Here is a 57671-nt window from a genome sequence, read left to right on the forward strand (position 1 = left end):
AACCCCCGCCCCCCCCCCGGGGCCCCCCCGCCACCGGGGGCCCCCCGCCCCCCCCCCCCCCGGGGGGGGCCCCGCCGGGGCCCCCGGGGGGGGCCCACCGCCGTTCGGGTGCCCCTTGACTCGGGGCGCGCGGGAGGGAGTCGGTCAGTCCTCCGTGACCGCGGACACCGTCGACTGCTCCTGCTGCTCGGCCGCCGCCGTCTTCTTCGACGCCGCCTTCTTCGCGGTCGTCTTCTTCGCCGTGGTCTTCTTGGCGACCGTCTTCTTGGCCGCCGCGGTCTTCTTGACGGCGGCCTTCTTCGCGGTCGCCTTCTTGGCGGTCTTGCGCGCGGCCGCCTTCTTGGCCGGAGCCTCGGCGTCGGCCTCCGCCACCTCGGTCACCGTCTCCGCCGCGACCGACGGGACGACCGTGACGGCCGCGTCCTCGGACGCGGTGGGCGCGGTGGCCTTGCGGACGGCGCGACGGCGCGGGCGGGCCGGGGCCGCGCTCTCGACGGACACCTCGGCCGCCCGCTCCACGACGGGCTCGGCCTTCGGCTCCTCCACGACAGGCGCCGCGACCGGCTCGGTGACCGTCACAGCGGCCTCTTCCGCGGCCCTGGGCGAACCGGCCGGTGCGGACACCTTCCGGGTCGCACGACGGCGCGTACGGCCCTTGGGAGCGGCCTCGTCCTCCTGCTGTACGGCGACGACGGGGGCCTCGGGCGCCTGAGCGGCCGGCACCTCGGCGACGGGGGCCTCGACGACCGGGTCCTCGACCGCGACCGGCTCGGCCTCGGCGGCCTCGCGGGACTTGGACGCCCGCTCCTCACGCCGGCCCCGGGGGGCCCTCTCCTCGCCCTTGGGCGCACCGGCCGGAGCCGACGCGCGCCGGGTCGCCCGGCGGCGCGGACGCCCACGGGAGGCCGCGGCCTCCGCCTCGGCGGCACTGCTGTAGAGGTCCTCGTCGGGCACAAACTCCGATAGGGCAGCCTGGGCGAACGGGACCGGCGCGGCGACCTCGGCAGCGAGCTCGGCCTCGCTCTCGACCTCGTCCAGGGCCTCGGCCTCGGCGGTCTCCGTGGTCAGGATCTCGTGGTCGTGGTCGTGCGTGTGCTCCTGCTCGGAACCGCCCCGGCCGCGCTTCTTGCGCTTGCCGCCGCCTCCGGCGGAGGTCGGCTGCTCCATGTGCACGATGACACCGCGGCCGTTGCAGTGCACACAGGTCTCGGAGAAGGACTCCAGCAGACCCTGTCCGACCCGCTTGCGCGTCATCTGGACCAGGCCCAGCGAGGTCACCTCCGCCACCTGGTGCTTCGTACGGTCGCGTCCCAGGCACTCCAGGAGACGGCGCAGCACCAGGTCCCGGTTGGACTCCAGGACCATGTCGATGAAGTCGATGACGACGATGCCGCCCAGGTCGCGCAGCCGCAGCTGGCGCACGATCTCCTCGGCCGCCTCCAGGTTGTTCCTGGTGACGGTCTCTTCGAGGTTGCCGCCCTGACCGGTGAACTTGCCGGTGTTGACGTCGACGACGATCATCGCCTCGGTCTTGTCGATCACCAGCGAACCGCCGCTGGGCAGCCAGACCTTGCGGTCCAGCGCCTTCATCAGCTGCTCGTCGATCCGGTACGTCGCGAAGACGTCGACCTCGGAGGTCCACTTCGACAGCCGGTCGGTCAGGTCGGGCGCGACATGGGCGACGTATCCGTGGATGGTCTCCCACGCCTCCTCACCGCTGACGATGACCTTGGTGAAGTCCTCGTTGAAGATGTCGCGGACGACGCGGACGGTCATGTCCGGCTCGCCGTACAGCAGAGTCGGCGCGTTCGAGCTGCCGCCGCTCTTCGACTTCTTCTGGATGTCCTCCCACTGCCCATGGAGCCGCTCGACGTCACGGCGCAGCTCGTCCTCGCTCGCGCCCTCGGCGGCGGTGCGCACGATGACGCCCGCGTCCTCGGGGACGATCTTCTTGAGGATGGTCTTCAGGCGGGCGCGCTCGGTGTCGGGCAGCTTGCGGCTGATGCCGGTCATCGAGCCCTCGGGCACATAGACCAGGTAGCGGCCGGGGAGGGACACCTGGCTGGTGAGGCGGGCGCCCTTGTGGCCGATCGGGTCCTTCGTGACCTGTACGAGCACCGACTGACCGGACTTCAGCGCGCTCTCGATACGGCGCGGCCCGTGGGCCATGCCCAGCGCCTCGAAGTTGACCTCACCGGCGTACAGCACGGCGTTGCGGCCCTTGCCGATGTCGATGAAGGCGGCCTCCATCGACGGCAGGACGTTCTGCACCTTGCCGAGGTAGACATTGCCGACGTACGAGGTCGACTGCTCCTTGTTGACGTAGTGCTCGACGAGCACGTTGTCCTCGAGGACGCCGATCTGGGTGCGCTCGCCGCTCTGGCGGACGACCATCACCCGCTCGACGGCCTCACGGCGGGCCAGGAACTCGGCCTCGGTGATGATCGGAACGCGGCGGCGGCCCTGCTCGCGGCCTTCACGGCGGCGCTGCTTCTTGGCCTCGAGGCGGGTCGAGCCCTTGATGGACTGCACCTCGTCGGACGGGTGCTCGTCCCGCTTGCTGCTGCGCGGCTCGCGGACCTTGACCACGGTGCGCTCGGGGTCGCTCTCGGTCGTCTCGGCCTCGGTGCCCGAGTCCCCGGCGCGACGGCGACGGCGACGGCGGCGCCGGCTGCTGCTCGAGCCGCCCGGCTCCTCGCGCTCGTCGCCCTCCTCGGAGTCGTCCTCCGCCTGCTCGGCGCTGTCCTCGGTGTCGTGCTGCGCCTGGTCGGCGGCGTAGTCGTCGTCGCCGGACTCGCCGTCCGACTCGGCGGACTCACCACGACGACGGCGACGGCCACCACGGCGGCGCCGGCGCCGGGAGCCCGCGGACTCCTCGTCACCGTCATCACCGTCGACGGCGTCCTCGGCGGAATCGGCGTCCTCGGGCTCCTCCACCTCGTCGATGACGGGCTCGGGTGCGACGGGCTCCTCGACGGCCCGGCGGCGACGGCGCCGACGCGGCCCCGTCTCCTCCTCGACGGCCTCGACGGTCTCGGGGATCACGACGACCTCACGAGCCCGCGGAGCCTCGGGGGCCACCGGCGTCTCGACGACTTCCTCGGGCTCGTCCGCCGCCTCTGCGGCAGCCGCGGCGGCGGCCCGCTCCGGCGTCTGGAACATCGGCTCGGCGAACACCGGCGCCCGGAACACGGCGACGGCCGGGCGCACGGGCTTCCGCGCCGACTCGGCTTCCTTGGGGGCGGGCGCGGAGAAACCGACGGCGGCCTTGCGGGTGGCGCGACGGCGGCCGCGGCGCGGCGTCTCGTCCTCGGTCTGGGTGAACTCGGCCTGCGCGGGCCCGGCCTGCACGGACTCGGTCCGCGCGGGCTCCTCGGGCTGGGTCTCGCTGGTCACGGGCGCCTCCACACGCTCGTCGACGGTGTCGCCCTCGGGCTCACCGGCGGGTGCGGAGACGCGCCGGGTGGCGCGACGGCGGGTGCTGCGACGGGGGGCGGCTTCCTCGGCGGCGGGAGCGGCGTCCGTGTCCTGGGGCTCGACGACGGCGGCGGTCTCGGCCGGGGCGGCCTCCACGACGGCGGCGGTCACCGGCTCCTCGACGGCCTCGGCGGCCTGCGCTGCCTCGGCCGCCCTGGGCGCGCCGCTGGGCGCGGAGGCGCGGCGGGTCGCACGACGGCGCGGGCGACCGGCGGAAGCGGACTCGTCGGTTTCCACGGCACCGGCGGGGGCGGGAGCGAGGGTCTCGGCGGGCACGGCCTCAGCCGTCACCGCGGGCACCGCGCTCTCCGCGGCCTCGGCCGCGTCTGCCGTCCCGGGCGCACCGGCGGGCGCGGACACCCGACGGGTGGCACGCCGACGGGCACGACGCGGAGCGGCGTCCTCGGTGGCTTCGGCCACCGTCCCGGTCTCCTCGACGGCAGCCGTCTCCTCGACCGCTGCTGTCTCGTCCGCCTCCTCGGGGAGCTCGGCGGACGCCACGGCCGGTTCGGCCGGCGCGGCGGTCTCGGCCCCGGCTTCGGCGGCGCCCGTGGGCGGGCCGGCGGGGCGCGACGCCGCACGGCGGCGGCGCCGCGGCGGCAGAGTGTCGCTGGGGGTGTTGTTGTTGTCGGAACCCTCGGTGGGTTCGGTCGGTTCGAGCATGCGGGTGGATCTCCCGTCAGGCTCCCGGGGCGCCGCGCCTGGTCCGGCAGTGCCGGTGACGTCCGCGGCTCGCGCGATGCGCGGTGCCGCCGTCCGGGGCGCGGGCGCCGCACGGGAGCTCTCTGTGTCCTGTCTCGCCGGTTCCGTACGCCATTTGTGCGTACGGCCTGGCGAAAGTCTTGTGGTCGGTGCACTGCCCGACCCAGGTGGCTCCCGAGTACGAGGGCGGTGCTACGACATCTGTCCTTACGCGGGACCTTCCGGCACCAGCACCTTCGCGACGGCAGCTGGGGCGACCCCGGAGCGATCGGCTGGGGCGGCCGTGACTGCCTCGCGGTCGGGCGCGAGCGGGTCGGTCACCGTGCCGGTCTCTTCATCGAACAGCCCCTGCGCCAGCCTGGTCACCGAAGCGGCGACCGGCGGCGCCAGGTCGGCCACGGCGCGAAGACCGGACAGGACGTCGTCGGGTCGAACGGCAGGCGTCACGTGCCGAACAACCAGCCGCAGTATCGCACAAGCCTGGTCGCTGGACCTATCAGCCTGTGGACTGTTCGTCTCACCGGTCGTCTCTGCGGTCGTCTCACCGTGTGCTTCAGGGCTCGGTTCACGGCTTGCCGCACCGCTCGCCACCTCGAGGCCGGCCACGGCGGCGCGGGCGTCGAACGTCCGCCAGCCGTTCTTGGCCTTGCGCCGCACCTCGACGGCATCCGCCGCGTTGAAGGCCTCGACCGCGCGCTCCGCCTCTGCCGGGTCCACGCCGTCGAGGCGCAGCTCCCAGACGGAAGCGGTGAGGCGGTCTGCGAGCCCGGACGTCCGCGCCTCGACCGCCTCGGTGATGTCGAGCCCGGTGGGCAGCGACTCGTCGAGGAGATCCCGCAGCTTGTCCGGGTCACGCGCCTCGGTGAGCGCGATCTCGAGATACTCCGCCTCACTGCCCGTGCCGGTGGGTGCGGCATTGGCGTACGACACCTTCGGATGCGGCGTGAACCCCGCCGAGTACGCCATCGGTACCTCGGCACGGCGCAACGCACGCTCGAAGGCGCGCTGGAAATCGCGGTGGCTGGTGAACCGGAGGCGGCCGCGCTTGGTGTAGCGCAGTCGGATGCGCTGCACCGCGAGTGCGGGCGGCGGGCCTTCGGGCTGTCGCTTGCCCAGTGTCGTTCAGTCCTTCGTGAGTGCGGTTCTACTGCTGTCTAGAGTACGTGTCTCGTCCGCTCCCGGTTCCCGACGGGACGATGCGAGAACGGCGGGTGCGGGCTCTCGCGGGACCGGCAGCGGCTCTCTGGGCGATCCGAAGACCATCCGCCGGAAGTCGGCGCGGGCCTGCCGGGCGGAGTCCCGGGCGGCCGCGAGAGCCTGCCGGGTCACCCGTCGCACGCCGCGCGCGGCCTCGGCCGCGGGGCGCAGGACCGCGTCGCGGACGACATGCCCGACGGGCGTCAGCACGGTCCGGTAGGCCCAGCGCACCGGCTCGACGAAGATCCACCGGAAGAGTCGCCCGAGGAACCGCCCGACCGCGAGCGAGAGGTACCCGGCGACCCGCCAGGCGTGCCCGAGCGCCGCACCGACCTCCCGCCCGACGACGGCCAGCAGGCGCCCGACCGGCACGAGCACCCACCGCCACACGGCGAGCGCGGGCAGCACCAGCAGTACCCGCAGGATCCAGTAGCCCGCGACCCCGATCCCGGCGAAGATCATCCGTACGATCCACGCCAGCCCCTGTACGACCCAGGCGACCCCCCTCCCGACGGGCGCGAGGACCCGCTCGTACAGCCACTTCCCCGGCACGACGAGCAGATACCGCACCAGCCAGGCGACAGTGGCGTACGCCCCGATCCCGACGGCCGCGAGCACCGCGCCGATCCCCCGGCCCAGCCGGGCGATCACGTGCCCGACGGGTGTGAGCACCCGCACGTACACCCATCCGAGGCCGGCTCCGATCCCCCGGAACACCCAGCCGAGGCCGGCCCCAGTCGCCAGGAGGGCCATGGCGACCGCGTGCCCGACCGGCGTCAGCACGGTCCGGTACAGCCACATCAGCGGCGCCACGACCAGCACGTGTCCGAGTACGTACCCGAGCCGTCCGAGGCCCTTCCCGACCGGCACGACGGCATACCGCCACGCCGTCACGAACGGCCAGACGCACACCGCCCACGCCACCCAGGCCAGCGCCCACCCCACCGGCCGCAGCGCGTGGTCGCGCAGGAACCGGCCCCCGACGACCAGCGCGTCCCACACCATCCGTACCGGCACCACCAGCACGAGCACCACGATCCGCACCGGGATCCGGATCGCGACCACGAGACACCCCTCGGCCCCCGCCTGAGGCGCGGGCCCCTCACCGGGCGTTTTCTCCAGGTTCATATCGAGGTAGACGCGTCAGCACGGCATCTGGATGCGGTGCCGCCCTCCCCCTCTTGAAAGGGTGGAGCCGCTCTCAGTAGCTGGCAGTGCGGTCGAAGCTGGTGATGTTGAGCTTGACGCCCTTCACGCTCTTGAGCGTGGTGGGGTACTCACCCTGGGCGGTCTGGCCGGGTTGCACGTCGGTGTCCAACTGAGACCCGTTCGTCAGCCGGACACCGTCGGCGCCGACCGCCTCCCAGTCCCATGAGTAGTCCGACTTCTCGCCGCTGCTGTTCTTGATCGTCCAAACGGCCCAGATATTGGTGATACCGGCTGCTGAGCGATCGTCCAGCCGGAAGGTGACGAGGTCCGCTCGCTCGCCCCCGGATTCCCGCGTCTTCTCTCGCGGCGTCGCGTCGGCGGTGGTCCTACCGGGCGCAGGTGTGGTGTTCTCATCGCTGTCCCCCATCGCGATCACCAGCACAACCACCACGATGACGATCACCGCGGCCAGGGCGCCGGCGCACCCCCAGAGACAGGCACGACCCCGCCGTTTCTTCTGCGGCGGGGTCGTGCCTGCGGGAGACGCCCACTCTCCGGAGGCGGCTCGCTTGCTGGCATGGCTGCCTCCTCCGTAGCGGATATCGCCACGTTAGGAAGCCAGGGAGCACCCCGCGAACCGAGCGCAGCCACTCAGGCGACAGCCATCGCGAACGAGCCCCTCGTGGGATGTCGGCGGCCCCTCAGGGCCCACTCCGCCTCGGAGTCGGAGTGGGCAGGGGAAAAGCCTTCAGGAGGTGGTGGAGGCGTTACTCACGTCAGTGCGTGTGCCCGCTCACCGCGGGCTTGTTCACCGTGAGCGGCAGCAGCTTCCTGCCGGTGGGGCCGATTTGGATGGTCGTGTCCATGGCAGGGCAGACACCGCAGTCGAAGCAAGGTGTCCACCGGCAGTCCTCCACCTCGGTTTCGTCGAGGGAGTCCTGCCAGTCCTCCCAGAGCCAGTCCTTGTCGAGGCCGGAGTCGAGGTGGTCCCAGGGGAGGACCTCCTCGTAGGTGCGCTCGCGGGTGGTGTACCAGTCGACGTCGACGCCGAAGGCGGGGAGGGTCTTCTCGGCGCAGGCCATCCAGCGGTCGTAGGAGAAGTGCTCGCGCCAGCCGTCGAAGCGGCCGCCGTCCTCGTAGACCGCGCGGATCACGGCGCCGATGCGGCGGTCGCCGCGGGAGAGCAGGCCCTCGACGATGCCGGGCTTGCCGTCGTGGTAGCGGAAGCCGATGGAGCGGCCGTACTTCTTGTCCGCGCGGATCTTGTCGCGGAGCTTGGTCAGCCGGGCGTCTGTGTCCTCGGCGGAGAGCTGGGGCGCCCACTGGAAGGGGGTGTGCGGCTTGGGGACGAACCCGCCGATGGACACCGTGCAGCGGATGTCGTTCTGGCCGGAGACCCTGCGGCCCTCGGCGATGACGTTCATCGCCATGTCGGCGATCTGCATGACGTCCTCGTCGGTCTCGGTCGGCAGGCCGCACATGAAGTACAGCTTCACCTGGCGCCAGCCGTTGCCGTAGGCCGTCGAGACCGTCCGGATCAGGTCCTCCTCGGAGACCATCTTGTTGATGACCTTGCGCAGGCGCTCGCTGCCGCCCTCGGGGGCGAAGGTCAGGCCCGAGCGGCGGCCGTTGCGCGTCAGCTCGTTCGCCAGGTCCACGTTGAAGGCGTCGACGCGGGTGGAGGGGAGCGAGAGGCCGATCTTGTCCTCCGTGTACCGGTCCGCGAGGCCCTTGGCGATGTCGCCGATCTCGCTGTGGTCCGCGGACGACAGCGACAGCAGGCCGACCTCCTCGAAGCCGGTCGCCTTCAGGCCCTTCTCCACCATGTCGCCGATGCCCGTGATCGAGCGCTCGCGCACCGGGCGGGTGATCATGCCCGCCTGGCAGAACCGGCAGCCACGGGTGCAGCCGCGGAAGATCTCCACCGACATGCGCTCGTGGACCGTCTCCGCGAGCGGGACGAGGGGCTGCTTGGGGTAGGGCCACTCGTCGAGGTCCATCACCGTGTGCTTGCTGATCCGCCACGGGACGCCCGACCTGTTCGGTACGACGCGTGCGATGCGGCCGTCGGCGAGGTACTCGACGTCGTAGAACGCCGGGATGTAGACCGAGCCCGTCTTCGCGAGGCGGAACAGCACCTCCTCGCGGCCGCCGGGCCGGCCCTCCGCCTTCCAGGCGCGGATGATGTCCGTCATGTCGAGCACGGCCTGCTCGCCGTCGCCGATGACCACCGCGTCGATGAAGTCGGCGATCGGCTCCGGGTTGAAGGCGGCGTGACCGCCGGCCAGGACGATCGGATCGTCGAGGCCGCGGTCCTTCGACTCCAGCGGGATGCCCGCCAGGTCGAGGGCCGTGAGCATGTTCGTGTAGCCCAGCTCGGTGGAGAAGGACAGGCCGAAGACGTCGAAGGCCTTCACCGGCCGGTGGCTGTCCACGGTGAACTGCGGGACCCGGTGCTCGCGCATCAGCTCCTCCAGGTCCGGCCACACGCTGTAGGTGCGCTCGGCGAGCACGCCCTCGCGCTCGTTCAGTACCTCGTAGAGGATCATGACGCCCTGGTTGGGCAGCCCGACCTCGTAGGCGTCGGGGTACATGAGCGCCCAGCGGACGTCGCAGGCGTCCCAGGACTTGACCGTGGAGTTGAGTTCTCCGCCGACGTACTGGATCGGCTTCTGCACATGCGGGAGCAGGGCTTCGAGCTGCGGGAAGACCGATTCGGCTGGCATCTGGCGAACCTTCGTGAGCTGGATGGGCTTACCGGGGTGACCATCCAGCCTAACGCGGCCCGCGACGCCCGCCGCACCGCCGATCCACCGCCCGCACCGCGCCGCGCCCGGAGGGCGCGATCGGACCCCGGCGCCGGGCGGGGCGTGATCAGACCGAGGCCTGCCGCTCGACCGCCTGCCAGGTCTCCGGCAGCGCCGTCTCGGCAGCCGTCGCCCGCTGTTCCTCCCTGCCGTACAGCACCCCGTACGTGAAGGCGCTCTCCCCCGCCGCGTGCGCCCGGGCCCCGAGGTCGAGCACGGCCTCGCGGGCCATCACGCTGTCCTGGTGGTCGCCGAGCAGGGTCTGCAGGGACTTCATCGACCTGATCAGGTCCTTGGCGGGCTTGCCCAGGGCGGGGCCGGCGGCCTCGGCCGCGTAACGGGTGCGCTTGGCCTTCTTTCGGGCCTCGTGCATCGCGAGGTCGCGGTCGGCGCCGGTGGGACGGTCCAGAGCCTCACCGATCAGGTCGGAGACCTTCTCGAAGTCCTTGCGCACGGCCTTGGCGATCACCTGCGACGGATCGCCCGCCGCCCCCTTGAGGAACGGCGGATCCGTGACCACCGCGTCGAGCGCGGCCAGCAGGTCGAGGTAGCGCGGCCCGTCGAGTACGGCGATCAGGTCGCGCCGTGAGCCGCCGCGGCGGGCATCCGACCAGGTGCCCAGCCGGGCGCGGACCGGCCCCACGAGCAGGTCGCCCGGCAGGTTGTCGACGGCCCGCGTCAGCCGCTCGGTGAGTACCTCCTGGTCGCGGTCGACGCCCAGCTCGCCCGCCAGCCACTTCAGCTCGACGGCGATCGGGTCGGTGACCGTGCGGTCGAGGACCTTGCCGAACGAGCGGAACGTGCTGCGCATCCGGCGGGTGGCGACCCGCATGCTGTGCACGGAGTCGTGGAGGTCTCGCCGGACGGCGGGATCCAGCTCGACGATCGCGTCGCGCTGGGCCAGGACGTACGCCAGGACGTGGTCACCGGCGGTCTCGGGGGACTTCGGCGGCTGCGGGGAGGAAGCGCGCTTCTCACCGGTCTCCCCCAGCGCCTTCGCCAGCTTGGACGCCGACGTCGAGCGGGCCAGACCCGCCTTGCGGAGCTTCTTCTCGACCTTGTCGAGGAAGGCGGGGTCGCCGTCGTCCGCGAGTTCGACCTCGATCTCGGTCCACTCGGCGGTGCCCTCGCCGCCGCTGAGCCGCTCGGCGCGCACGCGGTCGAGGCTGACCTCGGCGAGCAGGGCTCCGGAGTCGTCCCGGAGATGGCGGACGTCGCGGGCCGTGCGCAGACGTACGAGGGGGACGAGTTCGGTGTCGCGCACCCGGGAGCGCAGGAGGCCGGTCAGTGAGCCGGGCAGGTCGTCGGAGAGAGGGGCCCGGATCTCGTCGCGTACGCCCTCGGAGACGGGGATTTTGAGGTGCCAGCCCGCGTCTTCGCCGCCGGTGCGCCGCCGCAGGGTGAGGGAGGCGGCGGCCAGTCTCTGGTCGGCGGTGTCGTAGTAGGTGGCGTCGAGTTCGGCGACGCCCTTGTCGACCACGGAGGCGACCCCCGCTACGCCCATCAGTTCCGGCAGGCCCGCGTCACCCTCGGCCGCGGGACCCTCGTACTTCCGCTCGATCTCGCGCTTTGTGTCCGCCATGCACCGAATCTAGACGCGATCGTGGGCCGGGGGCAGTCCTCAATGTGTGCGAACTTGTTATCTGAGGCACATTTGCCGTTGTTCTGTGTGTCGCCTCACGTTTCGTAGGGCGACACACGGAATCCACCTATGCGGACATCGGCCGCTGCACCCTGATCGACTGCAACAGCCCGACGGCGACCCACACCGCGAACATCGACGAGCCGCCGTACGACACAAAGGGCAGCGGCAGCCCCGCCACCGGCATGATGCCGAGCGTCATGCCGATGTTCTCGAAGGACTGGAAGGCGAACCAGGCGATGATGCCGGCGGCCACGATCGTGCCGTACAGCTCGGTCGTCTCGCGGGCGATGCGGCAGGCGCGCCACAGGATGACGCCGATGAGCAGCAGGATCAGTCCGGCTCCGGCGAAGCCCAGTTCCTCGCCGGCGACGGTGAAGACGAAGTCCGTCTGCTGTTCGGGCACGAACTGGCCGGTGGTCTGCGAACCCTTGCCGAGCCCGGTGCCGAAGAGGCCGCCTGAACCGATCGCGATCCGTGCCTGGTTGGTGTTGTAGCCGACGCCCGCCGGGTCGAGCTCGGGGTTGGCGAAGGCGGCGAAGCGGTTGATCTGGTACTCGTCGAGGATCTTGAGCTGCCAGACCGCGATCGCGCCGAGCGCGCCCGTGCCGAGCAGTCCGAACACCCAGCGGTTGGAGGCCCCGGAGGCGAGCAGTACGCCCAGCACGATGATGACCATGACCATGACGGAGCCGAGGTCGGGCATCAGCATGACGATCATCATCGGGACGGCGGCCAGGCCGAGGGCCTGGAGGACCGTGCGGTGGTCGGGGTAGGGCTTGTCGCCCGCGTCGACCCGGGCCGCGAGGAGCATCGCCATGCCCAGGATGATCGTGATCTTCACGAACTCGGAGGGCTGGAGGGAGAAGCCGCCGCCGAGCACGATCCACGCGTGGGCGCCGTTGACCGTGGCGCCGAGCGGGGTCAGCACCGCGAGGATCAGGGCGACCGAGAGGCCGTACAGGATCGGGACCGCGGTGCGCAGGGTGCGGTGGCCGAGCCAGACCGTGCCGACCATCAGGCCGAAGCCGATGCCGGTGTTCATGAGGTGCCGGATCAGGAAGTAGTACGGGTCGCCCTGGTTGATCTCGGTGCGGTTGCGGGTCGCCGAGTAGACGAGGGCCGAGCCGATGACCGACAGCGCGAGGGCCGAGAGCAGTATCGGCCAGTCGAGCCGCCGGGCCAGCGAGTCGCGGGCGAACAGCCGTGACAGGCTGCCGCGTTCGGGTCCGTACCCGGAGACGGAGAAGTTGTTCGCGCCGGTCATGCGAGTCTCCGCGTCTTGTTCGGGGCGAGGGTCATGTCAGCGACCTCCGGGTCCCGGTCGTCCTGCGCCCGCCGCACCTTCGGCCCCGGGCCCTGCGCCTTCGCGTGTCACGGTTCTCGGCCGACGGCGAGGAGGTCGTCGCTCCCGGGAGCTGTCCGTCCGTCCCGCCGAGCGCCTCGGTCTCGCTGGCCTGCTCCTTCTTCGGGTCGTACTTCTCGATCTTCGGGGCGTCGATCGAACCGTCGGACTGGACCTTCGGCAGGCTCTTCTGCGGGGTGGGCAGCAGCGCCTTCTTGTTGTCGATCTTGCCGTCCTCGGAGACGCCGTAGAGGGCGTTGTAGATGTTGCGCACGGCGGGGCCCGAGGCGCCGGAACCCGTACCACCCTGGGAGATGGTCATGACGACCGTGTAGTCCTTGGTGTAGGTGGCGAACCACGAGGTCGTCTGCTTGCCGTAGACCTCGGCCGTACCCGTCTTGGCGTGCATCGGGATCTCGTCCTGCGGCCAGCCGCCGAATCGCCAGGCGGCCGTACCGCGGGTCGCGACTCCCGCGAGGGCTTCGTCTATCTCGTCGCGCGTCTTCGACGTCATCGGCAGCTTGCCGTTCGCCTTCGGCTTGATCGCCTCGACGGTCTTGCCGTCGGCGCTGACGACGGCCTTGCCGACGGTGGGCTCGTAGAGGGTGCCGCCGTTGGAGATCGCTCCGTAGATCGCGGCCATCTGGATCGGGGTGACGAGGGTGTCGCCCTGGCCGATGGAGTAGTTGACGGAGTCACCGGCGCGCATCTTGTTGCCTTCGAGGCAGTTCTCGTACGCGATCTGCTCGGCGTACGTGCCGCCCTTCTTGCCGTACTTGCACCAGGCGTCCTTGTTGGCCTTCCAGTAGCTCGCCTTCCACTGGCGGTCGGGGATGCGCCCGGTGACCTCGTTCGGGAGGTCGATGCCGGTCTCGGCGCCGAGGCCGAACTGGTGGGCCGTCTTGTAGAACCAGTCGTTCGGCTTGCCCTTCGGGTCGATGCCGCCGTCCTTCTTCCACTCCTCGTGCGAGAGGCGGTAGAAGACGGTGTCGCAGGAGACCTCCAGTGCCTGGCCGAGGCTGATCGGTCCGTAGCCCTTGGACTCGAAGTTCTTGAAGGTCTGGCCGCCGATGGAGTACGAGCTGGAGCACTCGTAGGGGCCGTTGAAGGAGTAGCCCGCGTTTATGGCGGCGGCCGTGGGGACGACCTTGAAGATCGAGCCGGGGGCCGACTGACCCTGGATCGCGCGGTTGAGCAGCGGATAGTTGGAACTCTTGCCGGTGAGCTGGGCGTAGTCCTTGCCGGAGATGCCGCCGACCCAGGCGTTCGGGTCGTACGACGGGTTGGACGCCATGGCGACGACACGGCCGGTCTTGGCCTCCATCACCACGACGGCCCCGGAGTCCGCCTTGTAGTTCTCGCCGGTGTTCTTGTCGAACGCGGTACGGGCGACCTTCATCGCCTCGTTGAGCTCGTACTCGGCGACGCTCTGCACGCGGGCGTCGATGCTGGTGACGACGTTCGAGCCGGGCTGTGCGGCGTCGCTCTCGGCCTGGCCGATGACGCGGCCGAGGTTGTCGACCTCGTAGCGGGTGACGCCGGCCTTGCCGCGCAGCGCCTGGTCGTACTGGCGCTCGAGGCCCGAGCGGCCCACCTGGTCGGAGCGCAGATACGGCGAGTCGCTGTCCTCGGCCTTGGTGATCTCGGCGTCGGTGACGGGCGAGAGGTAGCCGAGCACCTGCGCGGTGTTGGCGCCGCCGGGTGCGGCGTAGCGGCGTACGGCCTCGGGTTCGGCGGTGATGCCGGGGAAGTCCTCGGAGCGCTCGCGGATCTGGAGGGCCTGCTTGGGGGTGGCCTCGTCGGTGATGGGGATCGGCTGGTAGGGCGAGCCGTTCCAGCAGGGCTGCGGCGTCTTCGCGTCGCAGAGGCGGACCTTCTCCATGACGTCCTGGGCCTTCAGGCCGAGGACGGCGGCGAGTTTGGTGAGGACGGCCTCGCCGTCGTCCTTCATCTTCAGCAGGTCGGTGCGCGAGGCGGAGACCACGAGCCGGGTCTCGTTGTCGGCGATCGGCACGCCGCGGGCGTCGAGGATCGAGCCGCGTACGGCAGGACTGACGACCTGCTGGACGTGGTTGCCCGAGGCTTCCTTGGCGTACTCGTCGCCGTTGCGGATCTGGAGGTACCAGAGGCGTCCGCCGAGGGTGCCGAGGAGGGACAGTACGAGAATCTGGATGACGACGAGTCGGATCTGGACCCGTGGGGTCCGACCGGTCTCGGGGATGTTGGTCACTGCTGCTGCCTCCCCCTCTCAGTGTGCGTACGAGTCATACGAGTACACGGTGAACCTGTGTGACCAGGTCGCCAACCGGTGCGCCTTCAAAGCCGCTTGACCCCCTTGATGCGTCCCGCCCGGGCGACCCGCGCCTTGGCGGCCTTCACTCTCAGTCCGCCGCGCTGGCTGCCGATGCGCAGGCCCGTGCCGGACGACAGCCAGCCCGCGGAGACGTCGCCCGTCTTGGCACCGGAGTTGGTGTCGGCGAGCGGATCGTTCTCGGCGCGCCGGGCCAGCGCCATCAGTCCCGGGACCACGAACGGCGCGAGCAGCAGGTCGTAGAGGGCGGCGGAGAACAGCAGGCCGCCGAGGCCCACATGGCGGGCGGCGGTGTCGCCGACGAGGGCGCCGACACCGGCGTACAGCAGGGTGGATCCGATCGCGGCGGCGACGACCACGGCCATCGGCCCGGTCGCGGACTTGAGCTGGCCGTTCTCCGGTTTGACCAGCCCGGCGAGGTAGCCGATGACGCACAGCACGAGGGCGTAGCGCCCGGCGGCGTGGTCGGCGGGCGGGGCGAGGTCGGCGAGGAGACCGGCGCCGAAGCCGATGAGGGCGCCGCTGACATGGCCGTAGACCATGGCGAGGGCCAGCACGGTGAGCAGCAGCAGGTCGGGGACCGCACCGGGGAGGTGGAGCCGGGCGAGGACGCTCACCTGGATCACGAGGGCGACGACCACCAGGGTGGTGGAGAGCAGCATCCGGTTGAAACGCATGGGGAGTGGGCTCCTACTGCAGCTGGCCGTCGACGGGCACGTTCGCCGAGGGGGTGACCGTCACGGTCACCGTCGGCGTGGGCGTTGGCTTGGGTTTCGGCGGCAGTACGGCGTCGCGCGGGTCCTTGCGGGGTGCCTCGACGACGACCCCGACGATGTCGAGCTTCGTGAACGAGACGAACGGCTTGACGTAGATGGTGCGGGTCAGGTCGCCGCCGGACGGGTCGACACGGGAGACGACACCGACGGGGACGCCGGGCACGAACGGCTTGTCGGCCTGCGAGCCGAAGGTGACCAGCCGGTCGCCCTTGTTGATCTTCGCCTTGCCGTTGAGCAGCTCCACGCGGAACGGCCGGTCGCCCTGTCCGGAGGCGAAGCCGAGTTCGTCCGTGGCCTCCATGCGGGTGCCGACGGTGAAGTCGGGGTCGTTGGCGAGCAGCACGGTGGCGGTGTTCGGGCCGACCGTGGTGACGCGCCCGACCAGTCCGTCTCCGTTGAGGACGGTCATGTCGCGGGTGATGCCGTCGCTGGAGCCGACGTCGATGGTCACGGTCCAGGAGAAGCCCTGGGCCGCTCCTATGGCGATGACCTCGGCGCCCTTGATGCCGTACTGGCCGGCGCCTGCCGTCTTCAGCATCTTGTCGAGCTGCTTGAGGCGGCTGCTGTTGCGGTCGCCGCTGCCGAGCTTCGCCTTCAGCGCGGCGTTGTCGTGCTCGAGCCGGGCGATGCGGTCGTGCCGGTCGTCGGAGTCGCGGACCGCCGCGATCGCGTTGCCGACGGGGTCGACCGCGGACGCCACCCCGTTCTCGATCGGGCCGAAGACCGTGGCGGCGCCCTGCCGGGCACCGTCGACCGGCGAATCCTCGCCACCGCGGATGTCCACCGTGATCAAGGCGAACGCGATGGCGATCAGCAGCACCAGGAGCAGCCGGCTCTCTCGTGTGTCCCTCACGTGCGGCGGCCGTGCCTTCCTTCGTCGGAATGTTCAGGAATGGGTTCCGGATGGGCCGGGGCGCGTCAACAGGGACGCACCCCGAGCAGAAATGCCAGGGGTGTTGAGGCTGTTATGGGGGAGCTTATGCCTGAATATCAACGATCCGCCGTACGAGAGGGGTTCATCTCGTACGGCGGAATCGAAGAGTTACCTCATCTGCGCGGCTGGGCGTCCAGCACCTGCTGGAGCGCCTCGAACTCCTCTACACACTTGCCGGCGCCGAGCGCGACGCTGTCCAGCGGGTCCTCCGCGATGTGGATCGGCATGCCGGTCTCGCGGCGCAGCCGCTCGTCCAGGCCGCGCAGCAGGGCTCCGCCGCCGGTCAGAACGATTCCGCGGTCCATCACGTCGCCGGAGAGCTCCGGCGGGCACTTGTCGAGGGTCGTCTTCACCGCGTCGATGATCGAGTTGACCGGTTCTTCGATGGCCTTGCGCACCTCGGCCGCGGAGATGACGACGGTCTTGGGCAGCCCGGACACCAGGTCCCGGCCGCGGATTTCGGTGTGTTCGTCGTTGTCGAGGTCGTACGCCGAGCCGATCGTGATCTTGATCTGTTCGGCGGTCCGCTCACCGAGAAGGAGCGAGTACTCCTTCTTGATGTGCTGGATGATCGCGTTGTCCAGCTCGTCGCCCGCGACGCGGATGGACTGGGCGGTGACGATGCCGCCGAGCGAGATGACCGCGACCTCCGTGGTGCCGCCGCCGATGTCCACCACCATGTTGCCCGTGGCCTCGTGGACCGGCAGGCCGGAACCGATGGCCGCGGCCATGGGCTCCTCGATGATGTGCACCTGGCGCGCCCCGGCCTGGGACGACGCCTCGATGACGGCACGGCGCTCGACGCCCGTGATGCCCGAGGGCACACAGACGACAACACGGGGGCGGGCGAGGTAGCGCCGCTTGTGGATCTTCAGGATGAAGTAGCGGAGCATGCGCTCGGTGATCTCGAAGTCGGCGATGACGCCGTCGCGCAGCGGACGCACGGCAACGATGTTGCCGGGGGTCCGCCCGATCATCTTCTTCGCTTCCGCGCCGACCGCGAGGATTCCACCGGTGTTGGTGTTGATCGCGACGACGGACGGCTCGTTGAGTACGATCCCGCGACCCCTGACGTACACCAGCGTGTTGGCGGTCCCGAGGTCGACAGCCATGTCACGGCCGATGAACGACATTGAGTTCCCCATCAGGATTCGTCTGGCCTTCCCAAGTGGAGCTTTGACGGCTTTTTAGGACGGCGAGTTTGGGTGCAGTGACGTGAAGGCTTCCATCGTAGACGCGCCTGCACGAACACTGCGCGAGGGTCTTCGCCATTGTCAGCAGATGAGACACCGCCCCGCTCCTGGAGACGGGCCATCGGGGGTACGCGTTCCCCCGATCGGCACGCATATGCCACGGGACGGCCGTAAATCCACGGCCGCCCCTGGTCAGACACCCGAGCGGAGCTGACGCCCCCTCAGAAAGATTCTCAGAATACTTACGCCCGACGCCCGACGCCCGCGCCGCCGCGGTCACGTCCCGGCGGTCATGCCCTGGCGGTCACGTCCTGGCGCTCGCTCAGCCGCGGCCGGGGAAGAAGATCTTCAGCTCGCGCTCGGCGGACTCCTCGGAGTCGGAGGCGTGGATCAGGTTCTCCCGGACGATCACACCGAAGTCACCGCGAATGGAGCCGGGCGCGGCGGCGATCGGGTCGGTGGGTCCGGCGAGCGCGCGCACACCCTCGATGACCCGCTCACCCTCGACGACGAGCGCCACGACAGGACCCGACGCCATGAACTCCACCAGCGGCTCGTAGAAGGGCTTGCCCTTGTGCTCGCCGTAGTGCTGCTCCAGCGTGTCCTGGTCCAGCGTCCGCAACTCAAGCGCGGTGATCTGCCAGCCCGCCTTGCGCTCGATACGGCTGAGGATCTCGCCGGTCAGGCCGCGACGGACGGTGTCGGGCTTGAGAAGGACGAGGGTGCGCTGGCTCACTTGAGGGCTCCTTCGATCACATGGTGTGCGGGGAACCGAGGTTACAGGGCGTGTCTGGGCAGGTGTTACGCAGCGTCAGGTGATACGGGGGCACGTGGCCGCCGCTACGCCGGGTCACCCTCCGCCCGCACCCCCGCCGGGGCGGCCCCGTCCTGGTCCCGCTCCTGTGGCTCCGCCTCCGCCTGCGCGGCGAACCGGGCCTTGGCCTCGTCGATCTTCCGTCCGTAGTGGATCGACGCCCACCACAGGGCGGCGAAGATCACTCCCAGGATGAACATCGACGGCACGAAGAAACCACTGGCGATCAGCGCGACCTGGAGGACCCAGCCGAGCTGGAGACCTCCCGGCCGGGTGATCACGCCGCAGAGCAGGATGCTCACGGCCATCAGGATCCCGCAGACCGTCCACACCGTGGAGGCCGCCAGATCGGGTTCCTTCATCGCGACCAGACCGGCGAACCCGATGACGAAGAACTCACCGATCAGAGTCGAAGCACAGAGTGTGCGCACAGCGTTCAGCCCCTCCCCAGCAGCAGTCGGGCCTCGCCGACGGTAATCACGGACCCGGTGACCAGCACGCCGGCACCGGCGTACTCGCCCTCTTCCTCGGCCAGCGTGATCGCGGCCTCGATCGCGTCGTCGAGCCGCGGCTCCACCTGCACCCGTTCGCCGCCGAAGACCTCGACAGCGATCCCGGCCAGCTCGTCCGCGTCCATCGCGCGATGACTGGAGTTCTGCGTGACCACCACCTCGGCGAGGATCGGCTCGAAGGCCTCGAGAACCCCCCGTACGTCCTTCTCCGCGCTCGCGCCGACCACACCGATCAGTCGGCTGAAGTCGAACGCCTCACTGACGGCGTCGGCGGTCGCGCGGGCGCCCGCCGGGTTGTGCGCGGCGTCCAGTACGACGGTGGGCGAGCGGCGTACGACCTCCATGCGGCCCGGCGAGGTGACCGCGGCGAAGGCCTTGCGGACGTTGTCGATGTCGAGCCGCTGGGTGTGCCCGGCGCCGACGCCGAAGAACGCCTCGACGGCCGCGAGCGCCACAGCGGCGTTGTGCGCCTGGTAGGCGCCGTGCAGCGGCAGGAAGATCTCCTCGTACTCACCGCCGAGCCCGCGCAACGTGACCATCTGCCCGCCGACGGCGACCTGCCGCGCGACCACCCCGAACTCCAGCCCTTCCCGGGCCACCGTCGCGTCCACCTCGACGGCCTTCTTCAGCAGCACCTGGGCCGCGTCCACCGGCTGCTGCGCCATGATGACGGTCGCGTCCTGCTTGACGATGCCGGCCTTCTCCGTGGCGATCTCGCCGGGCGTCCCACCGAGCCGGTCGGTGTGGTCGAGGTCGATGGGGGTGATGACGGCCACGTCGCCGTCGATCACGTTGGTGGCGTCCCAGCTCCCGCCCATGCCGACCTCGACGACGGCGACGTCGACCGGCGCGTCGGCGAAGGCCGCGTACGCCATGCCGGTCAGCACCTCGAAGAACGACAGCCGGAACTCCTGCTGCCCGTCGATCATCTCGACGTAGGGCTTGATGTCGTTGTACGTCTCGATGAACCGCTCGGCGGAGATCGGCGCCCCGTCGAGGCTGATCCGCTCGGTGACCGACTGCACGTGCGGGCTGGTGTAGCGCCCGGTGCGCAGGTCGAAGGCGCCGAGCAGGGCCTCGATCATGCGGGCCGTGGACGTCTTGCCGTTCGTGCCCGTGATGTGGATCGAGGGGTACGCCCGCTGCGGCTCGCCCAGCACGTCCACCAGGGCGGCGATCCGGTCGACGGACGGCTCCAGCTTCGTCTCGCCCCAGCGCGTGGCGAGGTCCGCCTCCACCTCGCGCAGCGCCTTGTCGGTCTCGGGATCGGCCGGCCGGCCCGGTACGTCGGCCTCCGGACCGCCGACGCCCTGCGTACGGAGGGTCCGGCTGCCGGCCTCGATCACCGCGAGATCGGGATCGCGGCCGGTCTCGGCCTCGACGATCTCGTCGAAGAGCCCGAAGGGATCCTGCGGTTCGGACTCGCTGCTGTCGTGCGGGGGGAGCTCGCTCACGGGGTCAGTCTACGGAGGGGTTTTCGCCCCCGCCGCCCCTACCCTTCCCGTGCCTGGGGGCTGCGTCCCCAGACCCCCCTGTCGCGCTTCGCGCTCGTCCTCAAACGCCGGACGGGCCGAAAATCAGCCCGCCCGGCATCTACGACCGCCTAGGCCTGCGGCAGTCGCTCCAGCTGCTCCTTGATCCGGGCGATGTCCTCGTCCGCCTTGGTGAGCCGCGCGCGGATCTTGTCGACCACCTGGTCGGGCGCCTTGGCGAGGAACGCCTCGTTGCCGAGCTTGCCGTTCGCCTGGACCTTCTCCTTCTCGGCGGCGGCGAGATCCTTGGCGAGCCGCTTGCGCTCGGCGGCGACGTCGATCGTGCCGGAGAGGTCCAGCGCGACCACCGCGCCGCCCACCGGCAGGGTCGCCGTGGCCGCGAAGGCCTCGCCCTCCGGCTGGAGACGCAGCAACTGCCGGATGGCCGCCTCGTGCGGGGCCAGCGCGGTCCCGTCCAGGGTCAGCCGCGCCGGGACCCGCTGACCGGGCTGGAGCCCCTGGTCGGCACGGAAGCGCCGGACCTCGGTGATGACCTGCTGGAGCGTCTCGATCTCCCGCTCGGCCGCGTCGTCACGGAAGCCGCCCGGGGTGTCGGCCCCGGGAACCAGCACGGCCTTCGGCCACTCGGCGATCACGACGGACTCACCGCCCGTGAGCGTGGTCCAGAGCGTCTCCGTGACGAACGGGACGACCGGGTGGAGGAGGCGAAGCGTCACGTCGAGGACCTCGCCGAGGACCCGGCCCGACACCTTCGCGGCTTCCCCGCCCGCCATGAACGTCGTCTTCGACAGCTCGACGTACCAGTCGAAGACCTCGTCCCACGCGAAGTGGTAGAGCGAGTCGGAGAGCTTCGCGAACTGGAAGTCGTCGTAGTACGCGTCGACTTCGGCGACGGTCTTGTTCAGCCGGGACAGGATCCAGCGGTCGGTCGCCGACAGCTTCGACGCCTCCGGCAGCGGGCCCTGCACCGTCGCGCCGTTCATCAGCGCGAAGCGCGTGGCGTTCCAGATCTTGTTGGCGAAGTTCCGGGACGCCTGGACCCAGTCCTCGCCGATCGGCACGTCGGTACCGGGGTTGGCGCCGCGGGCGAGGGTGAACCGGACGGCGTCGGAGCCGTACTTGTCCATCCAGTCGAGCGGGTCGACGACGTTGCCGAAGGACTTCGACATCTTCTTGCCGCGCTCGTCGCGGACCAGGCCGGTGAGGGCGATGGTCCTGAAGGGGACCTCGCCGTCCATCGCGTACAGGCCGAACATCATCATCCGGGCGACCCAGAAGAAGATGATGTCGTGGCCGGTGAGGAGGACGTCCGTCGGGTAGAACTTCCGCAGTTCCGGGGTCTGTTCGGGCCAGCCGAGGGTGGAGAACGGCCACAGGCCGGACGAGAACCAAGTGTCGAGGACGTCGGTGTCCTGGGTCCAGCCCTCGCCGCTCGGCGGCTCCTCGTCGGGGCCGACGCAGACGACCTCGCCGTCCGGGCCGTACCAGATCGGGACGCGGTGGCCCCACCACAGCTGACGCGAGATGTTCCAGTCGTTGAGGTTGTCGACCCAGTCGAAGTACCGCTTCGACATGTCCTCGGGGTGGATCTTCACCCGGCCGTCGCGGACGGCGTCACCGGCTGCCTTCGCGAGCGGGCCGACCTTGACCCACCACTGAAGGGACAGCCGTGGCTCGATCGTGGTCCGGCAGCGCGAGCAGTGCCCGACGCTGTGGACGTACGGACGCTTTTCCGCGACGATCCGGCCCTGCGAGCGCAGCGCGCCGACGATCGCGGAGCGGGCCTCGAAGCGGTCGAGTCCCTGGAAGGGGCCGTGGACCGTGATGACCGCCCGCTCGTCCATGACCGTGATCGACTCCAGGCCGTGGCGCTGGCCGATGGCGAAGTCGTTCGGGTCGTGGGCCGGGGTGACCTTGACGGCGCCGGTGCCGAACTCGGGGTCGACGTGGGTGTCGGCGACGACGGGGATGGTGCGGTCGGTCAGCGGCAGCTTGATTCGCCTGCCGACGAGGTGCTTGTAGCGCTCGTCGTCGGGGTGGACGGCGACGGCGGTGTCACCGAGCATGGTCTCGGCACGGGTGGTCGCGACCACCAGCGTCTCCTCGCCCTCCCCGTACTTGATGGAGACGAGCTCGCCGTCGTCCTCCTGGTACTCGACCTCGATGTCGGAGATCGCGGTCAGACAGCGGGGACACCAGTTGATGATGCGCTCGGCGCGGTAGATCAGCTCGTCGTCGTACAGCTTCTTGAAGATGGTCTGGACGGCCTGCGACAGGCCCTCGTCCATGGTGAACCGCTCGCGCGACCAGTCCACCCCGTCCCCGAGGCGCCGCATCTGCCCGAGGATCTTGCCGCCGTACTCTTCCTTCCACTGCCAGACGCGCTCGACGAACGCCTCGCGCCCGAGGTCCTGCCGGGACTTGCCCTCCTCGGCGAGCTGCTGCTCGACCTTGTTCTGCGTGGCGATACCGGCGTGGTCCATGCCAGGCAGCCACAGCGCCTCGAAGCCCTGCATGCGCTTACGGCGCGTCAGCGCGTCCATGAGCGTGTGCTGGAAGGCGTGGCCGAGGTGCAGCGATCCCGTGACGTTCGGCGGCGGGATGACGATGGTGTACGCGGGCTTGTCGCTCTTCGCGTCGGCGGCGAAGTAACCCCGCTCGACCCAGCGCTCGTACAGCTTCCCCTCTACCTCGGCCGGCGCGTACTGGGTCGGCAGTTCGGAGGTGGGCGCTGATGGCTGCTGCTGAGCGTTGTCGGTCACCCGGCCAGTTTAGAGGCGTCACGGGGGTGTCCCGAAACGCGTTTCTTTCGTAACGGTGCGGCCCCCAGGGACCTGGCTGTCCGACCCGTGCGCCAGGATGTCAGGAACACATAAGCATCCGAGGGGGAACCCAGTAATGAGCTTCAACCAGCCGGGCCCGTATGGCGGGCAGCCCCAGCAGCCCGGACCGTACGGTCAGCCGGGTCCCTACGGCCAGCAGCCGCAGCAGCCCCAGGGCGCTCCCCAGCCCGGCTACGGCTACCCCCAGCAGGCTCCCCCCGCGCAGCCCGGCTACGGCTACCCCCAGCAGGGCGGCCAGGGTGTCCCGCCGCAGACGCCGCCCTACGGTCAGCAGCCGTACGGCGCCCCGCAGCCGCCCCCGCCGGGTGGCGGCGGGAAGAAGACCGGCCTCATCATCGGCGCGGTGGCCGTCGTGGCCGCGATCGCCGTGGGCGCGTACCTGGTCCTGGGCGGCAGCGGCGGCGGCTCGGACGTCGCGGACGACGGCCCGCACAAGCTGACGACTCCGGCGACGGTGCTCACGGAGTACAAGAAGGCCGAGGGTGACAGCGGCGACGGCATGACGGCCGCGGAGCTCAAGGACGCCGAGGACAACTGGGGAATCAAGAACCCCAAGGACGTCAGCGCCAACTACCAGTCGGGAGAGGACGCGTCCAACCCGCTGGCCGGGAAGCTGCTCTCGTTCGGCGGGGTCTACGGGGAGATCGACGACCCGGAGAAGGCTGTCGACGGGTTCTTCGCCTACATGAAGAAGGACTCCAAGGACGAAGACGTCACCATGGTCGGCAGCCCGAAGGAGTACACGCCCAGCTCGCTGGACGGCGCCATCCTGAAGTGCCAGGAGGCCAAGCTGGACAACTCCGGGGCCGACGCGGGCGAGCCGACGGAGATGAACGTCACGTACTGCGTCTGGGGTGACCACAGCACGCTCGGCTTCGTGATGCCGATGGAGTTCTCGGACATCGCCGCCGGCAAGGGCGCCGACCCCTCGGAGGTGGCCGACACAGCCGCCAAGCTCCGCAAGGAAGTTCGCGTCAAGGCCTGACGCCCGCGGATCAACCACGAAGGGGCCCCGGTCGGTCGACCGGGGCCCCTTCGTCGTGTGTGTGCGGGCGTTACGCCGTCTTCTGCTCGCCCGGGCCGCGGCCGCGGGCGTCCCTCGGGATCAGGGTCGGGTTCACGTTCGAGCGGACGACCTCGGACGTGATGACGACGCGGGCGACGTCCTTGCGGGAGGGGACCTCGTACATCACGGACATGAGGACTTCCTCCATGATGGCGCGCAGGCCGCGCGCGCCGGTCTTGCGGAGGATGGCCTGGTCGGCGATGGCTTCGAGGGCCTCACCCTCGAAGTCCAGCTCCACACCGTCGAGTTCGAAGAGGCGCTGGTACTGCTTCACCAGTGCGTTGCGGGGCTCGACGAGGATCTGGAGGAGGGCCTCGCGGTCCAGGTTGTGGACCGAGGTGATGACCGGGAGACGGCCGATGAACTCGGGGATCATGCCGAACTTGACCAGGTCCTCGGGCATGACGTCCTCGAACTGGTCCTTGGCCTCGAGCTCACGCTTGGAGCGGATCGTGGCGCCGAAGCCGATGCCCTTCGCTCCCGCCCGCGACTCGATGAGCTTCTCCAGGCCCGAGAAGGCGCCGCCCACGATGAACAGCACGTTCGTCGTGTCGATCTGGATGAACTCCTGGTGCGGGTGCTTGCGTCCGCCCTGCGGCGGGACGGAGGCCGTGGTGCCCTCGAGGATCTTCAGCAGGGCCTGCTGGACGCCCTCGCCGGACACGTCACGGGTGATCGAGGGGTTCTCGCTCTTCCGCGCGACCTTGTCGATCTCGTCGATGTAGATGATGCCGGTCTCGGCCTTCTTGACGTCGTAGTCCGCTGCCTGGATGAGCTTCAGCAGGATGTTCTCGACGTCCTCGCCGACATACCCGGCCTCCGTCAGCGCCGTCGCGTCCGCGATGGCGAACGGGACGTTGAGCATGCGGGCCAGGGTCTGGGCGAGCAGGGTCTTGCCGGACCCGGTCGGACCGAGGAGCAGGATGTTCGACTTCGCCAACTCGATGGCGTCCTCGCGGTTCTGGCCCGCGCTGTGCTCGCCGGCCTGGACCCGCTTGTAGTGGTTGTACACCGCGACCGAGAGCGCCTTCTTGGCCGGCTCCTGGCCTACGACGTACCCCTCGAGGAACTCGTAGATCTCACGAGGCTTGGGAAGTTCCTCCCAGCGCACCTCGCTCGTCTCCGCGAGCTCTTCCTCGATGATCTCGTTGCAGAGATCGATGCACTCGTCGCAGATGTACACACCAGGGCCTGCGATGAGCTTCTTGACCTGCTTCTGGCTCTTGCCACAGAACGAGCACTTGAGCAGATCGCCGCCGTCACCGATGCGTGCCACGGTGTGCTTCCCCTTCGCCTGGGAGACGCCTGGGTACAGCGGCTCCTGGTGCTGCCTTATGTCCGACGGTACCTTGCCGAGCCCCCCGTTCGGGCCCCCCTTGGCGCGGTTCGCTTTGTCGTGAACCGCACCAAGGAGCGGCAGATGCTACAGGGATACGTCAGACGACCGCGTTGTTGTTCATCTTCCGGGTGGAGATGATCTGGTCGATCAGGCCGTACGCCAGCGCGTCCTCAGCGGTGAGGATCTTGTCGCGCTCGATGTCCTCGCGGATCTTCTCGATCGGCGTGGTCGAGTGCTTGGCCAGCATGTCTTCGAGCTGCGCACGCATCCTGAGGATCTCGTTCGCGGCGATTTCGAGGTCGGAGACCTGCCCCCGCCCGGTCTCACTGTACGGCTGGTGAATCAGAATGCGCGCATTCGGAAGAGCCATGCGCTTGCCCGGTGTACCGGCGGCCAGCAGGATCGCGGCGGCCGAGGCGGCCTGGCCCATGCAGACCGTCTGGACGTCCGGCTTCACGAACTGCATCGTGTCGTAGATGGCCGTGAGGGCCGTGAACGAGCCACCGGGGCTGTTGATGTAGACCGAGATGTCACGGTCGGGGTCCATCGACTCCAGGCACAGCAGCTGCGCCATGACGTCGTTGGCGGAGGCGTCGTCGACCTGCACCCCGAGGAAGATCACGCGCTCCTCGAACAGCTTCGCGTACGGGTCGTACTCACGCACGCCCTGCGAGGTGCGCTCGACGAAGCGCGGGATGACGTAGCGGGACTCCGCGCGAGGACCGGTGTACTCGGCCTGCGTGCGGGCGTAGAGGCCGCTGCCGGGGAAGTCGTTCACTGTGTCTCCTGAAGAGCCTGGAAAGGGCTGAGGCGGTCGGCTGGAGGCGCTGGGGCGCCTATGCCGCCCCTGAGGGCGATGAGAGGCCCGCGCCGCCCTGAGGGGGCGCTGAGAGGCTTACGCCGCCCCGGTACCGCCGCCGCCCGGCATGGCGGACGCGGTGGGCATGATGTCGTCGATGAGGCCGTACTCCTTGGCCTCGACCGGGTCGAACCAGCGGTCGCGGTCCGAGTCGCGGGTGACCTGATCCACGGTCTGGCCGGTGTGGAAGGCGGTCAGCTCCGCCATCCGCTTCTTGGTGTGCAGCAGCCGCTCGGCGTGGATCTTGATGTCCGACGCGGAACCGGCGAGGCCGGCCGAGGGCTGGTGGATCAGGATCTCGGCGTTCGGCAGCGCGAAGCGCTTGCCGGGGGTGCCGGCGCTGAGCAGGAACTGGCCCATCGAGGCCGCCATGCCCATGGCGATCGTCACCACGTCGTTCTTGATGTACTGCATGGTGTCGTAGATCGCCATGCCGGCCGTGATCGAGCCGCCGGGGCTGTTGATGTAGAGAAAGATGTCCTTCTCCGGGTCGGAGGCAAGGAGGAGCAGCTGCGCCGTGATCTTGTTGGCGATGTCATCGTCGACCGCCTGGCCGAGGAAGATGATCCGCTCGCCGAGCAGTCGGTTGTAGACCTGGTCGCCGAGGCCACCACCGATGGGGTCGCCGGCAGCTGTGGGCATCAGATTCGTCACGTATCCACCTGCTCGTCTTACGACGGCGCCGGGCCGTCTCACGTCTTCTGCTGGGGCGTGGGACCCCGGTACACACCGCCATGGGAGCGGTTGCACTCCGCCTCTGGGCGGTTTCGGGGACTCCCCTGCCCTCGTCTTCATGGACCCTAACGCGCGGGTCCCTCCGGGGAATCCCGCAGAAGGAACTGTTCGCTGTGAGCGCATGCGCTGTGCTGACTTGAGCGGGGGTTCAGTGGACCCCGGCGAGGGGCGCGAGGAACTGCGCGGGCGACCCACGACGAGCCGCACCCGCCGCCGGGCCGCCCGTGGCAGACGCGTCTGCGGCCTGTGAGGGCTGAGCGCGCAGTTCCCCGCACCCCTGAAAGCGGCGGGCCCCCGGGGACTGGAAGTCCCCGGGGGCCCGTCGTGGCGTACAGAGCGGGGCGGTCAGGCCTCGGTCTTCTCCTCGGCGGCGGCCTCGACGGCGTCGCCGTCAGTGGCCGCGTCGGCGGTCTCGTCCTCGTCCTCGTCGTCCAGGTCGACGACCTCGCCGTTGGTGTCCTTGACGACGGCGGCCTCGACGACGACCGCGAGGGCCTTGCCGCGGGCGACCTCGCCGACCAGCATCGGGACCTGGCCGCCTTCGACGACGGCCTGGGCGAACTGGTCGGGGGACATGCCGGAGGAGGCCGCGCGCCGCATGAGGTGCTCGGTGAGCTCCTCCTGGCTGACGTTCAGCTTCTCCTTGTTGACGAGCTCGTCGAGGACGAACTGCGTCTTGATGCCCTTGACCGCGGCTTCCTCGGTCTCGGTGTCGAACTCCTCGGCCGTCTTGCCCTGGATCTCGAGGTACTTCTCGAGGTCGATGCCCATCTGGCCGAGCTGGTGGTGCTCGAGGTTGTGCTTACGGGTGTTGATCTCGTCCGCGAGCAGCTTCTCGGGGACCGGGACCTCGACCAGCTCGAGCAGCTTCTCCAGGACGCGCTCCTGGGCCTGCGTGGCCTGGTCGTACTGCTTCATGTTCTCCAGGCGCTTGCGGCTGTCCGCCTTGAGCTCGTCGAGGGTGTCGAACTCGGAGGCGAGCTGCGCGAAGTCGTCGTCCAGCTCGGGCAGTTCGCGCGCGGAGACCTGGGAGACCTTGACGGTGACCTCGGCCTCCTTGCCGGCTGCCGAGCCGCCCTTGAGCTCGGAGGCGAAGGTGGCCTCGCCACCGGCCTCCAGGCCCTTGACGGCCTCGTCGATGCCGTCCAGCAGCTCGCCGGAGCCGATGGTGTAGGAGACGTCGGAGGCGATGCCGTCCTCCAGCACCTCGCCGTCGACCTTGGCCTCCAGGTCGAGGGTGACGACGTCGCCGTCCTGGGCGGCGCGCTCGACCGGGGAGGTCGAGGCGAAGCGCTCACGCAGTTCGGTGACGGCCTTCTCGACGTCCTCGTCGCTGACCTCGACGGCGTCGACCTCGACCTCGATGCCGGAGTAGTCCGGGATCTCGATGCTGGGGCGGACGTCGACCTCGGCGGTGAAGTTCAGCGTCTCGCCGTCCTTCAGGTCGGTGATGTCGACCTCGGGCTGGCCGAGGACGTTCAGCTCAGCCTCGTTGACCGCTTCGGTGTAGAACTTCGGGAGCGCGTCGTTGACGGCCTCCTCCAGCACGGCGCCGCGACCGAACCGCTGGTCGATGACGCGGGCCGGGATCTTGCCCTTCCGGAACCCCTTCACCGTGACCTGCTGGTTGATCTTCTTGTACGCCGCGTCGAGGCTGTCCTTGAGCTCCTCGAAGGGCACCTCGATGCTGAGCCGAACCCGAGTCGGGTTCAGGGTCTCCACGGCGCTCTTCACGGTTCGGTCTCCTTGTGGCTGACTTCTTGGGGGTTCTGCTGCGTGCCGCTGCCATGTCGGGCAGAGCCTGGGCGGATTCGCGGCCCTTGAGAGACGTCGTACCAATGCAGACACACGGGCGCGCAGCTTGCATAGTAGCCGCAGGCGGTACGCGCCCCAAAAGGTGATGTCGGCGATCGTCCGGCTCACTGGTCCGGCACGGTGGTCGGGGTGGCGGGATTTGAACCCACGGCCTTCCGCTCCCAAAGCGGACGCGCTACCAAGCTGCGCCACACCCCGTCGGTGCGACACGTAGGGTACATGCCCCCGGCGGGTACGGCTGCCGCGTTCCGGAGCGTGCAGGGGGCACGTAACGGGGTGTGCGACGAAGGGGTGCGACCCGCTACGATGCTGTCTGTACCGCGGTCCGTGACCTGCGGTGCGTCCTGTGCGGGCGTAGCTCAATGGTAGAGCCCTAGTCTTCCAAACTAGCTACGCGGGTTCGATTCCCGTCGCCCGCTCCAAATGACGTAGGGCCAGGCCGGAGATTTGATTCTCCGCCTGGCCCTTGTCGGTTCCGGGGGCCGTGTTCGGTCCGTCGTGCCCCGCGTACACCGAGAGCATCGACACTGCGGGGCGTCAGCGCAGTGCGGCCTCGCCCGCGTGAACGGCGCGCAGGGCGCGTGCGACGGTCTCCTGGTTCTCGCCTACCGGAGCCACGTAGTCCATGACGTCGCGGGCGGCGTCCTCCCCGAGCGTCCGGGTGATCACCCAGGTGGCGAGGTACTGGGACGCCAGGCAGCCGCCCGCCGTGGCGATGTTCCCCTCGGCGTGGAACGGCGCGTCCAGCACCGTGACGCCGCAGGCCTCGACGAAGGGCCGGCTCTTCATGTCCGTGCTGACCGGCATGCCGTCCAGCAGCCCCAGCCGGGCGAGCACCAGCGCGCCGGAGCACTGCGCACCGATCAACTGGCGCGAGGGGTCGAGCCGCAGCCGGGAGATCAGCCGGTCGTCGGCGACCACCTCGCGCGCCTTCACCCCGCTGCCGATCAGCACGACGTCGGCCTCGGTCACGAACTCCATGGGGCGCTGGCCCGTCACCTCGACGCCGTTCATCGACGTGACCACCGGCGTCGGTGTCGTGATGAAGGCTTCCAGGCCGTCCTTGCGGCACCGGTTGATCAGCGCGGAGGCGATGAAACTGTCGAGTTCGTTGAACCCGTCGAAGGTGACCACGGCTACCTGCATCACAGCTCCTCCAAGTACGGCATCAGGTCCCGGCAGTCTTGCCGGGCGTGCCGTTCCGGAAGGAGGGCCAATCAGCGGCCGGTGGCATGCCTTCAGCGGCACGCCTCAGCGGTGTCCCCGAGCGGGCATGGCGAAGCCCCGGTGGCCCGGCGTGCGCCGCCGGGCGGGCCGGGCGCTCAGAACTGGATCGAGTTGATGGTCTCCGCAAGGGAGTTGAGGAACCGCTGGATGTCGTCCGCCATACCTGTCGAGGCGAGGAAGAAGCCGAACAGCACCGCCACCACGGCTGGCCCCGCCTTGAGCGATCCCCCTCGGATCAACACCACGAGGACGATCGCCAACAGGAGCACCACTGACAGCGAAATGGCCACAACTGATCACACCCTACGGTCGGTCCGCTCTCCCGGCCCGGAGGTGCAGCCCCGCACACCCCCGCCAGAACCATCGTGCCACCAACCCGGCCCCCGTATGCCGCGGGTGACACATCATCGGCTGCGGACTGGCGGCCCTCGCACCGCCGTTACCCCCACCGGGGCGTGAACAGCGGTGCCGCGCAACGCAATTCGGACGTACGGCCCCTACGGAATTCAGGGCGATCGTTTCCATGTCCACACATCCCGTTCGCAGGTAATTCGAATTGCCGCCACAGGCCCGTCGAAGACGTTCCGAACAAGTCGATAAAGACTAATGAACCAGACATATCGCCAAGGTCTCCCGCAGGACTTATGCACCATTTAGTCGGGATTAATCCGGACGGAACGGCCTTATGCGGTAGGCGGATAGGTGTCCGGAGCCATTGGCGAATCAAGTGGTGAGCATCCGCGATTCCCGGGTACGCGCAGGCAATGGACAGGAATGACGTCGACAGTTTTACGAGCACGCACAGACAACGCTAGGGTGCCTCAGATGTTCCACGCCGCCACGTCCCCCGTATGCGCAGCGAGGTCAGGAATCGTCTCCCCGACTTTTCGGCCGGAGAAACTGTGACGAACTCGCTACGACCGCAAGGCCGCCTCGGCACCCCGCTTCCACCGGCGCGGCAGCCGACGCGGGGAGTGCCCGGTCCGCGGTCCTCCCCGACATCACCGGGGGCGGCCGCCGGTGCCGCCGCTCCGGGCACCGCGCCCACTCGGCCCGCGAAGCAACGCGACGCGTTCTTCGACAACGCCAAGTACCTGGCGATCGTGCTCGTGGCCATGGGGCACGCGTGGGAGCCGGTGAAGAGCCAGAGCCGCGCGCTGGAAGCGTTGTACACGGTCGTGTACTCCTTCCACATGCCGGCCTTCATCCTCATCTCCGGCTACTTCTCGCGCGGTTTCGACATGCGCGCCGACCGGCTCAAGCGGCTGGTGACCGGTGTCGCCGTGCCGTACGTCGTCTTCGAGGTGGCCTACTCTCTCTTCACGCGCTGGGCCAACGACGACCCCGGCCAGTCGATCAGCCTGCTCGACCCCCTGTACCTCACCTGGTTCCTGGTCGCGCTCTTCGTCTGGCGGCTGACGACACCGCTGTGGAAGCTGGTGCGGTGGCCGCTCCCGGTCGCCCTCCTCATCGCCATGCTCGCGAGCGTCTCACCGGACATCGGCGACGATCTTGACCTCCAACGCGTACTGCAGTTCCTGCCGTTCTTCGTGCTGGGGCTGTACATGAAGCCGGAGCACTTCCAGTTGGTGCGCCGGCGTGAGATCCGGATCCTGTCGGTGCCGGTCTTCGTCATCGCGCTGGCCGTGGGCTACTGGGCGGTGCCGCGGATGGACACCGGCTGGTTCTACCACCGCGACAGCGCGCAGCAGTTCGGGGTGCCGTGGTGGACCGGCCCCGTCATGATCCTCGTGCTGTTCACCTGCTCGCTGCTGCTCACCGCGTGCTTCTTCTCCTGGGTACCGCGCCGCAAGCTCTGGTTCACTGCGCTCGGCGCGGGCACGCTGTACGGCTATCTGCTGCACGGTTTCCTGATCAAGGGCGGCGTCTACTGGGGCTGGTTCGATCACGGCCGGCTGCACGAGCCGCTCGGCCAGGCCTTCGTGACGCTCGCCGCGGGCACGGCCGTGACCCTGCTGTGCACCCCGCCCGTCCAGCGCGTCTTCCGCTTCGCGATGGAGCCCAGGATGGCGTGGGCCTTCAAACGGGACGCGACGGAACTCGCCCGCGAACGGGCCGGAGCGGGCAAGTCCTAGCCCCTGGAAGGGATTTGCCCTGGTGCCGGGCCTCAGGGAGCGAGGCCAAGGAGCGCGCGCATCGAGGCGTACTTCTTCGTGAGCCGCGCCCTGGTGTGTTCGTCGAGAAGCGCGAGGCGGGCCGGATCGGCGTTGTGCGCCAGGTCCGAGGCCTTCACCAGGAGGGCGCCCGGGGTCGTGCGGATACGTTTCGCGTACGACTCCGGGGGCTCGCCATCCCGTTTGGTGAGCGCCAGCACGATGGCCTTCGTGCGGTTCGTCAGGGCGGCCTCGCTCAGCCACTCCTGCGACAGCGCGTCGTCCTCGACCGCGTCGTGCAGCCAGGCCGCCGCTATCTGTTCGTCGTCACCGCCGCGCTCGCGCACGCCCTCCGCCACGGCCTGGAGGTGCTCGGCGTAGGGCCGCCCGGCCTTGTCGGTCTGGGCGGCGTGCGCCTTGCGGGCGAGGGCCTCGACTTCGGCCAGGGTCAGGAGAGTTCGCGTCACGGGAACAGTGTCGCTCCCTGTGGGCGCTGTGCGGGTCCGGACGGGGTCGCCGCCACAGGGGTTTCACCCCCTCCGCACCTTCCCGTCCCGTTTCCGGGGGTTGTGTCCCCAGACCCCCGCCTCGCGCCGACGCGCTCGTCCTCGAACGCCGGACGGGCTGGAAGGTCGAGCTCCGGACGGGCCGGAGAACTTCAGATGGCCGCCGCGGGCGCCGTCGTCCCGCCCTCGCGGCAGATCAGCAGCAGCGCCCTGTCGTCGTTCACGTCCTTGGCCACCGCCTCGATCAGGTGCCAGGCGGCGCCGTGGAAACCGCCGGCGACATAACGGTCGGCCTCGCCGGTGAGGCGGTCGATGCCTTCCACGATGTCGCGCTCGGAGGTCTCGACGAGCCCGTCGGTGAAGAGCATGAGGACGTCACCCGGGCGCAGGGAGCCCTTCACGGGGTCGAACTGCGCACCGTCGTACACCCCGAGCAGCGGGCCCTCCGCGGCCTTCTCCTCCCAGCGGCCGTTGCCGGCGCTGAGCTGGAGGCCGGGCGGGTGTCCGGCGGAGAAGAGTTCGTAGTCGCCGGAGTCCAGGTCGAGGACCAGGTGGATCGAGGTGGCGAAGCCCTCGTCCCAGTCCTGGCGCAGGAGGTAGCCGTTCGCGGCGGGGAGGAAGGCGTGCGGGGGCAGCGAGCCCAGCAGGCCGCCGAAGGCGCCGGACAGGAGCAGGGCCCGCGAACCCGCGTCCATGCCCTTGCCCGAGACGTCGGTCAGCACGACCTCCATGGTCCGGCCGCCGTTCGTCCGCGCCGCCACCACGAAGTCGCCCGAGAACGACTGCCCGCCGGCCGGCCGCAGCGCCATCTCCCGGTGCCAGCCCAGCGGCAGCTGCGGCAGCTTGCTCTGCACCCGGATGCGTTCGCGCAGGTCGAAGAGCATGGTGCCGCCGCGTCGCCACGGCACTCCCACCCGGCTGCGGAACTGGGCGATCAGCAGGCCGAAGAAGCCGCAGGCGGCGACGACAAGGACGTCACCCGGAGTCACTCTTGCGGGACCGTCCGTGTACGGGCCGAGCTTCACGGACTCCACTATCAGTGCGGTGGCCGCCGCCGCGTACAGGCTCAACAGGCTGGCGGGGCGCAGCAGCAGACCGCCCGCCACGATCGGCAGGACCAGCACCGCCGGCGAGATCCACACCGAGTTGACCAGCGTCGTGGCCGCGATCACCGGAATCGTGATCAGCAGACCGGCCAGCGCGATCCAGTCCGAACCGTCGCCGCGGAAGTAGTCCACGGCGGATCTGCGCATGCCGGTGCGTGCCCGGTGAACCTGCTTCTTCAACCGGGCCGTGAACGTATCGGCTTCAGCGCGCCGCTCTCGTCCTGCTGCCATTAGTTCGGGACCCTATCCATCGGACCAGGTGCTTGGCACGGGAGGTCCCACTTGTCCCCCGTCCGAGCGCTCAACTTCACAGTGAAATCCACCGAAGACGTCCAGTGAACGTCCTGGAAGCCGTCACACAGGTCCTCTTACGGAACGTCCGCGGTGACGCGAAGAAATTCCCTGGCTCGTACCGCATTGCCCTGGTAGGCATGGCCCATGACGACTGACGTGCGGGTACTTCAGCAGACCGAGTGGAACGCGTGGTACGACAACCTCATCCGTGCCTTCGGCGGGGTGCCGGAGTCGTCCGAGGAGCGCGAGCTCTACAACGCGCTAACAGAATACGACCGTTTCATCGGAGTTTGGGACAGCGACCAGGTGGTGGGCACCGCGGGTGCCTTCGGTTTCCGCGTCACGGTGCCGGGCGGCGCCTCCGTACCGGCCGCGGGCATCACGATGGTGAGTGTCGCGGCGACGCACCGGCGGCGCGGGGTGCTGCGGTCCATGATGCGGCGCCAGCTGGACGACATCCGCTCGTGGGGCGAGTCGCTGGCGGTCCTGACCGCGTCGGAGCCGGAGATCTACGGCCGGTTCGGCTACGGCATCGGTACGTACGGACTGCACGCCGAGATCGACACCAGCCGCGTACGGCTGTCCGTGCCGCCCGGCACCGACGACGTACGGCTGCGGTACACGCCGCCGGCCGAGGTGCTCGAGGCGTGCGAGGCGGTGTACGCGCGGGTGGTGCCCGGGCGTCCGGGCATGCTGGCGCGACAGCCCGGCTGGGAGCGGGAGCGGCTGCTCGACCCGGAGAACGACCGGGACGGCGCGTCGCCGATGCAGTGCGTGGTCGCCGAGCGGGGCGACGAGGTCGTGGGCTACACCCGGTTCCGCGTCAAGCCGGAGTGGGATCCGTCCGGGCCCAGGGGCGCTGTCGTCATGGATGACCTGGAGGGTCTAGACCCGGCGGCGCGGGCCGCGCTGTGGCGGTTCCTCTTCGACATCGACCTGACGTCCACGCTCCGCACCCGGGGCCGGCCCGTCGACGAGGACTGGCAGCACATGGTGTCCGACATCCGGCGCTGCAATCTGCGGCTGAAGGACGCGCTGCATGTGCGGCTCGTCGATGTCGGCGCCGCGCTGGAGGCCCGGACGTATCAGGCGCCGGTGGACCTGGTGTTCGAGGTCGAGGACGCGTTCTGCCCCTGGAACGAAGGGCGTTGGCGGCTCTCGGGTGACGCGAAGGGCGCGTCCTGCGTGCGAACCGAGGAACCGGCCGATCTCGCCCTGTCCGTAAGGGAGTTGGGGGCGGCCTATCTCGGGGGGATGTCCCTGGCCTCGCTCGGGGCGGCCGGGCGGGTGCGGGAGTTGCGGCAAGGGGCGCTGGCCGAGGCCTCGGTGGGCTTCTCCTCGGCGGTCGCGCCCTGGCTGCCGCACGGGTTCTAGGCCTGCTGGCAGCGCGGGCACCAGAAGAGGTTGCGAGCGGCGAGACCGGCGGTGCGGATCTCGCCGCCACAGATGTGGCAGGGCAGTTGGGCCCTGCGGTACACGTAGACCTCGCCGCCGTGGTCGTCGACGCGCGGCGGACGGCCCATCGCCTCGGGCAGGTGTTCCGGGCGGACCGTGTCGATGCGGTTGTTGCGGACGCCCTCGTGCATGAGGTCCACGAGGTCGGCCCAGAGCGCGTCCCACTCGGCGGGCGTGATGTCCTTGCCCGTCCGGTACGGGTCGATGCCGTGCCGGAAGAGGACTTCGGCGCGGTAGACGTTGCCCACGCCCGCGATGATCTTCTGGTCCATGAGGAGGGCGGCGATCGTCGTACGGCTGCGGGTGATTCGCTCGTACGCCGTTGACGGGTCGGCGTCCGGGCGGAGCGGGTCCGGGCCGAGGCGCTCGTGTATCGCCCGTTTCTCGTCGTCCGTGATCAGGGCGCAGGTGGTGGGGCCGCGGAGGTCGACGTACGCGGTGGGGTTCGCGAGGCGGAGCCGGACGGTGTCCGTGGGCGGGGGCGCGGGGGCGCCGCCGAGGGTGACCTTGCCGAAGAGGCCGAGGTGGATGTGGATCCAGTCCTCGGCTCCGAAGTGCAGGAAGAGGTGTTTGCCGTGGGCGTCGGCGTCCGCGAACTCGGTGCCGTCCAGGAGGGCCGCGGCGTCCGCGAACTTGCCCTGCGGGCTGGTCACCCGGGTGATGCCGCCGGCGAACCGGGCCGTGCAGTCCTGGGCCAAGCGGTGAATCGTGTGCCCCTCGGGCACGGGGTCCTCCTGCTGGTGTGCTTCGGCGGGGCGGGGGGTTTTCGCCCCCTCCGCCCCTTCCCGTCCCGTTCCTGGGGGCTGCGCCCCCAGACCCCCTGTCGCGCTGACGCACTCGTCCTCAAACGCCGGACGGGCTAGTGGGGATGGTGGGCCGGGATCGGCGGGAGGTCGCCCGTCGTCTCGTATGCCGTGAGCATGTTGATGCGGCGGATGTGGCGTTCCTCGCCGGAGAAAGGGGTGTTGAGGAAGGTCTCGACGAACTTCGTCGCCTCTTCCTGGGAGTGCATGCGGGCGCCCACGGCCACGACGTTGGCGTTGTTGTGCTCGCGGCCCAGGGTGGCGGTCTCCTCGCTCCAGGCGAGGGACGCACGCACGCCGGCCACCTTGTTCGCGGCGATCTGCTCACCGTTGCCGGAGCCGCCGATCACGATGCCGAGGGAGCCGGGGTCCGCCGCGGTCCGCTCCGCGGCGCGGAGGCAGAAGGGCGGGTAGTCGTCCTGGGCGTCATAGATGTGGGGCCCGCAGTCGACGGGCTCGTGGCCGGCGGCCTTGAGCCACTCGACGAGGTGGGTCTTGAGTTCGAGACCGGCATGATCGGAGCCGAGATACACGCGCATGCTCCGAGTGTGACACGACTGTTTCGCATCGGCCTCGCCGGGTGCCCAGGACGAAAAGTGGGGGCAACACTACAGAACCTCAAGGAAACCTCAGGTAACGATCTGGAATCAAAGGTTCACGAATTCCTTTACCTCCGATTCACTGGACCGGCTCGTACGCCCCACTGCTACCGCTCGTACGGGCGATCTGTTCGACCGGTGAAAAGGAATCCCCCTCATGACCTCGCAGCCGACCCCCACGAAGGCCGCAAGCGGCCCCGGAGAACCCGGAGGCGCCGGAGGACCCGATGGCGGCCTCCACGCCGGACTCAAGAACCGTCATCTGTCGATGATCGCCATCGGCGGTGTCATCGGAGCCGGACTCTTCGTGGGCTCCAGCTCCGGCATCGCGACCGCCGGGCCCGGCATCCTCCTCTCCTACGCCCTGGTGGGGACGCTCGTCGTCCTCGTCATGCGGATGCTCGGTGAGATGTCCGCCGCGAATCCCACGTCCGGTTCGTTCTCCGCACACGCCGACCGCGCGCTCGGCCGCTGGGCAGGCTTCTCGATCGGCTGGCTGTACTGGTTCTTCTGGGTGGTCGTGCTGGCCGTCGAGGCCACCGCCGGGGCCAAGATCCTCGAAGGGTGGATCCCCGCCGTTCCCCAGTGGGGGTGGGCGCTCATCGTGATGGTCGTCCTCACCGCGACCAACCTGGTGTCCGTGGGGTCCTACGGCGAGTTCGAGTTCTGGTTCGCCGGGATCAAGGTCGTGGCGATCGGCGGGTTCATCGTGATCGGCGCACTCGCCATCTTCGGTGTGCTGCCGGGTGTCGACGCCGACAAGGCCGGGATCGGGAATCTGACCGACCACGGCGGCTTCCTGCCCAACGGGCCGGGCGCGATCCTCACCGGTGTGCTCCTGGTCGTCTTCTCCTTCATGGGCAGCGAGATCGCGACCCTCGCCGCCGGTGAGTCCGAGGACCCGCAGCGCGCCGTCACCAAGTCCACCAACAGCATCATCTGGCGCGTCGGCGTCTTCTACCTCGGCTCGATCTTCGTGGTCGTGGCCCTGCTGCCGTGGAACGACCCGTCGATCAAGGAGCGGGGCTCGTACGTCGCCGCCCTGGACTCCCTCGGCATCGCGCACGCCGGTCAGATCATGAACTTCATCGTGCTGACCTCCGTACTGTCCTGCCTCAACTCCGGGCTCTACACGGCCTCCCGGATGGCGTTCTCGCTCGGCCGGCGCAAGGACGCGCCGAAGGCGTTCGCCAGGACCACCTCGCGCGGTGTGCCGCTGACCGCCATCGTCGTCTCCGTCGCCTTCGGCTTCGTGGCCGTCTTCTTCAACTACAAGTTCCCCGACTCGGTCTTCCTCTTCCTCGTCAACTCCTCCGGTGCGGTCGCCCTGTTCGTCTGGCTCGTGATCTGTTTCTCGCAGCTGCGGATGCGGAAGATCATCCAGCGGGAGTCGCCGGAGAAGCTGGTCGTGAAGATGTGGCTCTACCCGTATCTGACCTGGGCGACGGCCGCGTTGATCGTCTTCGTGCTCGGCTACATGCTGACCGACACCGAACACGACGGCCGCGAGACGGTCCTGCTGTCCCTGCTCGTCGCGGCGGTGGTGCTCGTGATCGCCGTCATCCGGCAGAAGACGGGGGCAGGCGGGTCGTCCGTGCGCCGGGCCGCGGACGAGCCTCGCGACGAGGCAGAGGTGAAGGTCGGCTGATCCGGCCGGTCTCCCGGCCCATCAGGAAGGAGGGGTTTCGCGGCGCGTACGAACGCCGCGAAGCCCCTCCCCCCTTGCCTGGAGCAGCGTTGCCCGGACCGCGGTTGCCCGGAGTGCGGCTCTCTAGATCACGGTGAAGTCCTTCTTGACCTGTTCGTAGACCTTCAGTGCCTGGTCCTCGATGTCCGGCTGGTACCAGGTGTTGATCTGGTACGACTTCCCGTCGGCGTCGAAGCCGAGCAACTGGGCGTGCCAGCGCGTCCCTTGGAGCAGGAAGAGGTACTCCCAGACGATCGCGGGGCGGCCCCGGAAGGTCGTCTCCTCCAGGCGGATCTTCTGGTAGCCCTGCCCCTGGCGGGCGTTCCGTTCCGAGGTCTGCCAGGTCTCCATCAGTTCGCCCTTGGCGAGGGAGGACTTGGCCGCGAGCTCCTGTCTGCCGTCGGGCGAGGTGTAGTGCACCTCGGAACCCGTCTTCAGGTCCCGCCGCCAGCCCTTCGGCGTCACCCACGCGTATCCCCCGGCCTCGCGGTGCGCGCCCGGGGGCAGGCTGGGCGGACGTGAAGTGCCCTCGACGGTGGGCGAGGAACTGGCCGTCGAGCCGGTGGGCGCCGACGAGTTCGAGGAGCTCGCCCTGTCGTCGTCGGGCGGTCCTCCGGTCGCCGCGACGACCAGCCAGACGGCCACTCCCGCCGCGACCACACCACTGCCGGTGAGCAGCCCCAGGCGGCGCCTGCTCGAGCGCGGGCGGGCGGGTACGGCGGGGCCGGGGAGCTCGCTGGGGAGTTCACCGGGGGGCGTGGTCGTGCGGGCGGAGACCGCCGGGAACTCGGCCTCCGTCACGGCCTCCGCCGTGCGGGTGGGAGAAGCGGAGGCCGAGGGGGTCGGGGTCGGTGAGCCGACCTCGGCGCGTAGTTCGGAGGGGACTTCGGTGGAGGCGTTGGACGCGTTCGAGACGTTGGACGCGTTGCGGGTTTCGGGGGTGCCGGGGGTGCCGGGGGTCTCTGGTGGGGCTTGGGCTTCCGCGACGGCGGCCGGGGGCTGCTCCGGTCGGGGCTTCTTGAAGTCGAGTGAGCTCTTCCGCTTCGGGGCGTGACCGGGCGGTATCGCGTCCTCCACGAGCTCGGGATCGAGCTCGACTGCCTTGGGCTCGGGTTCGGACTCGGACTCGGTGCCGGGTTCGGCCCCGGTCTCAGCGGCGACCTCCGGTTCCGGCTCGCGCGTGAGGTCGGGCTCGGGATCAGGCTCCGGATCCCGCTGACGTATCTCCCCTTCCTCCCCTATGAGCTGCGCGTCCAGGAGCGTGAACGTGCGCGACTCGATCCGGACCGGACGGTTGGGGTCGGGGTCGGGGCCTGCCGCCTCCGGAAGGGCCCCGCCGTCCCCCGTCTCACCTGTCGTCGGTCCCGGGAACACCAACCGCCCCAGCCCGGCCTCGAGTTCCTCCAGGCCGGGGCGGGCCGACGGCTCCTTCTCCAGGAGGGCCGCCAGGATGTCCCGCAGGTCGCCCGCGGAGGAGGGGAGTTCGGGTTCCTCGTACAGGACGGCGTGCAGGGTGGCCAGGGTGGTGGCGCGGGAGAAGGGGGAACGGCCGCCGAGTGCCGCGCAGAGGGTCGCTCCCAGGGACCACACGTCGGACGGCGGGCCCTGCGGGCGCCCGGAGATGCGCTCGGGCGCCATGTAGTCGGGGGAGCCGACCAGCATCCCCGCCATGGTCAGCGCCTTCGCGTCCTGCATCGCGGCGATGCCGAAGTCGGTGAGGACGACTCGGCGGCCGCCGCGCTCGACCAGGACGTTGCCCGGCTTGATGTCACGGTGCAGCACTCCCCCGGCGTGCACCTGGCGCAGCGCCACGACCAGTTCGAGCCCGACGCGGGCCGCCTCGCGTGGGCTGAGCGGTCCGTCCTGCACGACGAGCTGCTCCAGGGAGCGGCCGGCGACCAGTTCCATGACGATCCAGAGCCGCTCGCCCTCGTCCACGACGTCGTAAATGCGTACGACATTGGGATGGTCGATCCGGGCCGTGGCCCTGGCCTCACGCAGTGTGCGTTCCCGGCGGGTCCGGGTGTCCTCCGGGTCGAGTCCGTCTATCCGCATTTCCTTGACAGCGACCTGCCGGTCGAGCATGTCGTCGGCGGCGCGCCACACCCGCCCCATTCCCCCCTGCCCAATACTTTCGACCAGCCGATATCGTCCCGTCACCAATAGTCCCGGAACACCGCCCTGCACATTCCCCGACAATCCCCGCACCCCCTCGACACTCGTCACAACCGCCTGTCACACCAGACCCATTCAGAAACACAATGGTCACGCTTCAGGCCGTACCAGCATAGTGCGGAGAAATCTTGTGGTACCTCTTCAAGTACTGCGAATTCAGGCGCAGCCAAGGGGGACGAACATGAGTTCTCGTCGTACGACGATCATCGCTGGATCGCTGCTCACGGCCTCGTTCTCGGCCGTGATGATCCTTTCCAACACAGCCGTCGCGGACGACCAAGGACCGGGGAGCAGCAAGGGGGGAAAGGCTGTTGACGAGGCACCGGCGGATGTAAAGCTGACCACGCTGCTGCCGGAGAAGATCTCCGTGGACAACAGCTCTCAGAATACGGCGCTCACCGCCACCGTGAAGAACGAAGGAACCAAGGAAAGCGGCGAAATCAGGCTTTTGGTGGTCGGTTTCGACGGCCTGACGGTCAAAGACGTAAAGGGCTGTTCAGCAATCGCCGAAGGGGATCTTCCCGAGGGATCGAACAGCGGTTTCAGCTGCGCCGTCGGAAATCTCGCGGCGGGCAAGTCGAAGTCGTACGACGTCGACGCCACCTTCGATCTGAGCAAGACCGGAAAGATCTGCCTGCCGGTGCAGACGAGCGACGGGGCGAAGACGTTCTGGCAGCAGGGCCCGGTGCCGTTCGGTACGACGAACCCGTCGCCGAACGCCCCGGCCACCCCGCTGCTGCTCGGCACCGACAACACGCCGGTGGCACCCGGCGGGGACACGCTGCCCAGGACCGGCGGCGTGAACGAGGTCCTGCCGCTCGGCGCGGCGGGCGCGGCGCTGCTCTCCGCGGGGGCGGCGGGCCTCTGGTGGGTCCAACGGCGGCCGCAGCAGCGCTGAGTCGAAAGCGGTCGCGTGAGAGGCAGTGCGCGACAGGAGCGCAGAGAGAGGTGAGGGGGCGGGGAGCCGGATGCGGCTCCCCGCCCCCTCTTCTCACGGGAACCGCGGCGTGACGGACCGGCTGGACGTCAGCGGTCGAGGAACTTCCAGGCGGTGGGCAGCACGCCCATCGCCAGGGCGGCCTTCAGGGCGTCGCCGATCAGGAACGGGGTCAGGCCCGCCGCGACCGCCGCGCCGAGCGACATGCCGGTGGCGACGGCGAGGTAGGGGACGCCGATCGCGTAGATGATCGCCTCGCCGAGCAGCATCGTGCCCGCCATGCGCAGCACCGAACGGTCGGCGCCGCGGCGGGCGAGGGCGCCCACGACGGTGGCGGCCAGGAGCATGCCGAGGATGTAGCCGAAGGAGGGGGCCGCGGTGCCGGAGCCGCCGCCGGCGAACCACGGCACGCCCGCCATGCCGACGAGCGCGTACACCGCGAGCGACAGCAGGCCGCGGCTCGCGCCGAGCGCGGTGCCCACGAGGAGTGCCGCGAAGGTCTGGCCCGTCACCGGCACCGGGGAGCCCGGGACGGGCAGCGCGATCTGGGCGGCGAGGCCGGTGAGGGCGGCGCCGCCGACGACCAGGGCGGTGTCCCTGACGCGGGAGGCGGGGAGCAGGTCGGCGAGGACCTCGCCGGGGCGGATGCCCTGGCGGGTGGTGGCGGCAGCGGTGCTCATGGGGACTCCGGCGGGTGGCGGCGGTTTCGGGACACGGTGACGCTATCCCAGGGGTGTGCGGGCGATCACCGTCAGCGGTCGACAAAGGGGGCGGGCGGGGGTTGGTCGGCTTCTGACAAAGGGGGCCGGGTATGCCCCTGGGGGCGTGATGCTGGTCACTGAGGTGGGATCGGTTCGGCCACGGAGCGGGGTGCGCCGGGGCTGTGGGGTTCCGCCAAAGGCTCTTCGCCTCCTCCTGAAAGGACGGCCGCACCCGGCCACCGCGCACCCGACGGTGCCCGCGGTCGACGGCGCCCCGAACGTACTCCCCGACGACGGGCAGCCCCGCCGTCAGTTTGTGCGTCCGGACCCACACCCCGCCCTTCCTGCTGCTAGCGTGCACCTGCAAGAAGGTTGCAATAGAGGTCGGAGAGGACCTGGCATGGCCGTCTACACACTTCCCGAGCTGCCCTACGACTACTCCGCGCTCGCCCCCGTCATCAGCCCCGAGATCGTCGAGCTGCACCACGACAAGCACCACGCGGCGTACGTGAAGGGTGCGAACGACACGCTCGAGCAGCTCGCGGAGGCACGGGACAAGGAGTCGTGGGGCTCGGTCAACGGCTTGGAGAAGAGCCTGGCCTTCCATCTCTCCGGCCACATCCTGCACAGCGTCTACTGGCACAACATGACCGGCGAGGGCGGCGGCGAGCCGCTGGCCGCGGACGGTGTGGGCGAGCTTGCGGACGCGATCACCGAGTCCTTCGGTTCCTTCGCCGGGTTCAAGGCGCAGCTCACCAAGGCCGCCGCGACCACGCAGGGGTCCGGGTGGGGCGTGCTGGCGTACGAACCGCTGAGCGGCCACCTGATCGTGGAGCAGGTCTACGACCACCAGGGCAACGTGGGCCAGGGCTCGACGCCGATCCTGGTCTTCGACGCCTGGGAGCACGCCTTCTACCTCCAGTACAAGAACCAGAAGGTCGACTTCATCGAGGCCATGTGGGCCGTCGTCAACTGGCAGGACGTGGCCCGGCGTTACACGGCCGCGAAGTCCCGCGCCGACGTCTTGCTGCTGGCTCCCTGAGGCCCGTACAGCCTGAGGCCCCAAGACCTGGGGCCCGGATGGAACGTCCTGCTCGTGATCGTCTTCTCAACCTTCACGTGGCAGGCGGACAGGGGGAAGCCCCCGCGAGGACGTGACTCGCGGGGGCTTCGCCTCGCTCACCGCGCGCACGGCACATTGAGTGAGAGCAGGGCGACGGCCCCGTCCTCGACGCGGAGTTCGGTGACCGCCGCGTTGCGGAGCTGCGGGAACACGCGCCGGTACTCGCCCAGCGGGATGGACAGGAGCGAGCAGAGGACCAGGCGGAACAGGGTGTTGTGCGCGACCACCAGGACCCGTTCTCCGGTGTGCGCGGCCGCGATGCCGTGCAGGGCCCGCACGCCGCGGGCGGCCGCGGTGCGGGGGTCCTCCGCCTCCGGGAAGGGGTATGCCACCGGGTCCGTCCGGAACGCCTTCGCGCGCCGCGGGTTCTCGGCCTCGAACTCGGCGAGGGTGCGGCCCTCCAGGATCCCGAAGTCGCATTCCCGCAGGGCGGGTTCGCGGTGCGGGGTGACGCCCAGGGCCCGGCAGGCGGGCTCCGCCGTGGCGGCGGCGCGCGACATCGTCGACGTCCAGACCGCGTCGACCCGGTGCGCGGCGCACCAGCGGCCCAGGGCCTCCGCCTGGGCCCGGCCCTCGTCGGTGAGAGCGACGTCGCTCACCCCTGCGTAACGCCTCTCGGCGTGCCAGACGGTCTGCCCGTGCCGGGCGAGGAGAAGGGTCGTCGTTGACCCGAGGGGCGTACTCATGACCAAGGAGTATCCAGGGCGCGCCCACCTGGCGTGGGGTTTTCCCGCTCCCGCCTCACCTGAGGGTGTGCTTCCGGACACCTCTTGTCACCGACTCCGCCGACAGGACGCGTTCCACCGGCGCGGCGGCCCGCGGGCGTTTAGGCTCGCGGATCCCGGGCGTCCTAACAGGAGGCGTGCATGCCGAACAAGTGGTGCAGGAACTGCCGCAGAATGCGTGCCTTCAGGCATCTGGCGAACGACGCGGAGCGTGCCGGGGCCAGGGAAGCCACCAAGCAGGGCAACGTGGACGCCTACATCCGCTGCGCCCACGAGGGCTGCGTGCGGGTCCAGCGCTCGTTCAAGCACAGCGACGGCGGGGACCTCCCCGAGGAGTTCCGGATCCCCGCCGCCGAGAATGCCTAGAGGTTGCTGAAGTCCGGCCCGGCCGTACGCGACCGCTTGATCTCGTAGAAGCCGGGCGTGGAGGCGACCAGCAGGGTGCCGTCCCAGAGCCTGGCGGCGGCCTCGCCCTTGGGTGCCGGGGTGACGACCGGGCCGAAGAAGGCGACCTGCTCGCCGTCGGCGCCGGGGACGGCGATGACGGGGGTGCCGACGTCCTGGCCGACCTTGTCGATGCCCTCCTTGTGGGAGGCGCGCAGCTCGGCGTCGAACTCGAAGTTCTCCTGGTCGGCGTAGTCGAGCAGGGACGCCGGGAGGCCGACCTCGTCGAGCGCGGCGGCGATCGCCTCGATGGTCGGGCCTTGGCCCTCGTTGTGGATGCGGGTGCCCAGCGCGGTGTAGAGCGGGCCCAGGATGTCGTCGCCGTGCTTCTGCCAGGCGGCGGTCACCACGCGGATCGGCTTCCAGGCCTTGGTGCTGAGCATCTCGCGGTAGTGGTCGTCCAGCTCGTCCAGCTTCGGCTCGTTCAGCACGGCCAGGCTCATGATGTGCCAGCGGACCTCGATGTCACGGACCTTCTCCACTTCGAGCACCCAGCGCGAGGTCATCCAGGCCCAGGGGCACAGCGGGTCGAACCAGAAGTCGACGGGGGTCTTGCCGGAACCGGAACTCGTCGTTGCGCTCTGCTCAGGCATGGATCTCCTCGGAAAGTCGTCTTTGTCGGTGCAACGCCAACGGCCACCCGGCCAATTCCCGGGTGCCCGGTGTCAGGAGCACATGGCAGGATCGGCCCTGTTCCGACATGTCCGTCCAGCCCAGAGGGAGTGCCCCCGTGCCCGGTGAGAATCTGTCCCGCGACGAGGCCCGGGAGCGGGCCGCGCTGCTGTCCGTCGACGGGTACGAGGTGTCCCTCGACCTGCGCTCGGCCGTCGGGGACCAAACCGCCCACGGCACGCCGCGCACCTTCCGCTCGGTGACCACCATCCGCTTCCGCTCCGCCGAGCCGGGCGCCACGAGCTTCGCCGACCTGATCGCGCCGAGCGTGACGGCCCTCTCGCTCAACGGCAGGGATCTCGACCCCGGCGAGGTCTTCGACGGGACCCGGATCGTGCTGGAGGACCTGGCCGCCGACAACGAACTCGTCGTCGACGCCCAGTGCGCCTACTCCCGCACCGGCGAGGGCATGCACCGCTTCGTCGACCCCGAGGACGGCGAGGTCTATCTCTACACGCAGTACGAGCCCGCCGACTCCCGGCGCGTCTTCGCCAACTTCGAGCAGCCGGACCTCAAGGCCCCGTTCCGCTTCGAGGTGCGGGCCCCGGAGGGCTGGACCGTCTGGAGCAACGGCGCCGGGGTGCTCACCGACGGCGTCTGGCAGTTCGCCGAGACAAAGCCGATCTCGACGTACATCACCGCCTTCGCCGCCGGCCCCTATCACTACGTGACCGACAGCTACACCCGCACCTTCGACGACGGTACGACGCTGGAGATCCCGCTCGGCGCGATGTGCCGCAAGGGCCTGGCGCCGTACTTCGACTCCGACGACGTCTTCCTCGTCACCAAGCAGGGCCTGGACTTCTTCCACGAGCACTTCGACTACCCGTACCCCTTCGGGAAGTACGACCAGGCGTTCGTGCCCGAGTACAACCTCGGCGCGATGGAGAACCCCGGACTGGTCACGTTCCGCGAGGAGTACATCTTCCGCGGCAAGGTGACGCAGGCGTCATACGAGGGCCGGGCGAACGTCATCCTGCACGAGATGGCGCACATGTGGTTCGGCGACCTCGTCACCATGGAGTGGTGGGACGACCTGTGGCTCAAGGAGTCCTTCGCCGACTTCATGGGCGCGTTCTCGCTGGTCGGGGCGACCCGCTTCGAGGACGGCTGGATCACCTTCGCCAACCGCCGCAAGGCGTGGGCCTACCGCGCGGACCAGCTCCCCTCCACGCACCCGATCACCGCCGACATCCGCGACCTCCAGGACGCCAAGCTCAACTTCGACGGCATCACGTACGCCAAGGGCGCCTCCGTACTGAAACAGCTCGTCGCCTACGTCGGCCAGGACGCGTTCCTGGAGGGCGCGCGCCGCTACTTCAAGCGGAACGCGTACGGCAACACGCGCCTCGGCGATCTGCTGTCGGTGCTCGAGGAGACCAGCGGGCGTGACCTGGCTTCCTGGGCGCGGTCCTGGCTCCAGACGGCCGGTGTCAACTCCCTCACCCCGCAGGTGATCCTGAGCTCGGAGGGCCGGATCGCCGAGCTGGCGATCGTGCAGGAGGCCGCGGAGTCGCATCCCGAACTGCGCCCGCACCGCGTGGCGGTGGGCCTGTACCGGCGTACGCCGAGCGGCGCCGTGGAGCGGTACGCACGAGCCGAGACGGACGTCGACGGACCCCGTACGGTCATCGCCGAGCTGGTCGGCGCCGAGGCCCCCGACCTGGTCCTCGTGAACGACGACGACCTGACGTACTGCAAGATCCGCTTCGACGAGGGCTCGTTGGAGACACTGCGGGAGCGGCTCGGTGACCTCACGGACCCGCTGGCGCGCGCCCTGTGCTGGTCGGCTCTGTGGAACCTCACGCGTGACGCGCTGATGCCCGCCCGCGACTTCCTCGACCTGGTGCTGCGGTTCGCGGGGCGCGAGTCGGACATCGGCGTCCTGCAGATGCTGCACGCCTGGGCCGACTCGGCGCTCGCCTTCTACGCGGCGCCCGACTGGCGCGCGACGGGCGAACGTCTGCTCGCCGAGGGCGCGTTGAAGGAGCTGCGGCTCGCGGAGCCGGGCAGCCAGCACCAGTTGACCTGGGCCCGTTTCTTCGCGCGGGTCGCGTCCGGCGCGGCCGATCTCCAGCTTCTCGGGGGCCTGTTGGAGGGCACGGCGAAGATCGACGGCCTCGATGTCGACCAGGAGCTGCGCTGGGCGTTCCTGGAACCGCTGGCCGCGCACGGAGCCGCCGACGAGACCGCGCTGGCCGCCGAACTCGCCCGCGACGACACCGCGTCCGGCAAGCGTCACCAGGTCCGCTGTCTCGCCGCCCGGCCCTCCGCGGCGGTCAAGGCGCAGGCCTGGGCGTCGGTGGTCGAGTCCGACGCCCTGTCCAACGCCCTGGTCGAGGCGACCATCGCGGGCTTCGACCAGTCGTCCCAGCGCGAGCTGCTCGCCCCGTACGCCACGAAGTACTTCGACGCGATCGAGCGGGTCTGGGCGGACCGCTCGATCCAGATCGGGATGGACGTCGTGCGGGGTCTCTTCCCCGCCTTCCAGGACTCCCAGGAGACCCTGGACGCGACGGACGCGTGGCTCGCGGCCCACGAGGACGCGGCGCCCGCGCTGCGCCGGCTGGTGCTGGAGGCGCGGGACGATCTGGCGCGCGCGCTGCGGGGGCAGGCGGTCGACGTGGCCGCGGCCGGCTGACGGACGGGACCGTCCGGAGGGGGCGTGGGCCGCGGCCCACGCCCTCCTCGGCGTCCGCGCATCGGCGGTCATGAAATACCAGCGCGCGGTAGTTACGAAGTACAGATACGCAAAGCCGTAACCCGTACTACTCCCCATCCGGAGCAGCGCCTTTCGGCAGTCGAACGCCCGTACTTTAGGACGAGCTTGTCCTGATTTGTCGACGAGCGTGTAACAGCGGTTAGAGGGCGGCCCCGGCGCGGGAAACCCCGGTTCATGAACCACAACACCCCGCTCTCGCACTCCCCCCGCCCCCTGCGTCACCTGTCCCACGTTCAGCGGCGCGTGCTGACCACCGCGCAGCTCAAGGCGCGCGGCGTGAGCGCCGCCGAGACGAACGAGCAGTGCCGGCCGGGCGGTTCCTGGCAGCAGTTCCTGCCGGGCGTCTTCCTGCTGCACCCCGGCCCGCCCACCTCCGAGGAGCGGCTGCACGCGGTTCTGATGTTCGCCGCCCGCTCCGCCGCGCAGCCGGCGCCGGCGATTCCCGTCCAGCCGGGAGCGGAGGCCCCGCACGCGCCCCAGCCGTACGCGGACGCGCTCATCACCGGCCTGGCGGCGCTCACCCTGCACGGGTTCACCTCGGCTCCCCCGCTGCTCTCCCTCGACACGATCGACGTCCTGGTCCCCCGCCTGCGCCGGCTGCGCTCCACCGGCTGCGCCCGCATCGTCCGTACGGCGTCCCTGCCCACCGCCTCGTACGTCACCGGTGTCCCGGTGGCTCCCGTGCCGCGTGCCCTCGCCGACGCCGTCGCGGAGTTGACGGACGCGAACGCGGTGCGCCGGCTGCTGACGGAGGCGGTGCGCGCCGGTCACTGCGAACCGGCCGCGGTCGTAAGGGAGTTGACGCAGGCCCGGCTGCTCTCGCGGCCCCATGTGGTGGACGCGGTGGACTCGCTCCTCGCCGAGGGCCGGTCGATCGCGGAGGACCGCCTGTACCGGATGGTGCGGGAGTTCGGCCTTCCCGACCCGGTGTGGAACGTGGACCTCCGGCTCCCCGGCGGCCCTCACCTCGGCGGCCTCGACGCCTACTGGCCGGAGCAGGCCGTGGCCCTCGAACTCGACACCCGCGCCCCCCGCCAGGACGAGGACGCGCTCTGGTCGGAGTACGCCCGCAAGCGCGAGCACCTGGAGCGGCTGGGCATCACCGTCGTCCACATCACGCCCAGGAAGCTGCGCGACGCGATGGAACAGCAGGCCACCGTCGTACGCACCGCCCTGATGGCGTCGAACGACCGCGAGCCGGCGGCGCTGGTCGTGGTGCTGCCCCGGTAGTGACGGACCGGGGCCGTGCCAGGAGGGGAGAGGAGGGGCCGCCGGGACACCGGCGGCCCCTCCTCGTGCGGGTCCCCGGGGAGGGCTACTTACCGCAGAACTCCGCCTCGATCACCGCCCCGCTGTCCCCCGACCAGTCCCCGTTGAAGTTGAAGGACAGGGAGTGGCGGCCGTCTGCGGTGGTCACCGCCTCCGATGCGGAGCCGTGGATGCCGCCGCCGTGGCCCCAGACATGGACCCCGCAGCTCAGCTCCATCTCGATGAGACCGAGGCCGTACCCGGCGTTGGTGATCTCGTCGACCGGGATGGTGGTCTTCATCTCCTTGAGCTGCTGGGGCGGGAGCAGCCTGCCGCGGAGCAGGGCCGTGTAGAAGCGGTTCAGGTCGGAGGCGCTGGAGATCATCTCGCCCGCGGCGGAGGCGAGGGAGGGGTTGAGTTCCGTGACGTCGTACGTCGGTCCTGTCGTCGTCTCCGCCAGCTTGCCGTAGGCGCGGCTGCTCGGCCGCGGCACCTTGGGGTACGTGCCCGGTACGAGCGTGGCGTGCAGGCCGAGGGGCTCGATGACGCGGCGGGTGATCTCCGAGGCGAACGAGTTGCCGGTGACCCTCTTGATCACCATGCCGGCCAGTACGTAGTTGGTGTTGGAGTAGTTCCACGACGTGCCCGGAGCGAAGTCCGGCTTGTGCGTCATGGCGATCGCGACCAGTCCGGCCGGGGTCACGGTGTCGTAGCGGTGCTCGAGAAAGCCGTCCTTCAGGAAGTACGTGCGGACGAAGTCCTCGTCGTCCGTGTAGTTGTTGACACCGCTGGTGTGGTTGAGGAGCTGACGGATCGTGATCAGGCGTCCGTCGTGGCCGTTGCCCCGCACCACGCCCGGGAGCCACTTCTCCACCTTGTCGTCGAGCGACAGCCGCCCCTCCGCCTCCAGTTGGAGCAGGACGGTGGAGACGAAGGTCTTGGTGATGCTGCCCACGCGGAAGCGGTCGGCCTTGCCGCGGGGCTTTTTCGTCTTCAGGTCGCCGACTCCGGACGTGGCGGCCCACGTGCCGTTCCTGTCCTTCACCGTCGCCGTCACGCCCGGTACGCCGTCCCGTACGGCGGCGTCCATCGCCGCACGGGTCCCGCTGTGGTCGCCCTTCGCGGGCGGAGCCGCCAGTGCGGGTCCCGCCAGCGCGGCCGTCAGCGTCACCGCGGTCGCGGCCACCAGTCCCGTACGCGTCCTCGTGCGGCTTCTGTGGTTCGGGTGGTTCGGGTGGTTCATGGGTTTTCCCCCTTGTCGCCGGGCACAGTCGGGAGGGGGGACCGCGGGGGTGGGCGAGGGGGTTGCCCGGGCCGCGCCGGTTGAGCGATATCTAGCCCTTCTTGAGGACGAGCTCCGTGTTCCGGTCCCGCGACGTCCCCGCCAGGTCCGAGCGGGCGCCCGGCGCGTTGAAGGAGAGCTCGCGGTAGAGGGCGGCGAGACCGGTCTGGGTGAGGTCGGTGAAATCCGTGGCGTGCGGGGCGGCGGCCTCGACGAGGGTGGTGAAGACGGAGATCGTGCCGTCCTTGTTGTCCACCAGCTCGATGACGCGGGCGAGTTGGGGATAGTCGACGTGCGAGGCGGTGGAGATCTCCCAGAAGGAGCGGCCGCCGGGCGCGGAGTGCGGGGTGATCTCGTTGCGGTGGATGTGGCCGTTGACCCAGGCCAGGACGTTGGCGTGGCCGCCGAGGAGGGCGAGGACGTCCTTGCCGTTGTGACGCTTCTCGTTCGGGCGGGCCGGGTCGGGGCGGGTGTTCGTCATCGACGCGCTGGTGTGGTGGCTGAAGACGACGGCGTAGGAGTCCTTGTTGTCGCGCAGCGTCCTGTCGAGCCACTTGAGCTGGGCGGCGCCGAGGGACCCCTGGTAGTGCCCGCCCGGGTCGGTGGTGTCCAGGCTGATGCCGATGACGTCGTCGGAGATGCGGAAGGAGTAGTACTGGGTACCCGCGGCGACGTTGGCGGACGAATAGCCGTGTCCGACGGGGCCGTTGCCCGCGTACGCCGGGTCCAGGTGCGCCTTGAGGTAGTCGGCCGGCGTGAAGGGGGCGCGCTTCTCGTCCGGGGTGACCGAGCGCAGGTCGCGCGCGTGTGCCTGGAGGAACTCGCGGTACCGGACGCCCCTGGGGTCCGTGGCCTTCTGGATGGCTTCCTTCAGGGGCTTGCAGTCCGCCGCCGACGCGCTCATCAGCTTCTTGCCGCCGACGGCGAAGTCGGTGAGGAAGGGGTCGCTGTGGGAGGCGTAGCAACCGAGCGGCAGGGAGTCGTGGTTGCCGACCGTGGAGTACCAGGGGAGGTTGAGGCCGGGGCTGCGCAGTTCGGCGGTCGCGGCCTTCAGGAAGCCCTCGATGTGCGGGAAGCCGCGCTGCTTGTCGGCGTCGCGGAGGGTGGAGTCGGGATGCCAGTACTGCTTGAGGCCGCTGTTCTGGACGCCTTCGTAGGAGCGCGGGTCGCCGCTGTTGGGGGTGATACGCCCGCCGCTCATCACCTTCATGAACCATTCCAGCTCGGACTTCGCGTTGTTGTCCGTGTTGTCGCCGGTGGTCATGACGAAGTGCAGCGCGGAGCCGGTGACGGGGGCTCCGGACAGCGAGTTGACCCGCTCGACGAGCGAGACCGCGCCCTGCACGGACAGGATCTCTTGCGGACGCCAGCTGTGCACGTCGGTCGAGCGCATGAACTCCAGGCGCAGCGGGTGCTGGGTGTCCATCAGATGCAGGTCGGTGAGCTGCACGAACGAGGCGAGCGCGGTGCGCCGGGCCGCCCGGCCCGACTTGGCCGAGGCCAGTTCGCTGCGTACGACCCGCTTCCAGCCGGGGCCGCCGCCGAGCCGCCGGTACCCGGTGGAGCCGGAGCGGGGGGCGGCGACACCGCTCAGGGTGGTGCCGCGCTCGTAGGGGTCGAGACGGTCGACGGGGGCCCTGCGGGACACCGCCACCGGCGCCTCGCCCGAACCGGCGGCGGTCACGTCCGTGGCGGCCTGTGCCTCCGCCGCGGCGTGCGCGTCGGAGCCGGGCCGCAGGGCGAGGCCGATCCCCGCGGAGAGGGACACCGCCCCGGTGGCTGCCAGCAGGGTACGGCGGTTGAGGTCGGATGCAGCGGCGGCGACAGAGCGTATGCGCGACATGGCGCGATCTCCCCGATTGCGAACGCGTCGACAGTGGTCGCGGGAGGCTCGCGTCGCGAACGCCCCGCTCATACTGGATCGTTGGCACCAGGGATGACCTGCGCGTTAACTGGACCACAACGGGCAGCGCCGATCACCGTACGTGGATCTTGGGCGACACCGCGCGACCATGGGCGTCCATGGAGACCACCTCGAACGGCCGGGAGGCGGTCACTCCGCGTTCATCCGCGAGGGGAACACCGCTGCGGATGAGCCGTTGCGGGCGCTACTTCGCCACGCGGCCCACGGCCGGCCGCTGCCGCCACAACGCGAGCCCGATATCGACCAGTCCGACCCGTTTCAGGCCGGGAACGGCGTCCAGCGGGTGCCAAGCCGCCAGATCGGTGGACCCGTTCACCTCCGGGCGCAGCTCGCCACCGACGACCCGCCCTTCGTAGACGAGCCGCAGGGCGTGGTGGTCGGCGACGACCCCGAGGCGGCGCGGAACCCGGCGCCGGAACGAGTCCACGCCGAGCAGTCCGGTGGCCTCGAAGACGTATCCCGTCTCCTCCTCGACCTCCCGGACCACGGTGTCGTAGGGATCCTCGCCGTGGTCCATGCCGCCGCCGGGCAGTGTCCACTCGGGGGTTCCGTCGTCGTCGTAGCCGCGGGCGAGCAGCAGTTCCCCGTCCCGGACGCATATGGCGTAGGCCGCCACCCTCAACTCCTCGCGCACGTCGTGACGTTAGCGCGCCGGGGTCGGATTGGCAGCCGAATACCCGGGGGCGGACCAGGTCAGCGGGCTGGCGGCGGGGGTCTCGACGACCGAGGCGACGGCGAAGCGGACCGCGCGTTCCCCGTCCCGGTCGAACTCCGTGCGCGCCGTGCCGGTGAGCTGGAGCACGGCCCCGGAGGTCCAGTCCAGGAAGAGCAGTCCGGCCCGCGGGTCGACGGACAGGTTGCCGAGGGTCAGGAACATGGAGTTGCCGGGATAGTCGCGCCAGCTCAGCTCGCCGGGCGAGTCGGCGCGGACGAAGCCGGGGTTGCCGCCGCGGTGGCTGGCGTCGGCACCCTCCCCGTGCACGGTGGCGATGAAGAAGGTGTCGGCGGACTCGATGAACTCCCGCTGCCGCGTTGTCAGTTCGGAACCCCGCCGGGGTGCGGCGGAGGCGCGGTCGACCGTCTCGTACGACTCCCTCCGCTGGAGGTACTTCGGGCAGTTGGCGAAGACCTGGTCCGCCTCGACCACGAAGCCGCGGGGTGTGGGGCGCGCCCGGCCGTTGAGGCGCATACGGCGGCGGGTGCGCGGGTCAAGCGCGATGGTGCCGACGGGGATGCCCCCCAAGGGGAGCGCGGCGCCGCCGGGGTTCTGTGCGGCGGAGTCGTCGAGGGTGTCCTCCGCGACGCGCGGGACGGCCCCGGCCGAGGTGCTCTCCGTGGCCGGCGCGGTGGCCCCTGCGGGGGTGCCGTCCGTGGCCGGCATGGCGACCCCGGCGTAGGTGTCCCCCGCGGCCAGCGCGGCGGCCTCGGCGGAGGGGCTCTGCGGGGCGAGCGCGGCGGTGAGCGGGTCGTCCGGGCGGAGTCCGCCCCGTACCGAGATCTGGTGGGGACCCGTGGCCCGCACGAAGCCGGGCTCGCCGGTGAGCAGGGAGGCCCACACCGCGCCGCTCGCCGGGTCCGCGGCGCCGAGCACCAGCATCGGCTGCTGCTCGAGGAAGGCGGCGGCCACCGGACGGATGCCCTGCCCGACGGACTGGCCCACATGGTCGGCGATGTCGCGGACGCCGACCCGGTCCTGCACGGCACGTGAACCCGCGTGAAACGTCACAGCGCACCCCTCTCGGATTGCCAAGGACTAGAAGAACCCGCAGGTCGGAGCGGACCCGGACGGTGCGGGAGTCTCCTCGGCACCACTCGGCGCGTAGATCTCCAGGCGGGTGCCGTCGGGGTCGTGGAAGAAGATGCCGCCGGACGCCGCGCCCTCGCGGTGGGCGACCACACCGTCGTACGCGAACTCCACCCCGTAGGCACGCAGAGCCGTCTCGTACGTCCTGACCTGGTCGAGCGAGTCCACTTCCAGTGCGAGGTGGTGCAGGCCGGCGCGGCTGGTGTCGTACGACTCCCGCGCCTGCTGCCATAGCGTGAGGACGGGGCGGCCGCCCTCCCCCAGGAACGCGTACCGCCGGTCCTTCTCCTTGCCCTCGCCGATCACCCCGAAGCCGAGCACGTCGCGGTAGAAGCCGAGCGAGCGGTCGAGATCCGTGACGTTCAGACCGATGTGGCCGGTGCGCGGAGTCATGACAGTCCCCTCTGTCCGTTGCCAGGCCCAATCGGAGCCTAACCTCTTTAATAGAGATTAGAGGTTAGAATGGAGAAACGCAACCAGTCACATACTCTTGAGCGGTTAGCGCCGAAGGGAGCCTCCGCCATGCCCACCCCGCTCGATCCGCGCCCGCTCACCGGGGAGCCGGTCTCGCTCGACCTGCTCAACACCCGCTGGATGCAGGAGGGGGCCGTCCGGGATCTGCTGACGGACACCGACGGGCTGGCGGTGTGGCTGGCGGCCAACCGGCTGGACTTCCCGGCCGACGACACTGTCCTGCGGCACACGCTCCAGGCCCGGGACGCCCTGCGCACCGTCGTCGACGGATCCCTGGCCGAGGGGGCAGCCGGCGTCGACGCCGTCCTCGCCCACGGGCGCGTCCGCCTCACGCTGACCGCCCAAGGGCGGGGCGAGAGCCCGGAGTTCGGCGAACCGGCCTGGGGCCCCGCCTGGTTCGCCGCGCGCGACTTCCTGGAACTGCTGGGCACCGCCCCCGACCGGATCCGCGCGTGCGCGCACGAGGCGTGCATCCTGCACTTCTTCGACACCTCACGGAACGGCACCCGGCGCTGGTGTTCGATGGCGGCGTGCGGCAACCGTGCGAAAGCGTCCCGCCACTACGCGCGCACGAAGGACAGCTGAATCCCCGTACAGGACGCCGGGGCATTCCGGCATGTCACGCATTAGCGTGCTTTCACCGGCGTGACGTATGGCGGAAGTACGCCATGACTCCATCCCGCCTCGGTCAACCCTCCCCAAACAAGTGCCCCTTAGGTAAAGCTGAGCGGTCATCCGGGTTCACATACCGGACTGATGCGGTCCCGTCCCGAATGACCATCGGGGCAGGTCGCTCCACGCTCGTTCCTTTACCTACAAGGGATGCTGATGACCTCCGACCCTCAGCGCGCTCCGATATCGGGCGCGAGACGCGTGGCCCGGATTGCCGTGGCCGCGGGCCTGGTGGCCGCGCTCTCCGCGGCCGGGCCGATACCCATGGCCTTCTCCGCGGACACCGGCTCACCGGCGGCCGACACCGTGATCAAGTCCGCGAGCGCGAAGCTCGGTTCGGACGACGCGGACCTTCTCGCCGACGCCAAGGCCGCCGGTGACAAGAACGTCACGATGATGATCGCCACCGCTCCCGGGCAGACCGAACAGGTCGCCGGCCAACTGGACGCGGTGAAGGGCGGATCGGTCGGCGAGTCCTACGACAAGCTCGGCTACGTCCGCGCCACCGTCCCGACCGCCAAGGCCGATTCCGCCATCGAGGCCGCCGCGAAGCTGGCCTCCGTGCACGGGATAGACCTGCGCCAGGAGATCGAACTCGACGACCCGACGCCGACGGCCGACACGGCCAAGAGCGCCAACAACGTGTCGACGGCGGCCACTTACCCGGCTCCTTCCAAAAGCACGCCCGCCGAGAACCCGTACAACCCGTCCTTCGAGACGGGCGCCGTCGACTTCGTGAAGGCCAACCCGAAGGCGGACGGCCGGGGCATCACCATCGGCGTCCTCGACTCCGGTGTCGACCTCGCGCACCCGGCGCTCCAGAAGACCACCACCGGCGAGCGCAAGATCGTCGACTGGGTCACCGCGACCGACCCGATCCTCGACAGCGACGCGACCTGGCGCCCGCAGATCACGCCGGTCTCCGGGCCCACCTTCACCTACAGCGGCAAGACCTGGACGGCGCCCGCGGGCTCCTACCAGGTCAGCTTGTTCCGGGAGTCCGCGACCACCGGCGGCGACGCCGCGGGCGACGCGAACCGGGACGGCGACACCACCGACTCGTGGGGCCTCCTCTACGACGCGGCGGCCGGCACGGTCCGCGTCGACCTGAACAACAACAGCGACTTCAGCGACGACACGGTGCTGAAGCCGTACAAGGACGGTTACCAGGTCGGCTACTTCGGCACGGACAACCCGTCCACCGACGTCGTCGAGCGCCAGCCGTTCGTCGTGGAGATCCGCAAGGACGTCCCGATGGACCCGTACGGCGGGACCTGGGTCGGCAAGAAGGCCGACTTCGTCAACATCGGTGTCATCGAGTCCGAGCACGGCACGCACGTTGCGGGCATCACCGCCGCGAACGGCCTGTTCGGCGGCAAGATGAACGGCGCGGCCCCCGGCGCGAAGATCGTCTCCTCGCGCGCCTGCACCTGGACCGGCGGCTGCACCAACATCGCGCTCACCGAGGGCATGATCGACCTCGTCGCCAACCGCGGCGTCGACATCGTCAACATGTCGATCGGCGGTCTGCCCGCGCTGAACGACGGCAACAACGCGCGCGCCGAGCTCTACACGCGTCTCATCGACACCTACGGCGTCCAGTTGGTGATCTCCGCGGGCAACTCCGGCCCCGGCGCGAACACCATCGGCGACCCCGGCCTGGCCGACAAGGTCATCTCGGTCGCCGCGTCGATCTCCAAGGAGACCTGGGCCGCCAACTACGGCTCGAAGGTGGAGAAGAAGTACGCGCTGCTGCCCTTCTCCTCGCGCGGCCCGCGTGAGGACGGCGGCTTCACCCCGACGCTGACCGCCCCCGGCGCGGCGATCAACACCACGCAGACCTGGCTGCCCGGCGGCCCGGTCGCCGAGGCGGGCTACTCGCTTCCGGCCGGCTACTCGATGCTCCAGGGCACCTCGATGGCGTCCCCGCAGGCCGCGGGCGCCTCGGCGCTGCTGCTGAGCGCCGCC

45 protein-coding genes and 2 tRNA genes (1 of these 47 cut by a window edge) are annotated in these 57671 nt (G+C 69.9%); 12 read left to right on the forward strand and 35 right to left on the reverse strand.

Translation table 11 applies throughout. From position 1 onward, the window contains the following. Window positions 1-144: 144 nt before the first annotated feature. The 15 genes from ACIBLC_RS06040 to ACIBLC_RS06110 all read right to left on the reverse strand — a co-directional run bounded on the left by ACIBLC_RS06040 (window position 145) and on the right by ACIBLC_RS06110 (window position 23114). Window positions 145-4140, reverse strand: a complete 3996-nt coding sequence (locus ACIBLC_RS06040; protein ID WP_399209497.1) for an Rne/Rng family ribonuclease — start codon at window positions 4138-4140, stop codon at window positions 145-147. 246 nt (window positions 4141-4386) lie between these two features. Further along, window positions 4387-5253 carry a TIGR03936 family radical SAM-associated protein gene (locus ACIBLC_RS06045; RefSeq protein WP_399209498.1) on the reverse strand — a complete coding sequence of 289 codons (867 nt, stop codon included), beginning with the start codon at window positions 5251-5253 and terminating at the stop codon, window positions 4387-4389. Window positions 5254-5301: 48 nt separating this feature from the next. Further along, entirely contained in the window at window positions 5302-6504 is a 1203-nt protein-coding gene (locus ACIBLC_RS06050) for a hypothetical protein (protein WP_399209499.1), read from the reverse strand. Window positions 6505-6577: 73 nt separating this feature from the next. After that, the gene (locus ACIBLC_RS06055; RefSeq protein WP_399209500.1) at window positions 6578-6988 is read right to left on the reverse strand and encodes a hypothetical protein; all 411 of its coding nucleotides are present in this window, start codon (window positions 6986-6988) and stop codon (window positions 6578-6580) included. A gap of 313 nt (window positions 6989-7301) precedes the next feature. Continuing rightward, window positions 7302-9251: a TIGR03960 family B12-binding radical SAM protein gene (locus tag ACIBLC_RS06060; protein WP_399209501.1), complete on the reverse strand. Its 1950-nt coding sequence runs from the start codon at window positions 9249-9251 to the stop codon at window positions 7302-7304. Window positions 9252-9399: 148 nt separating this feature from the next. Further along, the gene (locus tag ACIBLC_RS06065; RefSeq protein WP_399209502.1) at window positions 9400-10914 is read right to left on the reverse strand and encodes a CHAD domain-containing protein; all 1515 of its coding nucleotides are present in this window, start codon (window positions 10912-10914) and stop codon (window positions 9400-9402) included. A 127-nt stretch (window positions 10915-11041) separates the two neighbouring features. Beyond that, window positions 11042-12241, reverse strand: a complete 1200-nt coding sequence (gene rodA / locus ACIBLC_RS06070; RefSeq protein ID WP_399209504.1) for a rod shape-determining protein RodA — start codon at window positions 12239-12241, stop codon at window positions 11042-11044. A gap of 31 nt (window positions 12242-12272) precedes the next feature. Beyond that, window positions 12273-14549: a penicillin-binding protein 2 gene (mrdA, locus tag ACIBLC_RS06075; protein WP_399209505.1), complete on the reverse strand. Its 2277-nt coding sequence runs from the start codon at window positions 14547-14549 to the stop codon at window positions 12273-12275. An 86-nt stretch (window positions 14550-14635) separates the two neighbouring features. Beyond that, a complete protein-coding gene (gene mreD / locus ACIBLC_RS06080; protein WP_399209507.1) occupies window positions 14636-15307 on the reverse strand; it encodes a rod shape-determining protein MreD in 672 nt (223 codons plus the stop codon). 13 nt (window positions 15308-15320) lie between these two features. Further along, window positions 15321-16259 (reverse strand): rod shape-determining protein MreC, encoded by a 939-nt coding sequence (mreC, locus tag ACIBLC_RS06085; RefSeq protein WP_399209508.1) that lies wholly within the window; start codon window positions 16257-16259, stop codon window positions 15321-15323. A 194-nt stretch (window positions 16260-16453) separates the two neighbouring features. Then, a complete protein-coding gene (locus tag ACIBLC_RS06090) occupies window positions 16454-17473 on the reverse strand; it encodes a rod shape-determining protein (protein WP_383684754.1) in 1020 nt (339 codons plus the stop codon). 382 nt (window positions 17474-17855) lie between these two features. Continuing rightward, window positions 17856-18269, reverse strand: coding sequence for a nucleoside-diphosphate kinase (ndk, locus tag ACIBLC_RS06095; protein ID WP_399209509.1), 414 nt, complete (start codon window positions 18267-18269; stop codon window positions 17856-17858). 104 nt (window positions 18270-18373) lie between these two features. Then, window positions 18374-18778, reverse strand: a complete 405-nt coding sequence (locus ACIBLC_RS06100; protein ID WP_399209511.1) for a DUF4233 domain-containing protein — start codon at window positions 18776-18778, stop codon at window positions 18374-18376. A 5-nt stretch (window positions 18779-18783) separates the two neighbouring features. Then, the gene (locus tag ACIBLC_RS06105) at window positions 18784-20313 is read right to left on the reverse strand and encodes a bifunctional folylpolyglutamate synthase/dihydrofolate synthase (RefSeq protein WP_399209512.1); all 1530 of its coding nucleotides are present in this window, start codon (window positions 20311-20313) and stop codon (window positions 18784-18786) included. Between the two features lie 149 nt (window positions 20314-20462). After that, window positions 20463-23114 carry a valine--tRNA ligase gene (locus ACIBLC_RS06110; RefSeq protein ID WP_399209513.1) on the reverse strand — a complete coding sequence of 884 codons (2652 nt, stop codon included), beginning with the start codon at window positions 23112-23114 and terminating at the stop codon, window positions 20463-20465. A gap of 136 nt (window positions 23115-23250) precedes the next feature. Between ACIBLC_RS06110 and ACIBLC_RS06115 the strand changes: the two genes are divergently transcribed. Further along, the gene (locus ACIBLC_RS06115; RefSeq protein WP_399209515.1) at window positions 23251-24180 is read left to right on the forward strand and encodes a hypothetical protein; all 930 of its coding nucleotides are present in this window, start codon (window positions 23251-23253) and stop codon (window positions 24178-24180) included. Between the two features lie 70 nt (window positions 24181-24250). On the opposite strand, the gene clpX is transcribed toward ACIBLC_RS06115, so the two are convergent. From clpX to ACIBLC_RS06140, 5 genes are all read right to left on the reverse strand, one after another. Further along, window positions 24251-25537 (reverse strand): ATP-dependent Clp protease ATP-binding subunit ClpX, encoded by a 1287-nt coding sequence (gene clpX / locus ACIBLC_RS06120; RefSeq protein ID WP_399209516.1) that lies wholly within the window; start codon window positions 25535-25537, stop codon window positions 24251-24253. Window positions 25538-25697: 160 nt separating this feature from the next. Beyond that, window positions 25698-26378 (reverse strand): ATP-dependent Clp protease proteolytic subunit, encoded by a 681-nt coding sequence (locus ACIBLC_RS06125; protein WP_399209517.1) that lies wholly within the window; start codon window positions 26376-26378, stop codon window positions 25698-25700. Window positions 26379-26495: 117 nt separating this feature from the next. Further along, window positions 26496-27101, reverse strand: a complete 606-nt coding sequence (locus ACIBLC_RS06130) for an ATP-dependent Clp protease proteolytic subunit (RefSeq protein WP_399209887.1) — start codon at window positions 27099-27101, stop codon at window positions 26496-26498. A 438-nt stretch (window positions 27102-27539) separates the two neighbouring features. Further along, on the reverse strand, window positions 27540-28928 hold the full coding sequence (tig, locus tag ACIBLC_RS06135) for a trigger factor (protein ID WP_399209518.1): 1389 nt from the start codon (window positions 28926-28928) through the stop codon (window positions 27540-27542). A gap of 202 nt (window positions 28929-29130) precedes the next feature. Continuing rightward, window positions 29131-29207 (reverse strand) — tRNA-Pro (locus ACIBLC_RS06140). A 150-nt stretch (window positions 29208-29357) separates the two neighbouring features. On the opposite strand from ACIBLC_RS06140, the gene ACIBLC_RS06145 reads away from it, so the two are divergent. Next, window positions 29358-29431, forward strand: a tRNA-Gly gene (locus ACIBLC_RS06145). 115 nt (window positions 29432-29546) lie between these two features. On the opposite strand, the gene ACIBLC_RS06150 is transcribed toward ACIBLC_RS06145, so the two are convergent. Both ACIBLC_RS06150 and ACIBLC_RS06155 read right to left on the reverse strand, forming a co-directional pair. After that, entirely contained in the window at window positions 29547-30155 is a 609-nt protein-coding gene (locus ACIBLC_RS06150; RefSeq protein WP_399209519.1) for a DJ-1/PfpI family protein, read from the reverse strand. A gap of 176 nt (window positions 30156-30331) precedes the next feature. Continuing rightward, complete coding sequence (locus tag ACIBLC_RS06155) at window positions 30332-30526, reverse strand: hypothetical protein (protein WP_399209520.1); 195 nt, start codon at window positions 30524-30526, stop codon at window positions 30332-30334. A gap of 612 nt (window positions 30527-31138) precedes the next feature. On the opposite strand from ACIBLC_RS06155, the gene ACIBLC_RS06160 reads away from it, so the two are divergent. Beyond that, window positions 31139-32332, forward strand: a complete 1194-nt coding sequence (locus ACIBLC_RS06160; protein WP_399209521.1) for an acyltransferase family protein — start codon at window positions 31139-31141, stop codon at window positions 32330-32332. Between the two features lie 32 nt (window positions 32333-32364). On the opposite strand, the gene ACIBLC_RS06165 is transcribed toward ACIBLC_RS06160, so the two are convergent. Together ACIBLC_RS06165 and ACIBLC_RS06170 are read right to left on the reverse strand one after the other, a co-directional pair. After that, window positions 32365-32817 (reverse strand): HD domain-containing protein, encoded by a 453-nt coding sequence (locus ACIBLC_RS06165; protein ID WP_399209522.1) that lies wholly within the window; start codon window positions 32815-32817, stop codon window positions 32365-32367. A 191-nt stretch (window positions 32818-33008) separates the two neighbouring features. Then, complete coding sequence (locus ACIBLC_RS06170; RefSeq protein ID WP_399209523.1) at window positions 33009-34193, reverse strand: PP2C family protein-serine/threonine phosphatase; 1185 nt, start codon at window positions 34191-34193, stop codon at window positions 33009-33011. Window positions 34194-34400: 207 nt separating this feature from the next. On the opposite strand from ACIBLC_RS06170, the gene ACIBLC_RS06175 reads away from it, so the two are divergent. Then, window positions 34401-35630 carry a GNAT family N-acetyltransferase gene (locus tag ACIBLC_RS06175; protein ID WP_399209524.1) on the forward strand — a complete coding sequence of 410 codons (1230 nt, stop codon included), beginning with the start codon at window positions 34401-34403 and terminating at the stop codon, window positions 35628-35630. On the opposite strand, the gene ACIBLC_RS06180 is transcribed toward ACIBLC_RS06175, so the two are convergent. Further along, window positions 35627-36436, reverse strand: coding sequence for an Fpg/Nei family DNA glycosylase (locus tag ACIBLC_RS06180; RefSeq protein WP_399209525.1), 810 nt, complete (start codon window positions 36434-36436; stop codon window positions 35627-35629). The genes ACIBLC_RS06175 and ACIBLC_RS06180 overlap by 4 nt on opposite strands. A gap of 134 nt (window positions 36437-36570) precedes the next feature. Further along, entirely contained in the window at window positions 36571-37053 is a 483-nt protein-coding gene (locus ACIBLC_RS06185) for a ribose-5-phosphate isomerase (protein WP_399209527.1), read from the reverse strand. 217 nt (window positions 37054-37270) lie between these two features. On the opposite strand from ACIBLC_RS06185, the gene ACIBLC_RS06190 reads away from it, so the two are divergent. After that, a complete protein-coding gene (locus ACIBLC_RS06190) occupies window positions 37271-38761 on the forward strand; it encodes an amino acid permease (RefSeq protein ID WP_399209528.1) in 1491 nt (496 codons plus the stop codon). A 123-nt stretch (window positions 38762-38884) separates the two neighbouring features. Here ACIBLC_RS06190 and ACIBLC_RS06195 read toward each other — a convergent pair whose 3' ends face one another. Next, the gene (locus ACIBLC_RS06195; RefSeq protein ID WP_399209529.1) at window positions 38885-40915 is read right to left on the reverse strand and encodes a protein kinase; all 2031 of its coding nucleotides are present in this window, start codon (window positions 40913-40915) and stop codon (window positions 38885-38887) included. 241 nt (window positions 40916-41156) lie between these two features. Between ACIBLC_RS06195 and ACIBLC_RS06200 the strand changes: the two genes are divergently transcribed. Continuing rightward, window positions 41157-41873 carry a hypothetical protein gene (locus ACIBLC_RS06200; RefSeq protein ID WP_399209530.1) on the forward strand — a complete coding sequence of 239 codons (717 nt, stop codon included), beginning with the start codon at window positions 41157-41159 and terminating at the stop codon, window positions 41871-41873. A 128-nt stretch (window positions 41874-42001) separates the two neighbouring features. On the opposite strand, the gene ACIBLC_RS06205 is transcribed toward ACIBLC_RS06200, so the two are convergent. After that, window positions 42002-42592: a biotin transporter BioY gene (locus ACIBLC_RS06205; RefSeq protein ID WP_399209531.1), complete on the reverse strand. Its 591-nt coding sequence runs from the start codon at window positions 42590-42592 to the stop codon at window positions 42002-42004. Window positions 42593-43013: 421 nt separating this feature from the next. Between ACIBLC_RS06205 and ACIBLC_RS06210 the strand changes: the two genes are divergently transcribed. After that, window positions 43014-43655, forward strand: a complete 642-nt coding sequence (locus ACIBLC_RS06210) for a superoxide dismutase (protein WP_399209532.1) — start codon at window positions 43014-43016, stop codon at window positions 43653-43655. Between the two features lie 137 nt (window positions 43656-43792). On the opposite strand, the gene ACIBLC_RS06215 is transcribed toward ACIBLC_RS06210, so the two are convergent. Continuing rightward, window positions 43793-44422, reverse strand: a complete 630-nt coding sequence (locus ACIBLC_RS06215) for a histidine phosphatase family protein (RefSeq protein WP_399209533.1) — start codon at window positions 44420-44422, stop codon at window positions 43793-43795. A gap of 180 nt (window positions 44423-44602) precedes the next feature. Here ACIBLC_RS06215 and ACIBLC_RS06220 point away from each other — a divergent pair, with 180 nt between their 5' ends. After that, complete coding sequence (locus tag ACIBLC_RS06220; protein ID WP_399209535.1) at window positions 44603-44827, forward strand: hypothetical protein; 225 nt, start codon at window positions 44603-44605, stop codon at window positions 44825-44827. On the opposite strand, the gene ACIBLC_RS06225 is transcribed toward ACIBLC_RS06220, so the two are convergent. Further along, window positions 44824-45498: a DsbA family protein gene (locus ACIBLC_RS06225; protein ID WP_399209536.1), complete on the reverse strand. Its 675-nt coding sequence runs from the start codon at window positions 45496-45498 to the stop codon at window positions 44824-44826. The genes ACIBLC_RS06220 and ACIBLC_RS06225 overlap by 4 nt on opposite strands. A 137-nt stretch (window positions 45499-45635) precedes the next feature. Here ACIBLC_RS06225 and pepN point away from each other — a divergent pair, with 137 nt between their 5' ends. Together pepN and ACIBLC_RS06235 are read left to right on the forward strand one after the other, a co-directional pair. Continuing rightward, window positions 45636-48218: an aminopeptidase N gene (gene pepN / locus ACIBLC_RS06230; RefSeq protein WP_399209537.1), complete on the forward strand. Its 2583-nt coding sequence runs from the start codon at window positions 45636-45638 to the stop codon at window positions 48216-48218. 255 nt (window positions 48219-48473) lie between these two features. Then, window positions 48474-49529: a hypothetical protein gene (locus ACIBLC_RS06235; protein WP_399209538.1), complete on the forward strand. Its 1056-nt coding sequence runs from the start codon at window positions 48474-48476 to the stop codon at window positions 49527-49529. Between the two features lie 85 nt (window positions 49530-49614). Here the strand turns inward: ACIBLC_RS06235 and ACIBLC_RS06240 are convergent, their stop codons facing one another. From ACIBLC_RS06240 to ACIBLC_RS06260, 5 genes are all read right to left on the reverse strand, one after another. After that, entirely contained in the window at window positions 49615-50790 is a 1176-nt protein-coding gene (locus ACIBLC_RS06240; RefSeq protein ID WP_399209539.1) for a serine hydrolase domain-containing protein, read from the reverse strand. A 91-nt stretch (window positions 50791-50881) separates the two neighbouring features. Continuing rightward, window positions 50882-52672, reverse strand: a complete 1791-nt coding sequence (locus ACIBLC_RS06245; protein WP_399209541.1) for a TIGR03767 family metallophosphoesterase — start codon at window positions 52670-52672, stop codon at window positions 50882-50884. Between the two features lie 265 nt (window positions 52673-52937). Then, window positions 52938-53387 carry an NUDIX hydrolase gene (locus tag ACIBLC_RS06250; protein WP_399209542.1) on the reverse strand — a complete coding sequence of 150 codons (450 nt, stop codon included), beginning with the start codon at window positions 53385-53387 and terminating at the stop codon, window positions 52938-52940. A 9-nt stretch (window positions 53388-53396) separates the two neighbouring features. Next, on the reverse strand, window positions 53397-54479 hold the full coding sequence (locus ACIBLC_RS06255; RefSeq protein ID WP_399209543.1) for a pyridoxamine 5'-phosphate oxidase family protein: 1083 nt from the start codon (window positions 54477-54479) through the stop codon (window positions 53397-53399). Between the two features lie 27 nt (window positions 54480-54506). Beyond that, the gene (locus ACIBLC_RS06260) at window positions 54507-54950 is read right to left on the reverse strand and encodes a VOC family protein (RefSeq protein ID WP_399209544.1); all 444 of its coding nucleotides are present in this window, start codon (window positions 54948-54950) and stop codon (window positions 54507-54509) included. Between the two features lie 129 nt (window positions 54951-55079). On the opposite strand from ACIBLC_RS06260, the gene ACIBLC_RS06265 reads away from it, so the two are divergent. Then, window positions 55080-55616 carry a CGNR zinc finger domain-containing protein gene (locus ACIBLC_RS06265; RefSeq protein ID WP_399209545.1) on the forward strand — a complete coding sequence of 179 codons (537 nt, stop codon included), beginning with the start codon at window positions 55080-55082 and terminating at the stop codon, window positions 55614-55616. Window positions 55617-55859: 243 nt separating this feature from the next. Next, on the forward strand, window positions 55860-57671 hold the 5' portion of the coding sequence (locus tag ACIBLC_RS06270) for a S8 family serine peptidase (RefSeq protein WP_399209546.1). The gene runs 1497 nt beyond the window's last position; 1812 of the gene's 3309 nt are visible here — the first part of the coding sequence; the start codon lies at window positions 55860-55862; its stop codon lies off the right edge, out of view.

The sequence above is a fragment of the Streptomyces sp. NPDC050535 genome (genome assembly GCF_044457665.1).
Classification (GTDB): domain Bacteria; phylum Actinomycetota; class Actinomycetes; order Streptomycetales; family Streptomycetaceae; genus Streptomyces.

What these genes read in the sequence shown, in the direction of transcription:
- ACIBLC_RS06040 (WP_399209497.1), bottom strand. Translation starts at nt 4,140, where the DNA reads ATGCTCGAACCGACCGAACCCACCGAGGGTTCCGACAACAACAACACC.
- ACIBLC_RS06050 (WP_399209499.1), bottom strand. Translation starts at nt 6,504, where the DNA reads ATGAACCTGGAGAAAACGCCCGGTGAGGGGCCCGCGCCTCAGGCGGGG.
- ACIBLC_RS06060 (WP_399209501.1), bottom strand. Translation starts at nt 9,251, where the DNA reads ATGCCAGCCGAATCGGTCTTCCCGCAGCTCGAAGCCCTGCTCCCGCAT.
- ACIBLC_RS06065 (WP_399209502.1), bottom strand. Translation starts at nt 10,914, where the DNA reads ATGGCGGACACAAAGCGCGAGATCGAGCGGAAGTACGAGGGTCCCGCG.
- rodA (WP_399209504.1), bottom strand. Translation starts at nt 12,241, where the DNA reads ATGACCGGCGCGAACAACTTCTCCGTCTCCGGGTACGGACCCGAACGC.
- mreD (WP_399209507.1), bottom strand. Translation starts at nt 15,307, where the DNA reads ATGCGTTTCAACCGGATGCTGCTCTCCACCACCCTGGTGGTCGTCGCC.
- ACIBLC_RS06090 (WP_383684754.1), bottom strand. Translation starts at nt 17,473, where the DNA reads ATGTCGTTCATCGGCCGTGACATGGCTGTCGACCTCGGGACCGCCAAC.
- ACIBLC_RS06115 (WP_399209515.1), top strand. Translation starts at nt 23,251, where the DNA reads ATGAGCTTCAACCAGCCGGGCCCGTATGGCGGGCAGCCCCAGCAGCCC.
- ACIBLC_RS06130 (WP_399209887.1), bottom strand. Translation starts at nt 27,101, where the DNA reads ATGCCCACAGCTGCCGGCGACCCCATCGGTGGTGGCCTCGGCGACCAG.
- ACIBLC_RS06150 (WP_399209519.1), bottom strand. Translation starts at nt 30,155, where the DNA reads ATGCAGGTAGCCGTGGTCACCTTCGACGGGTTCAACGAACTCGACAGT.
- ACIBLC_RS06170 (WP_399209523.1), bottom strand. Translation starts at nt 34,193, where the DNA reads ATGGCAGCAGGACGAGAGCGGCGCGCTGAAGCCGATACGTTCACGGCC.
- ACIBLC_RS06175 (WP_399209524.1), top strand. Translation starts at nt 34,401, where the DNA reads ATGACGACTGACGTGCGGGTACTTCAGCAGACCGAGTGGAACGCGTGG.
- ACIBLC_RS06185 (WP_399209527.1), bottom strand. Translation starts at nt 37,053, where the DNA reads ATGCGCGTGTATCTCGGCTCCGATCATGCCGGTCTCGAACTCAAGACC.
- ACIBLC_RS06190 (WP_399209528.1), top strand. Translation starts at nt 37,271, where the DNA reads ATGACCTCGCAGCCGACCCCCACGAAGGCCGCAAGCGGCCCCGGAGAA.
- ACIBLC_RS06195 (WP_399209529.1), bottom strand. Translation starts at nt 40,915, where the DNA reads ATGGGGCGGGTGTGGCGCGCCGCCGACGACATGCTCGACCGGCAGGTC.
- ACIBLC_RS06200 (WP_399209530.1), top strand. Translation starts at nt 41,157, where the DNA reads ATGAGTTCTCGTCGTACGACGATCATCGCTGGATCGCTGCTCACGGCC.
- ACIBLC_RS06205 (WP_399209531.1), bottom strand. Translation starts at nt 42,592, where the DNA reads ATGAGCACCGCTGCCGCCACCACCCGCCAGGGCATCCGCCCCGGCGAG.
- ACIBLC_RS06210 (WP_399209532.1), top strand. Translation starts at nt 43,014, where the DNA reads ATGGCCGTCTACACACTTCCCGAGCTGCCCTACGACTACTCCGCGCTC.
- ACIBLC_RS06215 (WP_399209533.1), bottom strand. Translation starts at nt 44,422, where the DNA reads ATGAGTACGCCCCTCGGGTCAACGACGACCCTTCTCCTCGCCCGGCAC.
- ACIBLC_RS06220 (WP_399209535.1), top strand. Translation starts at nt 44,603, where the DNA reads ATGCCGAACAAGTGGTGCAGGAACTGCCGCAGAATGCGTGCCTTCAGG.
- ACIBLC_RS06225 (WP_399209536.1), bottom strand. Translation starts at nt 45,498, where the DNA reads ATGCCTGAGCAGAGCGCAACGACGAGTTCCGGTTCCGGCAAGACCCCC.
- ACIBLC_RS06235 (WP_399209538.1), top strand. Translation starts at nt 48,474, where the DNA reads ATGAACCACAACACCCCGCTCTCGCACTCCCCCCGCCCCCTGCGTCAC.
- ACIBLC_RS06240 (WP_399209539.1), bottom strand. Translation starts at nt 50,790, where the DNA reads ATGAACCACCCGAACCACCCGAACCACAGAAGCCGCACGAGGACGCGT.
- ACIBLC_RS06245 (WP_399209541.1), bottom strand. Translation starts at nt 52,672, where the DNA reads ATGTCGCGCATACGCTCTGTCGCCGCCGCTGCATCCGACCTCAACCGC.
- ACIBLC_RS06260 (WP_399209544.1), bottom strand. Translation starts at nt 54,950, where the DNA reads ATGACTCCGCGCACCGGCCACATCGGTCTGAACGTCACGGATCTCGAC.
- ACIBLC_RS06265 (WP_399209545.1), top strand. Translation starts at nt 55,080, where the DNA reads ATGCCCACCCCGCTCGATCCGCGCCCGCTCACCGGGGAGCCGGTCTCG.